At 72.6% G+C, this 57,003-nt stretch carries 51 protein-coding genes (2 of these 51 only partly in view); 34 read left to right on the plus strand and 17 right to left on the minus strand.

Translation table 11 applies throughout. The features are described 5' to 3' along the window. The 7 genes in view from PVK37_RS20450 to PVK37_RS20480 are tightly spaced (at most 22 nt apart) and all read left to right on the plus strand, a layout consistent with a single transcriptional unit that may run on beyond the window. Positions 1-231, plus strand: partial view of an iron-sulfur cluster assembly scaffold protein gene (locus tag PVK37_RS20450; RefSeq protein WP_275029182.1) — the 3' portion only. It extends 171 nt beyond the left edge of the window; only the last 231 of its 402 coding nucleotides appear in the window; its start codon lies off the left edge, out of view; it ends in the stop codon at positions 229-231. After that, entirely contained in the window at positions 203-1,438 is a 1,236-nt protein-coding gene (locus PVK37_RS20455; RefSeq protein WP_275029183.1) for a cysteine desulfurase family protein, read from the plus strand. Before PVK37_RS20450 ends, PVK37_RS20455 begins: the two co-directional genes overlap by 29 nt. Then, on the plus strand, positions 1,428-2,519 hold the full coding sequence (locus PVK37_RS20460) for a U32 family peptidase (RefSeq protein WP_275029184.1): 1,092 nt from the start codon (positions 1,428-1,430) through the stop codon (positions 2,517-2,519). Before PVK37_RS20455 ends, PVK37_RS20460 begins: the two co-directional genes overlap by 11 nt. An 11-nt stretch (positions 2,520-2,530) precedes the next feature. Beyond that, positions 2,531-3,358, plus strand: coding sequence for a hypothetical protein (locus tag PVK37_RS20465; protein WP_275029185.1), 828 nt, complete (start codon positions 2,531-2,533; stop codon positions 3,356-3,358). 9 nt (positions 3,359-3,367) lie between these two features. After that, positions 3,368-4,531, plus strand: a complete 1,164-nt coding sequence (locus PVK37_RS20470; protein ID WP_275029186.1) for an acyl-CoA dehydrogenase family protein — start codon at positions 3,368-3,370, stop codon at positions 4,529-4,531. 22 nt (positions 4,532-4,553) lie between these two features. Then, complete coding sequence (locus PVK37_RS20475; protein ID WP_275029188.1) at positions 4,554-4,919, plus strand: acyl carrier protein; 366 nt, start codon at positions 4,554-4,556, stop codon at positions 4,917-4,919. A 4-nt stretch (positions 4,920-4,923) separates the two neighbouring features. After that, positions 4,924-6,603 (plus strand): AMP-binding protein, encoded by a 1,680-nt coding sequence (locus PVK37_RS20480; RefSeq protein WP_275029190.1) that lies wholly within the window; start codon positions 4,924-4,926, stop codon positions 6,601-6,603. Between the two features lie 56 nt (positions 6,604-6,659). On the opposite strand, the gene PVK37_RS20485 is transcribed toward PVK37_RS20480, so the two are convergent. Further along, on the minus strand, positions 6,660-7,655 hold the full coding sequence (locus PVK37_RS20485) for a zinc-binding alcohol dehydrogenase family protein (protein WP_275029191.1): 996 nt from the start codon (positions 7,653-7,655) through the stop codon (positions 6,660-6,662). A gap of 74 nt (positions 7,656-7,729) precedes the next feature. On the opposite strand from PVK37_RS20485, the gene PVK37_RS20490 reads away from it, so the two are divergent. Beyond that, complete coding sequence (locus PVK37_RS20490) at positions 7,730-8,101, plus strand: winged helix-turn-helix transcriptional regulator (protein ID WP_275029192.1); 372 nt, start codon at positions 7,730-7,732, stop codon at positions 8,099-8,101. 42 nt (positions 8,102-8,143) lie between these two features. Further along, positions 8,144-8,644 (plus strand): hypothetical protein, encoded by a 501-nt coding sequence (locus PVK37_RS20495; RefSeq protein ID WP_275029194.1) that lies wholly within the window; start codon positions 8,144-8,146, stop codon positions 8,642-8,644. Positions 8,645-8,743: 99 nt separating this feature from the next. Here the strand turns inward: PVK37_RS20495 and PVK37_RS20500 are convergent, their stop codons facing one another. Then, positions 8,744-9,976, minus strand: a complete 1,233-nt coding sequence (locus PVK37_RS20500) for a PucR family transcriptional regulator (RefSeq protein WP_275029195.1) — start codon at positions 9,974-9,976, stop codon at positions 8,744-8,746. A gap of 285 nt (positions 9,977-10,261) precedes the next feature. On the opposite strand from PVK37_RS20500, the gene PVK37_RS20505 reads away from it, so the two are divergent. From PVK37_RS20505 to PVK37_RS20520, 4 genes are all read left to right on the plus strand, one after another. Beyond that, a complete protein-coding gene (locus PVK37_RS20505) occupies positions 10,262-12,313 on the plus strand; it encodes a M6 family metalloprotease domain-containing protein (protein ID WP_275029196.1) in 2,052 nt (683 codons plus the stop codon). A gap of 74 nt (positions 12,314-12,387) precedes the next feature. After that, positions 12,388-12,822, plus strand: a complete 435-nt coding sequence (locus PVK37_RS20510) for a hypothetical protein (RefSeq protein ID WP_275029197.1) — start codon at positions 12,388-12,390, stop codon at positions 12,820-12,822. Beyond that, entirely contained in the window at positions 12,819-13,403 is a 585-nt protein-coding gene (locus PVK37_RS20515) for a TlpA family protein disulfide reductase (RefSeq protein WP_275029198.1), read from the plus strand. The genes PVK37_RS20510 and PVK37_RS20515 overlap by 4 nt, the downstream gene beginning before the upstream one ends. Positions 13,404-13,474: 71 nt before the next feature. Beyond that, complete coding sequence (locus PVK37_RS20520; protein WP_275029199.1) at positions 13,475-13,972, plus strand: hypothetical protein; 498 nt, start codon at positions 13,475-13,477, stop codon at positions 13,970-13,972. A 3-nt stretch (positions 13,973-13,975) separates the two neighbouring features. Here the strand turns inward: PVK37_RS20520 and PVK37_RS20525 are convergent, their stop codons facing one another. Continuing rightward, positions 13,976-14,548 (minus strand): NADAR family protein, encoded by a 573-nt coding sequence (locus tag PVK37_RS20525; RefSeq protein ID WP_275029200.1) that lies wholly within the window; start codon positions 14,546-14,548, stop codon positions 13,976-13,978. A gap of 97 nt (positions 14,549-14,645) precedes the next feature. After that, positions 14,646-15,005: an ArsR/SmtB family transcription factor gene (locus PVK37_RS20530; RefSeq protein WP_275029201.1), complete on the minus strand. Its 360-nt coding sequence runs from the start codon at positions 15,003-15,005 to the stop codon at positions 14,646-14,648. Between the two features lie 55 nt (positions 15,006-15,060). On the opposite strand from PVK37_RS20530, the gene PVK37_RS20535 reads away from it, so the two are divergent. Next, positions 15,061-16,200 carry a cation diffusion facilitator family transporter gene (locus PVK37_RS20535; protein ID WP_275029202.1) on the plus strand — a complete coding sequence of 380 codons (1,140 nt, stop codon included), beginning with the start codon at positions 15,061-15,063 and terminating at the stop codon, positions 16,198-16,200. A 310-nt stretch (positions 16,201-16,510) separates the two neighbouring features. Next, entirely contained in the window at positions 16,511-16,960 is a 450-nt protein-coding gene (locus PVK37_RS20540) for a flagellar protein FlhE (RefSeq protein WP_275029203.1), read from the plus strand. A 104-nt stretch (positions 16,961-17,064) separates the two neighbouring features. On the opposite strand, the gene PVK37_RS20545 is transcribed toward PVK37_RS20540, so the two are convergent. Then, positions 17,065-17,301 (minus strand): GntR family transcriptional regulator, encoded by a 237-nt coding sequence (locus PVK37_RS20545; protein ID WP_275029204.1) that lies wholly within the window; start codon positions 17,299-17,301, stop codon positions 17,065-17,067. Positions 17,302-17,334: 33 nt separating this feature from the next. On the opposite strand from PVK37_RS20545, the gene PVK37_RS31720 reads away from it, so the two are divergent. Together PVK37_RS31720 and PVK37_RS31725 are read left to right on the plus strand one after the other, a co-directional pair. Continuing rightward, positions 17,335-17,715: a helix-turn-helix domain-containing protein gene (locus PVK37_RS31720; protein ID WP_341483392.1), complete on the plus strand. Its 381-nt coding sequence runs from the start codon at positions 17,335-17,337 to the stop codon at positions 17,713-17,715. Beyond that, positions 17,712-17,849 carry a Scr1 family TA system antitoxin-like transcriptional regulator gene (locus PVK37_RS31725; RefSeq protein WP_341483454.1) on the plus strand — a complete coding sequence of 46 codons (138 nt, stop codon included), beginning with the start codon at positions 17,712-17,714 and terminating at the stop codon, positions 17,847-17,849. The genes PVK37_RS31720 and PVK37_RS31725 overlap by 4 nt, the downstream gene beginning before the upstream one ends. Before the next feature lie 179 nt (positions 17,850-18,028). Here PVK37_RS31725 and PVK37_RS20555 read toward each other — a convergent pair whose 3' ends face one another. After that, a complete protein-coding gene (locus PVK37_RS20555) occupies positions 18,029-18,361 on the minus strand; it encodes a nuclear transport factor 2 family protein (RefSeq protein WP_275029205.1) in 333 nt (110 codons plus the stop codon). A gap of 67 nt (positions 18,362-18,428) precedes the next feature. On the opposite strand from PVK37_RS20555, the gene PVK37_RS20560 reads away from it, so the two are divergent. The 4 genes from PVK37_RS20560 (at position 18,429) to PVK37_RS20575 (ending at position 22,345) form a co-directional block, all read left to right on the plus strand. Beyond that, positions 18,429-19,136 (plus strand): TetR/AcrR family transcriptional regulator, encoded by a 708-nt coding sequence (locus PVK37_RS20560; protein ID WP_275029206.1) that lies wholly within the window; start codon positions 18,429-18,431, stop codon positions 19,134-19,136. Positions 19,137-19,590: 454 nt separating this feature from the next. After that, a complete protein-coding gene (locus PVK37_RS20565; protein ID WP_275029207.1) occupies positions 19,591-20,124 on the plus strand; it encodes a thioredoxin domain-containing protein in 534 nt (177 codons plus the stop codon). After that, positions 20,121-22,121, plus strand: a complete 2,001-nt coding sequence (locus PVK37_RS20570) for an ABC transporter ATP-binding protein (RefSeq protein WP_275029208.1) — start codon at positions 20,121-20,123, stop codon at positions 22,119-22,121. The genes PVK37_RS20565 and PVK37_RS20570 overlap by 4 nt, the downstream gene beginning before the upstream one ends. Positions 22,122-22,156: 35 nt before the next feature. Next, entirely contained in the window at positions 22,157-22,345 is a 189-nt protein-coding gene (locus tag PVK37_RS20575; protein WP_275029209.1) for a hypothetical protein, read from the plus strand. A 131-nt stretch (positions 22,346-22,476) separates the two neighbouring features. Here the strand turns inward: PVK37_RS20575 and PVK37_RS20580 are convergent, their stop codons facing one another. The 4 genes from PVK37_RS20580 to PVK37_RS20595 form a co-directional block, all read right to left on the minus strand. Further along, positions 22,477-22,974: a S26 family signal peptidase gene (locus tag PVK37_RS20580; RefSeq protein ID WP_275029210.1), complete on the minus strand. Its 498-nt coding sequence runs from the start codon at positions 22,972-22,974 to the stop codon at positions 22,477-22,479. 55 nt (positions 22,975-23,029) lie between these two features. Continuing rightward, entirely contained in the window at positions 23,030-26,062 is a 3,033-nt protein-coding gene (locus tag PVK37_RS20585) for an AfsR/SARP family transcriptional regulator (protein ID WP_275029211.1), read from the minus strand. A 362-nt stretch (positions 26,063-26,424) separates the two neighbouring features. Continuing rightward, on the minus strand, positions 26,425-26,982 hold the full coding sequence (locus tag PVK37_RS20590; RefSeq protein ID WP_275029212.1) for a MauE/DoxX family redox-associated membrane protein: 558 nt from the start codon (positions 26,980-26,982) through the stop codon (positions 26,425-26,427). Positions 26,983-27,120: 138 nt separating this feature from the next. Continuing rightward, positions 27,121-28,656 (minus strand): serine/threonine-protein kinase, encoded by a 1,536-nt coding sequence (locus PVK37_RS20595; RefSeq protein WP_275029213.1) that lies wholly within the window; start codon positions 28,654-28,656, stop codon positions 27,121-27,123. A 275-nt stretch (positions 28,657-28,931) separates the two neighbouring features. Here PVK37_RS20595 and PVK37_RS20600 point away from each other — a divergent pair, with 275 nt between their 5' ends. Continuing rightward, a complete protein-coding gene (locus tag PVK37_RS20600) occupies positions 28,932-30,899 on the plus strand; it encodes a copper resistance CopC family protein (RefSeq protein ID WP_275029214.1) in 1,968 nt (655 codons plus the stop codon). Positions 30,900-30,905: 6 nt separating this feature from the next. Here the strand turns inward: PVK37_RS20600 and PVK37_RS20605 are convergent, their stop codons facing one another. Beyond that, complete coding sequence (locus PVK37_RS20605; RefSeq protein ID WP_275029215.1) at positions 30,906-31,895, minus strand: PaaX family transcriptional regulator; 990 nt, start codon at positions 31,893-31,895, stop codon at positions 30,906-30,908. A 301-nt stretch (positions 31,896-32,196) separates the two neighbouring features. Between PVK37_RS20605 and PVK37_RS20610 the strand changes: the two genes are divergently transcribed. Together PVK37_RS20610 and PVK37_RS20615 are read left to right on the plus strand one after the other, a co-directional pair. Continuing rightward, positions 32,197-33,567: an extracellular catalytic domain type 1 short-chain-length polyhydroxyalkanoate depolymerase gene (locus PVK37_RS20610; protein ID WP_275029216.1), complete on the plus strand. Its 1,371-nt coding sequence runs from the start codon at positions 32,197-32,199 to the stop codon at positions 33,565-33,567. A 583-nt stretch (positions 33,568-34,150) separates the two neighbouring features. After that, positions 34,151-35,554 carry an RICIN domain-containing protein gene (locus PVK37_RS20615; RefSeq protein ID WP_275029217.1) on the plus strand — a complete coding sequence of 468 codons (1,404 nt, stop codon included), beginning with the start codon at positions 34,151-34,153 and terminating at the stop codon, positions 35,552-35,554. Positions 35,555-35,714: 160 nt separating this feature from the next. Here PVK37_RS20615 and PVK37_RS20620 read toward each other — a convergent pair whose 3' ends face one another. Beyond that, positions 35,715-36,485, minus strand: coding sequence for a FadR/GntR family transcriptional regulator (locus tag PVK37_RS20620; protein WP_275029218.1), 771 nt, complete (start codon positions 36,483-36,485; stop codon positions 35,715-35,717). Between the two features lie 153 nt (positions 36,486-36,638). Between PVK37_RS20620 and PVK37_RS20625 the strand changes: the two genes are divergently transcribed. The 4 genes from PVK37_RS20625 to PVK37_RS20640 are packed head-to-tail and all read left to right on the plus strand — an operon-like array spanning position 36,639 to position 40,937. Continuing rightward, the gene (locus tag PVK37_RS20625; RefSeq protein WP_275029219.1) at positions 36,639-37,904 is read left to right on the plus strand and encodes an ABC transporter substrate-binding protein; all 1,266 of its coding nucleotides are present in this window, start codon (positions 36,639-36,641) and stop codon (positions 37,902-37,904) included. 3 nt (positions 37,905-37,907) lie between these two features. Then, positions 37,908-38,882: a carbohydrate ABC transporter permease gene (locus PVK37_RS20630; protein ID WP_275029220.1), complete on the plus strand. Its 975-nt coding sequence runs from the start codon at positions 37,908-37,910 to the stop codon at positions 38,880-38,882. Then, positions 38,882-39,709 carry a carbohydrate ABC transporter permease gene (locus PVK37_RS20635; RefSeq protein WP_275029221.1) on the plus strand — a complete coding sequence of 276 codons (828 nt, stop codon included), beginning with the start codon at positions 38,882-38,884 and terminating at the stop codon, positions 39,707-39,709. Before PVK37_RS20630 ends, PVK37_RS20635 begins: the two co-directional genes overlap by 1 nt. A gap of 1 nt (position 39,710) precedes the next feature. Beyond that, entirely contained in the window at positions 39,711-40,937 is a 1,227-nt protein-coding gene (locus tag PVK37_RS20640) for a mandelate racemase/muconate lactonizing enzyme family protein (protein WP_275029222.1), read from the plus strand. 173 nt (positions 40,938-41,110) lie between these two features. Here the strand turns inward: PVK37_RS20640 and PVK37_RS20645 are convergent, their stop codons facing one another. Together PVK37_RS20645 and PVK37_RS20650 are read right to left on the minus strand one after the other, a co-directional pair. After that, complete coding sequence (locus PVK37_RS20645) at positions 41,111-42,661, minus strand: arabinofuranosidase catalytic domain-containing protein (protein WP_275029223.1); 1,551 nt, start codon at positions 42,659-42,661, stop codon at positions 41,111-41,113. A gap of 147 nt (positions 42,662-42,808) precedes the next feature. Next, positions 42,809-46,366, minus strand: coding sequence for a ThuA domain-containing protein (locus PVK37_RS20650; protein ID WP_275029224.1), 3,558 nt, complete (start codon positions 46,364-46,366; stop codon positions 42,809-42,811). Between the two features lie 472 nt (positions 46,367-46,838). Between PVK37_RS20650 and PVK37_RS20655 the strand changes: the two genes are divergently transcribed. From PVK37_RS20655 to PVK37_RS20680, 6 genes are all read left to right on the plus strand, one after another. Continuing rightward, a complete protein-coding gene (locus PVK37_RS20655; protein WP_275029225.1) occupies positions 46,839-48,350 on the plus strand; it encodes a sugar ABC transporter ATP-binding protein in 1,512 nt (503 codons plus the stop codon). Then, a complete protein-coding gene (locus tag PVK37_RS20660) occupies positions 48,347-49,321 on the plus strand; it encodes an ABC transporter permease (RefSeq protein ID WP_275029226.1) in 975 nt (324 codons plus the stop codon). Before PVK37_RS20655 ends, PVK37_RS20660 begins: the two co-directional genes overlap by 4 nt. Before the next feature lie 2 nt (positions 49,322-49,323). Further along, on the plus strand, positions 49,324-50,313 hold the full coding sequence (locus PVK37_RS20665; protein WP_275029227.1) for an ABC transporter permease: 990 nt from the start codon (positions 49,324-49,326) through the stop codon (positions 50,311-50,313). Positions 50,314-50,327: 14 nt separating this feature from the next. After that, the gene (locus PVK37_RS20670; protein ID WP_275029228.1) at positions 50,328-51,512 is read left to right on the plus strand and encodes a substrate-binding domain-containing protein; all 1,185 of its coding nucleotides are present in this window, start codon (positions 50,328-50,330) and stop codon (positions 51,510-51,512) included. A 6-nt stretch (positions 51,513-51,518) separates the two neighbouring features. After that, positions 51,519-52,370: a sugar phosphate isomerase/epimerase family protein gene (locus tag PVK37_RS20675; protein ID WP_275029229.1), complete on the plus strand. Its 852-nt coding sequence runs from the start codon at positions 51,519-51,521 to the stop codon at positions 52,368-52,370. 399 nt (positions 52,371-52,769) lie between these two features. Further along, entirely contained in the window at positions 52,770-55,172 is a 2,403-nt protein-coding gene (locus PVK37_RS20680) for an RICIN domain-containing protein (RefSeq protein WP_275029230.1), read from the plus strand. Between the two features lie 4 nt (positions 55,173-55,176). Here PVK37_RS20680 and PVK37_RS20685 read toward each other — a convergent pair whose 3' ends face one another. The 3 genes in view from PVK37_RS20685 to PVK37_RS20695 are tightly spaced (at most 13 nt apart) and all read right to left on the minus strand, a layout consistent with a single transcriptional unit that may run on beyond the window. Further along, positions 55,177-55,803, minus strand: a complete 627-nt coding sequence (locus tag PVK37_RS20685) for a response regulator transcription factor (RefSeq protein WP_275029231.1) — start codon at positions 55,801-55,803, stop codon at positions 55,177-55,179. After that, a complete protein-coding gene (locus PVK37_RS20690) occupies positions 55,800-56,963 on the minus strand; it encodes a histidine kinase (protein WP_423791094.1) in 1,164 nt (387 codons plus the stop codon). The genes PVK37_RS20685 and PVK37_RS20690 overlap by 4 nt, the downstream gene beginning before the upstream one ends. 13 nt (positions 56,964-56,976) lie before the next feature. After that, positions 56,977-57,003 carry the final stretch of an ABA4-like family protein gene (locus tag PVK37_RS20695; protein WP_275029233.1) on the minus strand. 429 nt of this gene lie beyond the right edge of the window, so 27 of the gene's 456 nt are visible here — the last part of the coding sequence; its start codon lies beyond the right edge, outside the window — the gene reads right to left on this strand; it ends in the stop codon at positions 56,977-56,979.

Consider the following 57,003-nt stretch of genomic DNA (forward strand, 5'->3'; position numbering starts at 1 on the left):
TTCGGCTGCTCGGCGTCGCTGGCCGTGGCGAGCCTGCTCACCACCGCCATCGCCGGCACGCCGCTGACCGACGTCACCGGCCTCGACGCCACCCGCGTCGAGCAGCTCGCCGGCGGCCTGGCCCCGGACCAGCGGCACGTCGCCGCGCTCGGTGCCGACGTGGCGCGCCGACTGGTGGACAACTTCCGACAGGGGACCAACGATGACGACCCGATCACCTGTGCCGGCTGACCCCCGATGTCCCGCCGACGACCTGTCGGAGTTCGTGTACCTGGACTACGCCGCCACCACCCCGCTGGGCCGGGAGGCGTTCGACGCCATCGGCCGGGGCATGCGGCTGTTCGGTAACCCGTCCAGCCGACACTCGGTCGGGCAGGCCGCCCACGAGGCGCTGGGCACCGCCCGTGCCCAGGTGGCCGCGCTGCTCGGCTGCCCGGCCGGCGAGGTGGTGTTCACCGGCGGCGGCTCCGAGGCGATCAACCTGGCGCTGCGCGGCACCTTCGCGCCCCGGCACTGGCGCGGCCACCTGGTCACCACCGCCATCGAGCACTCCGCGGTGCTGGAGTCCGCCGCGGCGCTGCGCCGCCGGGGCGTCGACGTGACCATCGTGCCCCCGGAGCCGTCCGGGCACGTCGACCCGGACCGGGTCGCCGCCGCGCTGCGACCCGACACGGTGCTGGTGTCGGTGATGCACGCCAACAACGAGACCGGCGCGGTCCAGCCGGTCCGGGAGATCACCGAACGGGCGCACGCGGCCGGCGCGCTGATGCACGTCGACGCCGTGCAGACCGCCGGCAAGCTGCCCATCGACACCCTGGACGCCGACCTGGTCAGCATCTCCGCCCACAAGTTCGGCGGCCCCAAGGGCGTCGGCGCGCTCCGGCTGGCCGCCCACCACACGGTGGAACCACTGGTCTGCGGCGGCGGCCAGGAGGACGGCCGCCGCGCCGGCACCGAGAACCTGCCGGGCGTCCTCGGCATGGCCGCCGCCGCGACCGCCGCCCTGCCCCGGCTGCACGACCGGTCGTACCGGCAGCAGCAGTGGGCGCTGCGGACCCGGCTGCTGCGGCACCTCGGCGCCCTCGACGGCGTACGGGTCAACGCCACCGACCCGGTGATGGCCGAGACGGTCAGCGTCACCTTCGCCGGGGTACGCGGGGACACCGTCGCCGACGTGCTCGACATGCACGGCATCTGCGTCTCCACCGGGTCGGCCTGCCACGCCGGGCAGGACTCCCCGTCGCACGTGCTCACCGCGATGGGCCTCGACGTCGAACAGGCCCGTGCCACCCTGCGGTTCTCCTTCGGGGCGGGCACCACCGGCGCGGACATCGACACGGCTGGCCGGGCCACCGTGGCCGCCGTCGAGCAGGTGCGCCGGGTGTCCGGCCGGTCGGGTACGCCGCTGGCCACCGTGGGGACGGCCGGTGTCCGCTGACCCCCGCGCCGGCCAGCCGTGCGCGCCCCGGACCGACCTGCCCGGCCGGGCCCCCAGCCTGCCCGGCCGGGCTGGGCAGGTCGCCCCGGACCGGGCTGGGCAGGTCGCCCTCAACGCGCCGGTCCGGTCGCTGAAGATGCTGGAACTCCAGATCGCCGCCGGAGCCACCGAGGTGTACCTGGGGCTGCTGCCCCCGGCCGACGTCCCGGTCAGCTTCGACGCGCTGCCGGCCCGCCGGGACGGTGAACCGACCCACGTGTCCAGCCCGGCCCTGCTGGCCGAACTGGTCACGGCGGCGCACACCGCCGGGCTGAGGGTGCACTTCTGCGCCGACGCCCCGGTCGTCGACCCGGCGCACACCACCGCCTGGCTCGGCCATGTCGGGCAGGGCCTGGCCGCCGGGGCGGACACCGTGGTGGTGGGCAACCTGGCCGGCTGCGCCCGGCTCGCCGACCGGGACGACGTCACGCTGGTGGCGGGCAGCCCGATGGGGGTGTCCACGGTGGCGTACGCCGCCCACCTGCGGGACGCGTACCGGGTCCGTCGGGTGGTGCTGCCGCACACCCTCACCCTGGCCGAGGTGGCCGCGTTCTGCGCCCTCGACGATCTCGAGATCGAGACGCCGGTGCAGACCGGGGCCGGCCTGGACTGCACCCGCTGCCGGCTGCCGGACACCCCCGGGATCGGGCTGGGCTGCCGGGCCGGCTGGACCGGCGGCCAGGACGGCGACCCCACCGGTGAATCTGCCGGCGGGCCGGCCGGCGGGACCGCGGTCGACCTGGGCGGTTTCCTCGACGGGGCGTCCGACTGCGCGCTGTGCGACGTGCCCGCCCTGGTCGAGATCGGGGTGCGCGCGTTGCAGATCCCTGGTCGGGAGAGCCCCAACCTGCGGCAGAACGCCAAGATCACCCAGATGTACCGCCGGGCGGTGCGCGGGCACGCCACCGGCACCCCGATGCCCGAGGTCATCGCGGCCATCGACCGCGTCGAACTGATGTGGCAGATGGGCTGGCTGCCCCGCTTCTGCGACCAGCAGCGCTGCCGATTCCGCGACACCCCGCAGCAGCGGGCCTACGTCTGAAGGGGCCGGGGTTGACCACCGTCGAGATCCGCCTGACCACCCCCGCCCGGCTGGCCGAGGCCCTGGCGTCGCCGGTCGACGCCATCGGCCTCGGCCAGGAGGGCTGCCTGACCAAACTGCCCGACACCGACACGCTGCGGGCCGCCGCCGCTCAGATCCGGGCCGCCGGCCGGACCGTGGTGCTCGTCGCCCCGGTCGCCTGGCCGCGTACCGCCGACGAGCTGCTCGCCCGGATCCGCGCGGTGACCGCCGACGGCCCCACCACCGTCGCCGTCAACGACGCCAGCACCGCGCTCGCCCTCGCCGACCGGCCCGCCGACTGCACCCTGGTCGCCGGGCTGGGCCTCACCCGGGCCCGCCCGCACAGCGCCCACCCCGACCGCGCCGGCGCGCCGCCGGCCACCGTGGACACCGCGCTGCTGGCCGTGCTGCGCCCGGCGGCCGTCGAGGTCGACGCCGACACCGACGTCACCGCCGCCGTCGCCGAGGGCTGGCCGGTCCGCCGGTACGTCGACGCGGTGCCGGTCGGCTACGGCCGGTCCTGCCCGACCGCCCGCCGGCACCACAGCGGCCCACCCGACTGCCGGCCGCTGTGCGACACCCCGTACACCATCCGCGCCCACCAGCGGTGGCAGCTCAACCACGGGCACCGGGAACCACTGCCGGCCGGCGTCACCCCGCCCGTGCTCACCGTCTGGGGCAACGCCGTCTACCAGCCGGCCACCGGCCCGACGACCGCCGACTACCACATCATCGACGCCCGCTGGCACACCCCCGAGGCCCTCGCCGCCGCCGTCCGGCGGGCGCGCGACCAGGTGCCCGTACCCACCGGACGCTAGGAGTTCCCGTTGGTCGACTTCACCCTCAGCCCACACCAGCAGGACCTGGTGGACCAGGCCCGCGCCGTCGCCCGGCGCTGCCTGGCCCCCCGGGCCACCGGCTACGACCGCTCCGGCGAGTTCCCCGCCGAGAACTTCGCCGACCTCACCGGCACCGGCCTGCTCGGTCTGCTGATTCCCGCCGAACGGGGGGGCCTCGGCGCGGACCTGGTCACCTACGCCCTCGCCGTGGCCGAACTCGCCGAGGCGTGCGGCTCCACCGCGCTGATCTTCGCGATGCACTGCGGGGCCACCCGACTGCTGTCCGCCAGCCCCGACCCGTACGCGGCGCGGGTGCTGCGCTCGGTCGTCGCCGACGGCCGGCTCGTCGCCTGGGGCTTCTCCGAACCCGGCACCGGCGGCAACGTCCTGGCCCCGCAACTGCGGGCCACCCCGACCGACGACGGCGGCTACACCCTCCAGGGCACCAAGGCGTTCTGCACCGGCGCCGGCCACGTCGACCACTACCTGATCAACACGCACTCGGGGGAGACCGAGTTCCGGCGCGGCCAGTCGATGTTCCTGCTGCCCGCCGACACCCCCGGGTTGACCGTGAAGGAGACCTGGGACGCCCTCGGCATGCGGGCCAACTGCGCCAACACCGTCGTGCTGGACGCCCGGGTACCGGCCGAGGTCTGCGTCGGTGGCCACGGCGGCGGCATGCCGCTGCTCGCCCACGCCCTGCCCGCCCTGATCGTCGGCCTGGCCGCGGCCAGCCTCGGCGTGGCGCGGGCCGCCAACGGCGTCGCCACCGCCCACGTCACCCGGCGGGTGCACGCCAACACCGGGGCCAACCTCGCCGCCTACCAGGGCGTCCGGTTCCAGGTCGCGGAGATGGCCGTCGCCCTGCACACCGCCCAGCTGTCCCTGCTGCACGGGGCCGCCACCGCCGAGGCCGACCCGTTGGAGGCGCTGCCGGCGATGAACATGGCGAAGTACGTCTGCAACACCACCGCGCTGACCGTCGCCGACACCGCCATGCAGGTCACCGGCGGGCACGGCTTCCTGCGCTCCAACCCGCTGGAACGGCACTACCGGGACGCCCGGGCCGGCGCGGTGATGGGCGCCAACCTGGGTGCCCTGCGCGACATGATCGGCAAGGCGGCCCTCGGCCTGGACCCGCGCGACAACTGACCCCGGAAGGAAACCCCTCCCCATGGCCGAGCAGACCATGCCCCCCGCCCCCGCCCCCGCCCCCGCCCCAGCCCCAGCCTCCGCGCCACCGGCCCCCGGGCACGTGCCCGAGGCCGCCGAGGTCCTCACCGGACTCCGGGACGCCCTGGCCACCGTCCTCGACGCCGACGACCTGGCCCGGGTGGACCTCGACGCGGTGGACCTGACCACGCCGCTGCTGAGCCTGCCGGTGGACTCGCTGGCGCTGATGGAGCTGATGACCGCCATCGAGGACCGGTTCCGGGTGTACATCCCCGAGGAGCGCGCCTACGCGTTCACCACCGTCGGCGAGGTCGTCGAGTACGTCCGGACGAAGGCCGCCGCCAAGGCCGCCCGCCGGCGGGGCTGAGCCGATGAGCACCGGCACCCTCCCGGCCGTCCTGGACTACCGGGCGCTGGCCCGGCGGACCGCCCCGGCGGTCGGCTTCTTCGACTCCCGGGCGATGACCGGCGAGCTGACCCGGGCCGCCCTGCTGGACGACGCCCGGGCCGCCGCGGCCGGCCTGGCTCACCACGGCATCGGGTACGGCGACCGGATCGTCCTGGTCGCCCCCACCGGCCCGGACCACCTCGTCGTCCTGCTGGGCTGCCTGCTCGCCGGCATCGCCCCCTGCACCGTGGCGTCCCCACCGAAGCCGGGCGACCCGGCCTCGGCCGGGGTACGGCACCTGCGCGCGGCGCTCACCGCGGTCGCCCCGGCCGCCGTCGTCGTCACCGACCCGGCCGTGGCCGCCGCGGTACCCGCCGGGGTGCCCGCCCTCACCGTGGCCGAGCTGCGCCGGCACGGCGCGGTGCCGCCCACCGCCCTGCCGGAGCCGCACCCGGATCTGATCCACCACATCCAGCTCACCTCCGGGTCCACCTCCGCGCCGAAGGCCGTCCTGCTCACCCACGCCAACGTCGCCGCCAACGTCGCGGTGCTCGCCGCTTCCACCGACATCCGGGCCGGGCGGGACACCATCTTCAGTTGGCTGCCGCTCTACCACGACATGGGCCTGGTGGTGACGCTGCTGGCGCTGCACCACGACGGCGGACTGGACCTGATGCCGCCGGTGGCGTTCGTCCGCGACCCGCTGTCCTGGCTGCGGCACCTGGGTCAGCGGGGCGCCACGCTGACCGCCGCGCCCCCGTTCGCGTACCGGGCGGCAGCCGACCGGCAGGCCAGCCGCCCGGACCCCGGCCTCGACCTGTCCACCCTGCGCCAGGCGTACGTGGGGGCCGAACCGATCCCGGTCGGCGTGCTGCGCGACTTCCAGGACACCTTCGCCGGCCACGGGCTCGGCCCCGACGTGCTGCTGCCCTGCTACGGGATGGCCGAGACGGTGCTGGCCACCACGCTCGCCCTGGACGCCGGCCCGACCACCGACACCTCCTTCGGCCGGGTCCGCTGGCGCAGGTTCGACCGGGAGTCGCTGGACGACAAGCGGATCGCCGCCCCGGCCGTGCCCGGCCGCCCGTCCCGCAGCATCGTCAGCTGCGGCACCACCGTGCCCGGCCTGACGCTGCGGATCGTCGACGACGCCGGTCGGGAGATCCGCGCCGGCCAGGTCGGTGCCATCCAGGTACGCGGCACGTCGGTGATGGCCGGCTACCGTACCCCCGACGGGGTGGACGCCCCGCCCGACGGCTGGCACGACACCGGCGACCTGGGCGTACGCCACGACGGCGAGCTGTACGTGGTGGGCCGCCGCAAGGAGATGCTCATCGTCCGGGGCCGGAACCTGCCCCCGTACGACGTGGAGGCGGTGATCGAGGAACACCCGCAGGTCGGTACCGGGGCCAGCGCGGTCTTCTCCTGCCCCACGGAGGAGCGGGGCACCGAGCCGGTGATCGCGGTGGTGGAGACCCGGGCGGCCACCCCGGACTGGCCGGCGCTGCGGGCGGCGGTGGCCACCTCGGTCCGGCAGGTCTTCGGGCTGTCGCTGGCCGAGGTGGTGGTGGTGCCGCGCGGCGGCATCCCCCGGACCACCAGCGGCAAACGCCAGCGGGCCGCCCTGCGCGCCGCCTACCTGGCCGGTGACCTGCCCTCCTGACCGAGGCCCGGGCCCTGCCGGCCGAGGCCCGGCCCGGGTCGTCGGAGGTCCACGCCCTACCGCCGGGTCAGGACGATCTTGCCGATCGTGCCGCCGGACTCGACCAGGGCGTGGGCCCGGCGCAGGTTGGCCGCGTCGATCCCGTCGATCCGGGTGGTCAGCGTGGTGTGCAGGACCCCCTTGTCGACCAGGTCGGCCACCTGCCGCAGGATCTCGTGCTGGGCCAGGCTGGTCGGGTCGTACAGCGGCCGGGTGAACATCAGCTCCCAGTGCCAGGCGATGCTCTTCGACTTCAACGGCAGCAGGTCCAGGCCAGGTGGCTCGTCGATCGCCACGATCGCGCCGAACGGCCGGACGATCCGGGCGAACGTGTCGACCATGCCGGCGGAGTGCGGGCTGAACACGTAGTCGACGCCGTCCGGCAGCGCGGCCACCAGGTCCGCGTGGTGGTCCACCACCCGGTGCGCGCCCCGGTCGAGCACGTACCGCCGGGACTCCGGCCGCGACGCCGTACCGACGACCTCCAGGCTGGTCAACTGCCGGGCCAGCTGGACGAGGACCGCGCCCACCCCGCCGGCCGCGCCGAGAACGAGCAGGCTGCCCCGGCTGTCGGCGGTCAGCCGGAGCCGATCGAACAGGGCCTCCCAGGCGGTCAGCGCGGTCAACGGCAGGGCCGCCGCCTCGGCGAAGTCCAGGGTGGCCGGTTTCGGCCCGACGATCCGCTCGTCGACCAGGTGCAGCTCGGCGTTGGTGCCGGGGCGGGCGACGGAGCCGGCGTACCAGACCTGGTCACCGGGGCGGAACAGGGTGACCTGGTCGCCGACGCGGTCCACCACCCCGGCCGCGTCGTACCCGAGGACCTTCGGTCCGCCGTCCGGGTCACCGCTGAGGCGGACCTTGGCGTCGGCCGGGTTGACCGAGACCGCCTCGACCCGGACCAGCAGGTCGTGGCCGGTCGGCTCGGGGACGGGCAGGGTCAGGTCGACCAGCGAGGACGGATCGGAGATCGGGAGGCTGCGGTGGTAGCCCACCGCGCGCATCAGTTCAGCCATGCCGCCGACGCTATGCGGACGACCCTAGTTACCGTCAACGGATACTACTTTCCGAAAGGTACTACGATGGTCGGATGATCACCGCTGCCTGCGACCGCGCCCACGACGTGTACGACGCGTCCTGCCCCTGCCGGCACGTGCTGGACCTGCTGGCCAACAAGTGGAGCGCGCTGGCCCTGGGCGCTCTCGAGGACGGGCCCCGCCGCTTCGGCGCGCTGCGTACCCGCCTCGACGGGATCAGCCCGAAGGTGCTCACCGCCACCCTGCGCCGACTGGAGGAGCACGGCCTGATCGACCGCACGGTCTACCCGGCGGTGCCGCTGCACGTCGAGTACTCGCTCACCCCGCTCGGCCGGGACGCCTGCGTACCGTTGGCGCTGCTGCGCCGCTGGGTGGTGCAGAACATCGACCGGTTCCCGCCCGGGACGGCGTCCCCGACCGCCTGACACCCGGCGGGAATGTCGGACCGCCGTGGCAGCATCCCGACCGTGACTGAACAGGTTCCCGCGCCCCTGCCCGACCGGATCGGGCACATCGGCGGTGTCGAGTCGTTGACGCTGGACGGCGTCCGCTACTACTTCGGCTTCGACTTCAGCAGCGACCTGGTCCTCTCCCCGCTGATCGACGACCCGGCGGTGATGGCCGCGTTCGCCAGCCGGCACATGCGGCAGCGGACCGGGACGCACGACGAGGCGTACTGGGCCGACCTGGTGGCCTGGGCCGAGACGGAGTCGAGCCTGGTGCCGACCGAGGAGGACCGCCGGTTCACCACCGAGTCCATCCGCGCGAACCGGCTCACCCCCGGCAACCACCTCCGCTATCTGCTGGCCGCCGCCACGAGCTGGGACGGGTCCCTGACCTCCTCGCCGGAGGCCGGCTCCGCGTACCGGCGGCCGGGGCTCACCGAGGACGAGGCTCACCTGGAGTGCGCGGCGGCTGCGGTGCCGGGCAACTGGAGTCTGCTCTTCGACCCGTTGCGGGCGACCTGACGGCAGGGCACGGCTACCGGCCGTCCGGTCTCCCGCCGGGACCGTGCTGCCCGGTGGGGCCGGTCCGCCGCCGGGACCGTGCTGCCCGGTGCCGGGCGGTCAGCCGCCGGGCCGGTAGTGGCCGGTGAGCCGGCCCAGCTTCAACGCCAGGTGCAGGCAGAGCCGCTCGTTGCCGTCCTTCAGGTCGGTCCCGGCGAGCTGCTCGACCCGTTGCAGCCGGTAGTACAGCGTGGTGCGGTGCAGGCGCAGCCGGTGCGCGGTGGCGTGCGCGTTCCCGGCCAGGTCCAGGTAGGTCTCCAGGGTCTCCAGCAACACCCGACTGGTCTCGTCCCGCATCAGCCGGGCCAGGCCGGGATGCACCCCGGCCACCCCGGGACGCTGGGCGTCCAGCCCGGACAGCACCCGGTAGATGCCCAGGTCGGCCCAGGTGGCCACCGGTCCGAGAGCGGGCAGCCGGACCGCCACCCGGGCGGCGCGCAGCGCCTCCTCGTAGGAGGCCGCCGCGTCGTACAGCCGGGGGTGGGGCGCGCCGACGCCGACCACGGTCCGGGTCACCGACGCCAGGCCCGCACTGGCGGCGCGCAGCGTCTGCCCGAGGTGGCGGGCCACCCCCTCGGCGGAGACCCGGGCGCTGCCGCGTCCGCAGCACAACAGCAGCACGCCGTGGTCGTGGCGCACCAGGTGCAGCGCCTCGCGGGTGCCCACCCAGCGGCGGGTGGCGACCAGGGTGTGCTCCAACGCGATCCGGGCCGGCTCGTCGACCGGCTGCCCGTCGGTGCCGACCTGCTGGGCGACCAGGGCGGTCACCTCGCCGTCACCGGCGACCAGCCCGTCCCCGAGCAGCGACCGGACGGCCGCGCACCGCCCCTCCGGGGCGTCCGCCAGCAGGGTACGGGCCGCTTCCGTCTCCCGCTGCGAGGCCAGCTCGCCGAGCAGGTTCTCCCGGTACAGGGCCAGCGACAGGTCGGGTACCGCCTCGGTGACGGCGGCGATGTCGGCGTCGGTCATCGCCCCGCTCGCGTCGATGAACCAGACGAAGCCGAGCAGCAGGTCCTGGTGCCGGATCGGTACGCAGACCCGGGGGAGCAGGTCGAGTTCGGGACAGGCCGGGGTACGCATCGGCTCCCGGGCGTCCATGATGCCGGCGTCACGGAACCAGGCGACCACCTCCGGCGTGGTGTGCCGGCGCAGGATCGAGGTACGGCGTACGTCGTCGAGGACGCCGCTGTGTTCGCTGTAGACGACCACCCGCTGCCGTCGGTCCTCGATCAGCGCCGGCCGGCCCACCCGGGCCGCCATCGTGTCGACGATGCGCTGTAGATCCGTGTGCACGTGTGTCCCCCGGTGTCCGCGACGCCCCACGACGTCCGCTGGAGATCGGGCCGGCTCGCGGGCAGCTCCGTCGGCATACCTTCCGACGACAGTGGCCGGACGCGCAACCCGCCGCCCGGCTGGACCTGTCCTCCTGCACCTGTCGAAAACCGCTGGTGGACGCCCCGACATCTGCACGGTGACCCGGGTCGGGACCGATCCTAGGGTCGGACCGGGAACCGATCACGCCCAGCCGGCCGCCTGTCGACTGCGCTTCCCACCCCTCCCACCACGAGAGGTGACCCGATGCACCTGCTGCCCACCAGACGTGCGGTACGGACGGTGCTCGGCGCCGCGTTCGCCACCGCACTGATCGCCTCCTCGGCGGTCGGCCCGGCCGTCGCCGCCCCCGGGCCCCCCGGAGCCGGCGTACCGTTCCAGGTGCTCGACCCGCAGCGCTGGCAGAACCCGGACACCATGACCTGGGACGACTACCGTCCCGTGCCGAACCGCGACTGGTCCGACCCGACGGTGCGCGGCTCGGTCCGCAACTTCGACATCGCGCTGGTCACCCTGGACTACCCGGACCAGCCGTTCGAGATCACCAAGCCGGCCGGGTCGTCGGTGTTCGGCAACCCGCAGGCCAACGCGGCCAACATCCCCCGGGAGAACGTCGCCGGGTTCTACACCGACTTCCTCAACAAACCCGGCGACCTCAACCGGGGCCACACCCTGCACGAGTACTGGATGCAGGACTCCAACGGCCGCTACGGCGTCGACCTGACCGGATTCGGGCCGTACCGGATGCCGTCGAAGTCCTACCAGTACGGCATCGACAACAGCTTCAACCCGGGGGCCTGCCCGACCGGGGAGACCTGCGCCCGCAACATCCGCACCGACGGCCTCGGTGCCTGGCGGGCCGCGGTGGGCGACGAGGTGGCCGACTCGTACGAGCTGGTGTTCATCCTCTCCGCCGGCCAGGACGAGTCGTCGACCTGGCAGGAGTTCGGCCAGATGATGTTCCAGACCAAGGAGGACGTGCCGGACGCCTGGGGCCCGCCGGACCCCACCATGCCCAACTACGCCCGCACCCGGTACGTGGAGTGGACCTCGTGGAAGGCCGCCTCGACGATCTGGCCCAACGCCGGTGGCGGTTCCTCCACCCAGGCGGAGAGTTCCGGCATGGGCGTGTACGCCCACGAGCTGAGCCACCTGCTGAGCATCGGCGACAACTACAACAACCCGTACGGGGTGCCGCTGCGTCGCGCGTACACCGGCATCTGGAGCATGATGTCGCGCGGCTCGTTCAACGGGCCGGGCGGGCCGCACACCCGCTGGCAGATCCCCCCGGTCAACGGCGGCTCGATGGGTTCCCTGCACACCGTCCGGGACAAGCTGAAGATCGGCCTGCTCGGCGAGGAGCACGTGCTGCGGCTGAACCGGGACGTGCTGGCCGCCTCGGGCCTGGTGGTCGCCGACGTGACCGCGCGGGCGGTGGACGCCGGCCCCGGCGGTCTGACCGGCATCAACATCGCCATGGGTCAGGATCGCTCCCCGGCGTGCAGCACCACCACCGATCCGCTCTGCGACGGTGGCCGGTTCAACAACTACACCGTCGAGGTGGTGGACCGGATGGGCGCCGACTCGTTCACCCCGGACAGCGGCGTGCTGATCACCAAGACCAAGAACGCCGACAGCGCGCCGTTCCAGTGGGTGATCGACGCCAACCCGCAGGACATCGACATGGTCGACTTCTACCGGCCGGACGGCACCCCGCAGATGATCACCATGGGTGACTACCGGCAGCTCTCCGACGCGCTGTTCCACGCCGGCGCCAACTCCGGCAGCGAGTACGAGTACGTCGACGAGGCCAACCGGCTGCACTTCTACGTGCTGAACCTGCGCCGCGACGGCGACGGCGTGCTGTCGTACACGGTGGCGGTGCGGTCGCTGGACGGGGCCGGCCCCAGCACCCGGGGCGTGGCCCTGTCGAAGGGCTCGCTGGTCACCCGCGGCAAGCCCGGCACCGGCGGCGCGACCTGCACCTTCGACCTGTCCAACACCGGCCGGTACGCCGCCGCCGACCAGCAGCACCCGGAGGACGTCAGCGACCACCTGACCTCCGACGTGTACCGGCTGTCCGCCAGCGTCGGCGGTACCGGTTGGCGGGTGGAACTGCCCAACGAACTGGCCACCGCCCAGTTCGGCACCTCCGTCCCGGTGCACGTGTCGGTGGGGGCCACCGCCGACGCCACCGCGACCACCCTGGTGCAGCTCACCGCCACCTCGGAGAGCGACCCGACCAGGACGGTGACCAGCCAGTGCCGGGTCGAGCGGCCCCGCGCCCAGCTCGGCTGAGTCCGCACACCAGCCGGCCCGGGGCGGTACGACCACGTACCGCCCCGGCACCCGGCCGACCCAGGGGAGGAAGCGTGCGTCGGATCGTGGCGCTGCTGTGCGTACCGGCCCTGCTGACCGGAGCGGCGACAGGCTGCGCCGGTGACCCGGCCGAGGCCCGGTCGGAGCTGACCGTGCGGGTGCTGGTACGCGACATCAACCTCCGGCCGGTCGGCGTCGACTGCGCCGGCACCGGCCCGTACACCCACTTCCACAACCGGGCGCCGTTCCGGCTGCTGGACCCGGACGGCCGTACCCTGACCGAGGGGAAGCTGACCAGCGGCCGGTCGGTGCCGGCGTTCGAGGAGGACCTCGAGGTGTCGAAGGTGCCCACCTACTGCGAGTTCCGCGTCCCGGTCGAGGTGGCCCGGCGGGACGCGTACCGGCTCGTCGTGGACGACCGCCCGCCGATCGCGCTCACCGCCGACACCAGCGAGGGCCCGGCGCTGGTCGCGGTGGTGCCGTCGTGAACCGGGCCCTGCGCCTGGCCGCGCTGGCCCTCTGCGCCGTACTGACCGGGTCCGGCTGCACCGCCGACGCGCAGCCACCGCGCGCCGAGGCGGTCGCCGGTGGAGCCGGCACCCTGCCCGGCCCGGTGCCGGCCGACCTGGCCCTGCGCCCCGCCCCGGCCGGCGCGCCGGCCGCACCCGCCGCCCAGGGCACCCTCACCGACGGCAGCCCGGTCGACCTGGCCACCCTCTGGGCGGACCGGCCGGTGGTGCTGGTCTTCTTCACCTCCTGGTGCACCCTGTGCCAGCAACGGCAGGACGCGTTGAGCCAGCTCGCCCGCGACCACCGGGACCGGGTGGTCTTCGTCGGTGTCGTCGGCGAGGACGAACCCGCCGACGTGCAGCGCTACCTGCGGACGCACCGGGTGGAGCATCCGGTGCTGCGCGACGACGACGGCCGGATCGCCCTGTCGTACGCGGTGCGGGAACCACCGGCGGTGGTGCTGGTCGCCCGGGGCGGCGCGCTGCTGCGCGGCTGGACCGGCGGCATCGACGCGACCGACCTCGACGCCCGGCTCCGGGAGCTGGTCCTGGCCCCGTGACGGGCGGTACCCGGTGGCGGGGCGCGGGCCCATCCGAACCCGGCAGCGCCCCGCGCAGCGATACTGCTCGGATGAACGACGTACCGGTGCACCCGCCGTCCGGACTGTCCAAGGCCACCTGGAACGAGGCGGACCACCCGGTGATGGGCTGGCACGACTGCCGGATCCACGCCGTCAGCGTCGGCGAGTACGACGACGACACCCTGCCGCCGGCCCGGCTGCTGCTGGACCTGGACTACATCGTGCGCTGGGTCGACCCGGTGCGGCCCGCCACGCACTTCACCTTCTGGATCGCGCCGGCCACCCTCGTCTTCGAGCGTGCCTGGCAGATCACCGGCACGATCGGCCCGGCGCACGACCTCCTGGAGATCGCCGACCTGCACCGCCTCGACCCACCCGACGACCATCCGGAACCGTTGTGGCACATCGAGGGCCAGAACTTCGACCTTCGGCTACGCGCCTCCGGGTACCGGCAACACCTGCGCCGGCCGCCGCGGCACGTACCCCGCCAGTTGCTCACCATGGCCGAGCGGGGCGGCCTCAGCTTCGCCGAAGAGTCGTTCGGCTGAGAGTCACCCGGCGGGTTCCAACGCGGCCCGGACGTCCATCAGGGCGAAGCCGAGCAGGTTCAGCCCTCGCCACTGCGCCGGCCGGTGCGCGCGCTCGTCGTCGGCGGCCAGGCCGATGCCCCAGACCCGGTCGAGCGGGCTGGCCTCCACCAGCACCCGGCCCCGGGTGCCCAGCAGGTAGTCACGCAGCTCGGGATGCTGGCCGAACTTGGCAATGTTCCCGGCGACCACGATGTCGTACCGGTGCGCGGTCCAGACCGCCTCGTCGAACCCGCGTACCTGCCGGCCGAGCGCCTTGGCGCGCGGCGCGTCCGGTACGGCGGTGATCCGGGCGGCGGTCTCGTCGTCGCCGAAGAGGGTCGCCTTGCGGTGCATCATGAAGTGCTCGGCGGTCGGGAAGCTCAGCCCGTCGACCGTGAAGGTTGCCGGCCACCACTGACTCAGGCAGCCCGCGCCGATGCTGCCGTCCCGGCCGGGTCGGTGACCCCAGAAGAACAGGAACTTGCACCCGACGCCCTGCCGTTCGAGCCGGCGGGCATCCTCCAGGGTGGACGGTAGCGGACGGGTCTGACGCATACCGGGGACCCTGTCACACCCTCACCCCGACCGGCCATTGCGTTTCCCGTCCGGGGCCGTCCCCGTCCGGTCGTGCTCCGTCCGATGGCGTGTCCGCTCAGTCGTGCTCGGGACGGCCGGTGACCCGGTGCGACGCGGCGTTCAGCACCTCGGTCACCAGTCGGCGTACGTGCCCACCCCGGGCCCGGTAGACCGCCCGGCGGCCCTCCCGCCGCACGCTCACCAGCCCGGCCAGTCGCAGTTTGGCCAGGTGCTGCGACACCGCCGGACGGGCCGTGCCCACCGCCGCCACCAGCGCGGTCACGTCGTGTTCGCCGGCACCCAGCAGCGTCATCAGTCGCAGCCGGGTGGGGTCGGCCAGCATCCGCAGCATCTCCGTGGCCGCTTCGATCTCCGGCTCGCCAGGGATGCGTTGTTGCCGCTCACCGGCACCTGCAACGTTGTCGCGTGCGTACATGAGCACATATTATCTCCGTCGACACCGAAACGGCTCGGCGGACCCTGGGGGAACGGTGAACGACCACCCGCACGACCACCCGCACGCAGCAGGCCGCGCCCACGTCCACTCCCACCCGCACGACGCCGGCCACGGCCACGGCCATGGCCACCGTCATGGTCATGGTCGTTCCGTCGGGCACCAGCAGCATGGCGGGCGACCCGCCGGACGGTGGCACCGGCTGACCCACGCCGTCGTCCCGCACTCGCACGACAGCCGGGCCAAACTCGACCCGGCCCTGGAGTCCTCCCGCGACGGACTGCGCGCCCTGTGGATCTCCGTGGTCGGCCTCGGGATCACCGCGCTCGCCCAGGCGGTCATCGTGCTGCTCTCCGGCTCGGTGGCCCTGCTCGGCGACACCCTGCACAACGTCGCCGACGCCCTCACCGCCGTACCCCTCGCCATCGCCTTCCTGCTCGGCCGGCGCGCCGCCACCCGCGCCTACACCTACGGCTACGGACGCGCCGAAGACCTCGCCGGCATCGTCATCGTCCTGGTCATCGCCGGCTCCGCCGTCGCCGCCGCCTGGACCGCCGTCGACCGGCTCCTGCACCCGGCCGAGGTGACCCATCTACCGTGGGTCGCCGCCGCCGGGTTCGTCGGCTTCGTCGGCAACGAAGTGGTCGCCCGCTACCGCATCCGGGTGGGCCGCCGCATCGGTTCCGCCGCCCTGGTCGCCGACGGCCTGCACGCCCGCACGGACGGCTACACCTCGCTCGCCGTCCTCGCCGCAGCCGGGGGTGCCGCCCTCGGCTGGCGCTGGGCCGACCCGGCCGTCGGCCTGGCCATCGCCGTCGCCATCACCTTCGTGCTCAAGGACGCCGCCCGCGAGGTCTACCGCCGGCTGATGGACGCCGTCGACCCCGAGCTGGTCGACCGGGCCGAGACCACCCTGCGCGCTGTCGACGGCGTCCGGGACGTCACCGCCGTACGGCTGCGCTGGATCGGCCACCGCCTGCACGCCGAAGCCGACCTCGTGGTCGACGCCGGCCTCAGCCTGGTCGCCGCCCACCAGATCGCCGCTGACGCCGAACACCAGCTCACCCACGCCGTACCCCGGTTGACCACCGCCACCGTGCACACCGATCCGGACAGTCACCCGGGCGGACACCACCACCCCGCCCTGTCCCACCAACGCCGGCAGCTCGCCCACTGACCACCCCGCCCCGTCCGCCGATCCGTTGCTGACAGCTCAGCTACCCGACACGCCGAGCCGATCCCACCGCAACTGTCCGGAACGCGAGCTGCCATCCTCGGGGCACATCCGCCCATCGTGCTTCCCGGCTCCGCCAATCTCCGGCTTCGGGCCATGAATCCGGAGATGAGCGACGTATCGCGGCTGCCCTGGGGTTAGCGGGAAGTGCCACTTGTTGCGTCAGGGACCGGACGACGACGGCTCTGACGGTGAGGGCCGGGGGAGGGGAAATACTCGGGACACCTGCTTCTCCCACCCACGAGGAGGCGCGATGTCCCCCTGGCGTAAGGCCCTGCTCAGTCTCGCCGCCGTCCTGACTCTGGTGCTCGTCGCACCAGCCACCCCGGCGGTGGCCGCCGTCGGGTCGTACGGGGTCTCACCGAGCGGTGGCACCGTCTACCGCACCAACACCGTCTATTCCAGTTCGTTCGCCAACAGCCCGATCGCCGTACCCGCCGGGTCCACGATCACCGGCGTCAGCTGGCAGTTCAATCTGTCGAGCTATCCGTCCAACCTGACCCGGCAGCTCTGCAACCTCCAGCGCTGCGAGACCCTGTGGACGTTCGGTGGGAACTCCGGAACCTCCACCTACTTCAACGGGGATCCGGCCAGCAACAGTTGGTACTTCCGGTTCACCCTGGTCTTCGGCTCCGGATCCAGTGTGATCAACCCACCGGTGTACGCCTACACCCACAACGTGGCCGTCACCTACCAGTACTGACCGGGCGCCATCCTCCAGCTCACCCGTCGACGGGGGGACATCTACCCGGCGCACTCTCCTCTGCGACCCGCCCCGGGATCAACCTCTCTGCGGGCGGGTCGTGCCTAGGAGTTCTGCTCCGACGTGTCGGCTACGAAGACGCCGATGCCCATGCGGCCGACAAGTTCGCCAAGCTCGATCATGGAATCCAGTGCCCGCCGTACGGTGACATGGCTGGTGTCGTACTCTTCGGCCAGCAAGCGTGTGGAGGGAAGCTTGCTTCCCGGCGGGTAGATGCCTGCCCGGATCTTTGCGCGTAGGTCATCTCTGATCTGTCGCCAGAGCGGCTGGGCGTACGGCACGCGGTCAGCAAAGCAGTCTCGGGCAAGTCGAGCGTGCCGCGTCGACAGCTCGGGCGGATGCTGCGGGAGCGGCGGTTCGCCGCCGGGATCACGCTGGACGCGGCGGCGGTGGCGTTGCAGTGCAGCCGGCAGAGGGTGTGGCGGATCGAGACCGGCGGCGGCACCGTGCGCGGCGTCGACGTGCGGGCCATGTGCGAGCTGTACGGCGTGGCCGCCGACCTGGCCGCCGCGCTGATCTCCCTGGCTGGCGAAACGCGCCCCAGCGGCTGGTGGCACGCGTACGGTGCGGTGCCGGCCTGGCTGGGCCTCTACCCGGGGCCGGCGGCTGCGCGAGTACGCCGACGCGCTGGTGCCGGCGCTGCTGCAGACCCCCCGGGTACGCGCGGACGCTGCACGACGTCGACCCGGAGCTGACCGACGACGGCCGGGAGCGGCTGGTGGCGGTCCGGCTCGACCGCCAACGCCTGTTGCGGCGACGGTTGCCGCCACCGCCCCGGCTGGACGTGGTGCTCGCCGAGGCGGCGCTGCTGCGGGTGGCCGGCGGCTGACCGGGGCGCTCTACCTGGACCGGCCGGCGGAGCTGGAGGCGTTCGAGCGGGCCTGGGCGAGTCTCGACGCGTTGGCGCTGGACCGGGAACAGTCCCGGCGGGCCATCGGCAAGATCGCCGAGGAGGTGCACCGTGCTTGACCGGGTCCACCGCAGCGCCAACGGGAGTTAGGGCGGGCGTCAGGTTGTGATCTCCAGATGACGGATCCTGTCGCCGGCAAGCGTGAACCGCCAGGTCAGGTCGGCCGTACCGCCCGGGAAGTTTCCCTCGATGCGGCCGCTGACCAGGAAGGCGTCCGCCCCGGCCGGCTCCACCCGGCGCAACTCGGTCGTGTACTCGTACCGCGACGCCGGCCCCTCCTGCCAGGCCCGGATCTCCGACCGGCCGCGCCGGGTCTCGCTCTCGTCGACGACCACCGCGTCCTCGCTGAACAGGCCGATGACGCTCTCGACGTCGCGACGCGCACTTGCGTCGAAGTACTCACGTACGACCTTGGGAACTGCCGTGTCCATGTCGCTCCCTCCGCTGCCAGCTGCGCTATACCGATCTCTGTAGCGCTACATGGAGTACTATAGCGCTATGCCTCGTCGTGCGGTGAGCGGTAATGCCCGAGACCGTCTTCTCCTAGCCGCTGCCGAGCTGATGGACAGCTCCGGGGGCCGTGACCTGTCGACCCGGGCGGTCTGCGAGCGCGCCGGGGTGCAGGCGCCGACGTTGTACCACCACTTCGGCAGCAAGCAGGGCCTGATCGACGCGGTGATCAACCACGGCTTCAGCCAGTACGTCCATTCCCCACGGCCCTCCGGTGGCAGCCGGGACGCGCTGGACGACATCCGTCATGGCTGGGACGAGCATGTCCGGTTCGGCCTGGAACATCCGACCTTCTACGCCCTGCTCTACGGACGGGTCGAGCCCGGCCGGCCGTGCGCCATCACCGCGCCCGCCCACGCCATGCTGCGGGATCTGCTGAACGCTGCTGCGCGCCAAGGGCTGCTGCGGGTGCCGATCGACGACGCGGCCGAGCAGCTCCTCGCCGCCAACGTCGGCGTCACCCTCAGCCTGATCACGCAACCCGAGGAGGCGCGCGACCCGGGCCTCTCGGACCGGGTACGTGAGGCCGCGCTCGCCGGTGTCCTCGACACCACCGCACGCGGCGAGTCCCCGGCGGCGACCCGGGCCAGCACTGCGCTGGCGCTGCGGACGATGCTGGAGCAGGATCCGACCGGGCTCACCGCCGGGGAGCACGCACTCCTCGGCGAGCTGCTGGACCGCCTCGGGCGCTCCTGAACCGTGCCGGATCCGTTCGCCTGGTCGTAGGTTGCTGCGTCCGTAACGAAGCCGGTCCCCACCCAGGCCGACCGGGACGCGTACGTGGCCTGCGTGAAGGCGACCCCGCAGGCCGGTGGGGACAATCCGGTGGCCGTGGTGGGGGTGACCGCGACTGCGGTGCCGTTCACCAAGGAGGTCACCCCGGCCGAGCGGACCAGGCACAGCACGACAACGACCTGTCGCGCGAGCGGTGCCTGATCTTCGTGGCCGGTACCCGGGCCCGAGAGGCCCTGTACGTGTCGTGGTCCGGGCAGCCCAGCCCGTTCCTGGCCGTGGTCGCCTGATTCCCCGGTCGGCACCCCGTTCAGGGCAGGGGACGCCGGTCACCCGCTCATGTATCGGGTCTGTATGGCCGACTCGTACGGTCGCCGCGTGTCCCACAGGGGCCGGTCGATCTATCGAGGAGTTCCACATGTATCTCGCTGTCGCCGTTGTCGTGGGGGTCGTCGCCCTGCTCAATCTGGTCCTGACCTTCGGGGTGATCCGACGCCTGCGTGAACACACCGACCAGCTCTCGCGGGTCGCCCGCCCGGCGGAGGACGCGATCCTGCCGGCCGGTACCACGATCGGGGACTTCACCGTCACCACCGTCGACGGGGAGGTGATCTCCTCGGACCGGCTGGGGAGCCGTACCCTGGTCGGTTTCTTCAGCCCCGGCTGCCCGGCGTGCGAGACCCTGCTGCCGACCTTCGTCGAGTACGCGGCGACCGTGCCCGGGGGCCGGCAGCGGGTCCTGGCGGTGGTGGCGGGGGAGAGTGACGGCGCGTCGGAGCACGTCGAGAAGCTGCGTGGGTCCGCGCGGGTGGTCCGGGCCGGCTACGAGGACGCCGTGATGACGGCCTTCGGGGTCAAGGCGTTTCCAGGGGTGTGCATGATCGAGGCGGACGGGACCATCGAGGTCGCGGGCGGGAACCTTGCCGGTTTCCCCGCCCCTGCGGCGGTATGAGCGGCGACCCGGGAGCGACCGGCTCCTCGGCGGCGGCTGCCGATCCGGGAGCGACCGGCTCCCCGGCGGCGGGTGCCGATCCGGGAGCGACCGGCTCCTCGGCGGCGGGTGTCGATCCGGCCGGTGGCTTGCGCCGGGCGGCGGTGGTGGCGGGGCGGCTCACCTGGCGGGCCGCCCCGCTGGCTGTGTCCGTCCAGGTCGTCTGCATGCTCGCCGTCGCGGCGGTGCCGGTCGCGGTCGCGTGGTTGACCAAGCTGGTGGTGGACGGCCTGGCCGACGGTGAGCCGCTGTCGGCCCTGACGGCGTTGGCCGCCGCCCTGGCTGGTGCCGGGGTGGCGGCGGCGGTGTTCCCGCACGCCGGACAGTACCTTCGGGCCGAGATCGACCGGCGGGTCGCGCTGAGCGCCGAGGACGGCCTGTACCGGGCGGTCGAGCGGTTCACCGGGCTGGCCAGGTTCGACAGTCCCGAGTTCCTGGACCGGCTGCGGATGGCCATGCAGGCGGCCAGTACCCCGGGGGCCGCCGTCGCCGGCGGCTTCGGCCTGCTGCGCGGTGCGGTGACGGCGGTCGGCCTGGTCGGTTCGTTGGCCGTGATCAGCCCGGTGATGACCGGCGTGCTGGTCCTGACCGGGATACCGATGCTGCTGATGGAGTTGTACCTGTCGCGGCGACGGGCCGCGATGATGTGGCTGATCAGCCCCACCGAGCGGCGTCGGGTCTTCTACCAGGGCCTGCAGGAGAACCCGCAGGCGGTGAAGGAGATCCGGCTGTTCGGGACCGGTGGCTTCCTGCGCGGGCGGATGCTGACCGAGCGGCGGACGGCGGACGCCGCCAAGCGCCGGGAGGACCGTCGTGAGCTGGCGGTACAGGGCGGACTCGCGCTGCTCGGCGCGGTCGTCGCCGGGGCCGGCCTGCTGTGGGCGGTCGCTGCGGCCCGGCGTGACGCCCTCTCCATCGGCGACGTGTCGATGTTCGTGGCCGCGGTGGCCGGTGTGCAGGGCGCGCTCGCCACGCTGGTGCAGTCCGCCGCCCAGACCCATCAGCATCTGACGATGTTCGTCCACTACGTGACGGTGCTGCGCACCGGGTCGGACCTGCCGGCGAGTCCGGCTCCGACGCCGGTGCCGCGGCTGCGCCGGGGCATCGAGCTGCGCGACGTGTGGTTCCGGTACGACGACGGGCATCCGTGGGTGCTGCGCGGGGTGAACCTGTTCCTTCCGGAGGGGCTCGCGGTGGCCCTGGTCGGCCTGAACGGGGCCGGCAAGAGCACGTTGATCAAGCTGCTGTGCCGGTTCTACGACCCGACCCGTGGGGCGATCCTCTGGGACGGGGTGGACCTGCGCGACGTCGACCTGGCCGAGCTGCGTACCCGCATCGGTGCGGTCTTTCAGGACTACATGACGTACGACCTGAGCGCCACCGAGAACGTCGCGCTGGGCGACCTGTCGGCCCTGGACGACCCGGACCGGGTGCGGGCGGCGGCCCGCCGCGCGGGTGTCCACGAGGTGCTCGACGGGCTGCCCCGGGGCTACGACACGCAGCTGACCCGGTCATTCTTCGGCGGGTCGGAGGAAGAGGAGGCACAGGCCGGGGTCCGGCTCTCCGGGGGGCAGTGGCAGCGGGTGGCGCTGGCCCGGGCCTTCCTGCGTGACCAGCGGGACCTGATGATCCTCGACGAGCCGAGCGCCGGGCTGGACGCCGAGGCGGAGCACGAGGTCCACAGCCGGCTCCGGGAGCACCGGGCCGGGCGCACCAGCCTGCTCATCTCGCACCGGCTGGGGGCGATCCGGGACGCCGACCGGATCGTCGTGCTCGCCGACGGCGTCGTCGCCGAGCAGGGCACCCATGCGGAGCTGGTCGCCAAGCCGGGCACGTACGCCCGGCTCTTCGCTCTCCAGGCCGCCGGGTATCGCGACGACGCCGAGGTCAACGGGCGCAATGCAAAGTCGTCCGTCGATGTATCGGCGTTGGCCCGCGACTGTATCGACGCTTCCTAGAGTCGATTCCAGAACATCGAGAGGGGGTGATTCATATGAGGATGATCAACAAGTTCGCCGACCGGATGCTGACCGCCTTCGTGCCGAAGGCGGCGGCCGGTGCCTGCTGCGTCGAGCAGGGATCGTGCTACTTCTCCAGCACCGGCTGCCCGACGGGCCGACTCAAGCGCTGTTGCTTCGACTGCAACTGCCGGGCGGTCTGTGGGGCCTGCGAATGGGCCTGACGCTGACGCACGGTGTGCGCCGGACGGTCGACCGTCCGGCGCACACCTGTCGGTACGCCACGAGGACCGGCGGTGACCCGGCCGACTCGTCGATCGGCCGGCCGGGCCGGTACGCGCCGCCGCCGGGCGGGTCACCCGTGCTGCGGGCCAGCCGGCGACCCGGCCCGGGGCAGCCGGGCGACCACCACCCCGAGCAGCCGTTCCGCCGGGAAGAATCCCCACCGCCGCGAGTCGCTGCTGCTCACCCCGTCACCGATCACCACCAGCGCGGCACGGGGGACGACCGAGCCCTCGCCGGCCCCCACGACCGGTGCGACGGACGGGGGGACCGGATCACCCGGTAGCGCCACGGCCCGCTTGACGTACCACGTCCGCCCGTCGAGCCGCCACCGCGGCGGCCGGAGGTGACTCCAGCCGACCCCGGGTTCCGGACGCTCGACCACCACCACGGAACCACGGCGTACCCGGCCTAGTGTCCGCCGCAGCACCAGGACCCGGTCCCCGTCCCGCAGGGTCGGCTCCATGCTGCGGCCCTCCACCGTGACCGCGACCAGCCGCCGCCGCAGCACGACCGCCGCACCCAGGACCGCCAGACCGCTCGCGGCGACCACGACATCGATTCGACTCACTCCTGCTCCTCCCGTCGGCGGCGAACGTACCGGCCTGCGGTACACCCGGAATACATCACCGCCAGAGGTCCAGCGGGACCTGGTCGCCGACCGCCCGTGGACACTCGTCCCCGAGCAGTTCCACCGCCCGGGACTCGTACTCCGCGGCTGTCGCCGCCCGCCCGCGACGGCACCAGACGACGCCGAGCAGGCGGGCGGTCAACCCCTCCTCGCGGGGGTTGCCGCGCGCCCTGCTCATGGCCAGTGCCTGGGCGAGATCGGTGACCGCCAGGTCGAGCCGGTCGAGCCGGGTCCACGCGTACGCCCGCCAGACCAGTGCCTGCCACTCGTAGTGCCGCGCGCCGAACTCCACGCAGCGCGGCAGCGCGTCGGAGAGCATGGTGACCGCGTCGTCGTACGCTCCACGCCGGCACGCCAGCTTGCCGAGGCCGGTCATCGTGATCGCCTCACCGAGCCGGTCACCCACCGCGCGGCGGATCTCCAGCGCCTCGGCGAACATCCCGCCCGCCTCGGCGTGCCGGCCGAGCAGGCACAGCACCTCGGCGGCCTCGTGCCGGGCGATCCCCTCCCCGGTGCGTGTCCCGTGCGTCTGATGAAGCTGGATGCTGTGCCGCAGGTTCTCCAGCGCCGCCGTCCGGTCACCGGCCTGCGCGCAGGTCATCCCGAGATGCGACAGCAGGGCGGCCAGCGCCCGCCGGTCGCCCAGCGCGCAGCGGATGGTGATGGCCCGGTCGAGGTGCGTCCTCGCCTCGGCGAGTCGACCACGGTGCCGGGCGACCCCGGCGAGACAGGTCAGCGCGGTCGCCTCGGCGCGCCGGTCGTCGAGGCGTACCGCGACGGTTCTGGCCAGCCCGGCCAACTCGTCGAGTTCGTCCCAGTAGTCGTGGGTGGCGAGGTACTGGTACAGCGCGGCGGTGAGCAGCGGTACCGACCGGGCCAGCTCCGGCTCCGCGTCGTACACCTGCCGGGCCACCTCGATCATGCCGGCGCGTTCCGCCTCCAGCCAGGCCAGCGCCTCCGCCGGCCCGGCCAGGCGGACACGGTCGTCGGCCTCGACGAACTGATCCGTGCCGTGCCGGTGCAGACCGGGACGGAGCATGGCCACCGCCCGGCGAGCGGTGCTCAGATAGCAGCACAGCACCCGGTGCAGGGCGCACCCGCTGTCGCGGTCGTCCGCGCCCAGCTCGCCCGCGTACAGCCGGACCAGGTCGTGCATCCGGTAGCGGCCGGGCCGGGTCTGCTCCAGCAGCCGCGCGTCGACGAGTTCGTCCAGGGCCCGCTCGGTGGCGGCCGTCGAACCGTCCAGCACCGCCGAGGCGACGGCCGTGCCGAAGTCCGGCAGCCGGACCCCGCCGAGCAGCCGGAACAGCTTCGCGCCGGTGGTCAACCGCAGGAAGCCGACCGCCAGCGACGAACGGACCGCCAGGTCGCCGTAGCACAACGCGTCGAGCCGGCCGCGCTGGTGGGACAGCTGCGCGGAGAGCGCCGACAGGGGGCGGTCGGGTTGGGACGCCAGCCGTGCGCCGACCACCCGGAGCGCCAGGGGGAGATGGTCGCAGAGCGCGGCGATGCGGCCGAGTTCCTCGGGTTCGGCCCGGACCCGCTCGCTGCCGGCCAACTGTCCGAGCAGCGCGCAGGCCGCGTCCGGGCTGATCGGACGCAGCTCCAGGTGCACCGGCCCGTCCAGGGCCGCCAGCATGCGCCGGCTGGTGACCAGTACGAGGGTCTCCGCCGAAGCGGGCAGCAGCGGCCGTACCTGGGCCTCGTCGACGGCGTTGTCCAGTACGATGATCATCTTTCGGTCGGCGGTCAGGGACCGGAAGTGCGCCGCCGCCTCGTCGTCGCCGACCGGTTGCTCGGACTCCGCGCCCAGCGTGCGCAGGAACCGGCGCAGCACCTCCGACGGATCCTCGGCGGTCAACCCCACGGTGGAGCCGTGCAGGTCGACGTAGATCTGCCCGTCGGGGTAGTACTGGCGGAGTTCGTGCGCCACGTGCACGGCGAGCGCGGACTTGCCGATGCCGCCCGGCCCGTGCACGGCCACGATCACCGGCCTGGTGCCGCCCGCCGTACCGGCGTGTCCCGCCGGGGTGTGCGCCGCTGCCGTCCGGCCCGGTCCGTCGACTCCGGACGGGCCGGCGCCCGCCGCGGTCGCGGCGGCCCGGATCGTGGCCAGCTCCTGTTCCCGCCCCACCAACGTCGAGACGCTCAGCGGCAGCTCGCACGGCACCGGGCGGGGCCGGCGCGGGACGTGGGTCAGGTCGACCGGTGGCGCGTCCACCGTCAGCAGCGCCGGGTCGTGCCGCAGGATCGCCGTGTGCAGCTTGGCCAGCTCCGGGCCCGGCTCGGCACCGAGCTGGTCCGCCAGGAGCTGCCGGGCCTCCTCGAAGACCTGCAGGGCCGGGCCGGTGCTGCCCACCCGGTACGACGCCAGCATGAGCTGACACCACAGTCGCTCGCGCAGCGGATGGGCACCGGTCAGGCGGCGTAGCTCCGCCAGCGCCTCCCGGTGGTCGCCGAGGCGGAGCCGGGCGTCCATCCACTCCTCGATCAGGTTCACCCGGTGCTCGTCCAGTCCGGACAGTCGGGCGCCGAGCCGGTCCGTCCGGCTCACGTCCTCGGCGGCCGCACCGCGCCACAGGCCCAGGGCCGCGGTGAGCCGGTTCAACGCCGTCGGCAGGTCGCCGTCCGCCTGCGCCCTGCGCGCCTGCTCGCCCAGCCGCTTGTAGGTGAGCAGGTCCACCTCCTCGTCGGCGGCGGTGAACAGGTACCCCGGTGGCCGCCACACCACCCGCTGGACGTCCCGATCGGCGACCGTCACCCGGAGCTGTGAGGCGTACGTGCGGATGTTCGCCACCGCCGAACGAGGCGGTTCGCCCTCCCACAGCAGCTCCACCAGTCGGTCCAACGGCACCAGATGGTTGGCGTCCAGCAGCAGGCTGACCAGGAGGGCGCGTTGCTTTCCCGGTCCGACGGGCAACTCCACACCGTCCCGTTCGACGGCCAGCGGGCCGAGCACCCGGAACGTCCAGGCGGCGGGTTCCGCTCGGTCGCGAGGGCAGGGCGGGAGTTGCGAGGGGCCTGACATGGGCGTGACTTTCCCTGGGTATCGGGATAATCCGGACGGCATGGGGTTGCACCTCCACGGTGAGGGGCAGCGGCGCGGGAACGGTGGATCGGGGCGTACGCGTCGCGCGGCACAGCGCGCCGCCCGGCTCAGGCCCGGTCGCGCGACGTCCGACTCAGCTCCGGTCGCGCGACGTGCGGCTCAGCCCGGTCGGCGTGGCCCGGGGGGCATTCCTGGTCGCGCGGCAGGTGGCACGTGACCCGGTCCCGGTCGCGCGGCGTGGGGCCGGCGGTAGCCGTACCGGACCCGTCGGCCCGGCGGCGCGGGTACGGTGCCGGTGTCCCGGGCGGTGCACCCGGTGCCGTCCGGGCCGGGCGGTGGACTCAGGACGAGGCCGACGAGGTCGGCTTCCACAGATCGGCGATCTCCGCGAGGTTGACGACCAGCAGCGCCAGGACGCCACCGGCCACGGCGCAGAGCGCGACAGCGGCGAGCGGCAGACCCGTGGGGCCGGGCGACGCCACCGACCCGACCAGCCCGAGGACGGCGAGGCCGAACAGGGCGAGATTCCGCACCACGTCGATCCGGGTCGGTGGCCGCGAGGACACCCCGAAGCAGTGGCACGGCTCGACCGAGCCACGACGGATCATGGTGACGATCGCGCCCGTGAAGACCGCCATCATCAGGGCGGCCAGCAGGAACGCGGCGACCATCAGTACGGGCACCACGACCGCCACCGCGATCGTGACCTCGGCCAGCACCACCGCCGACGCCACGGCCGGCACCCATCGGCGGGGCACGGGAAGCATCCGGGGCAGGGAGTCCCGGAAGTCGGCGAACGCGCCGACCTTCGCGGTCTTGCTCCCGGCGGCCATGGCGAACGTCACGCACAACGCTCCCTGGCTGGCGACGGTCAACCAGGTCAACCAGTTCGTATTCATTCTGACGCGAACCCCCGTTCAGCGCGTTCAGCTCCACTCTGCACGGTGAGCAGGACGCGAGCCGGACCAAAGATACATGAGGATCACTTTGTTTGCAGCCGGCGGCGACGCCCGGACCAGGTCCGGGCACGGGGGCGGTCAGGCCGGTCGGAACGCGGCCCCGGTCGACTGGCCGGTCTCCGGGCGGGCCAGGCAGTGCACCAGCCAACCCCCGTCGGCGGGGAGTTCCACCGGCCAGGCGTCCCGTACCCAACCGCGGGTGTCGCCCGGCTCGGCACGGCGCGCCGCCAGATTCGACGTCGAGCAGGCCACCTTGATCACGTCGTGGGTGAGCAGTTCGTCCTGCGGCAGGTCGGTCGCGTCGTCGGGCAGCCGGACCGCGGCGAACGTCTCCCAGGAGTGCTCACCGGCGCAGTCCGCCTTCCGGGGCGGCATGGCGGTCCCGCTGATGCTGACCAGTCCACCCCAGCACAACGGTGTGGTCGGGCACAGTTCCGCCCCGCAGGCGGCGAACCCGGCCGGCACCGCCGGTCCGGCCGACGGCGTGCCGCCCGGCCCACCTGGGCCGTCGTCGGCCGGTGATCCGGTGCCGTCGCCGCCGAACGCCTGCCAGGCCGCGAGCCCGCCGGCCAGGACCAGGGCGACCGTACCGGCCAGCACCGCCCACCGCCGCCGCGTCGACCGTCCCCGGGCGGAGACCGCCGGACCGGGTGGCGGAGTGGAGACCGACGGACCCGGAGCCGGCGACACCGGTGGGGCCGGCGCCACGACCGGGGGTACCGGCGGCATTGGCGCGGCCGGGACGGGCGGGGCCGGGACCGGCGGGGCGGCGATCGGTGGGACCGCCGGCGGGTGGGCGACCGCACCGGACGACCAGCGGGCGGCGTGGGCCAGCGCGGCGGCGGACGGCCAGCGGTCGGCCGGCTCGGTGGCCAGGGCCCGCTCGACGACCGTGCGTACCGGTTGGGGTACGTCGGCACCGAGGGCCCGGGGGACCGCCTGCACCCGTTGCAGCGCGACCGCGTACGGGTTGTCCCCGGTGAACGGGCGCTGCCCGGCCAGACACTCGTACGCGGCGAGACCGAGCGAGTAGACGTCGCTGAGCGCGGTGGCCGGCCGGCCGAGCACCTGCTCCGGTGAGAGGTAGGTGGGCGTGCCGAGGACCGCCCCGGACGCGGTGAGCAGGGAGGCGTCCTGCCGGCGGGAGATGCCGAAGTCGGTGATCAGCAGCGACCCGTTGGGCCGGACCAGCAGGTTGGCCGGTTTGATGTCGCGGTGCACGATGCCGCACTCGTGGACCGCCTGGAGCCCGTCCGCCGCCTGCGCCACCAGGTGCATGGTGTCGGCGGGGGAGAGCCGGCCGTGCCGGGCCAGGAGCTGGGACAGCGACTGCCCGTCGACGAACTCCATCACCAGGAAGGTCAGCCCGTCGCTGTGCCCGTAGTCGTGGATCGAGGCCACGGCGGGATGGTTCACGCTGGCCATGGCCTTCGCCTCGACCAGGAACCGGCGGGCGAAGTCCGGGTCGTCCGCCACGTCGGGCAGCATGGCCTTCACCGCGACCGTCCGGCCGAGCACCACGTCGACCGCCCGCCACACCTCGCCCATGCCACCGGCGCCGATCCGGGCGTCGAGCCGGTACCGGTCACCGAGTCGCAGGCCAGGGAGCAGCATGACCTTCCACCGTCCGTACGTCGCATCGTGCTGACGGCGGGCCGACCGTCGCGACATCATGCCACAACGGATCGCGGCGACCACCGGCCCTGCCACGGGCGGGCAGCGCGCTGTCCCGCGCCGGGCGAACAGCGTCGGACGTATCGGTCGGACCGGGTCGGATCGCCCGTCCGTGACGCCGGACGGGCTTGCGTTCGAACGAGTAGAACTTTTGTCATGGGTGTAAAAAGCTCGCGAACTCTTGACTGAAGCTGTGATCGCATGAGGATGTCCTGATGCGTCGTCACTTCCCGGCCCTGGTGCGTCTGACCTCGGCGGTGTTCGCGTTCGTCCTCGCCTCGGCGGTCGCTGTGCTGGCGTTGCCCGGCCCGGCGACCGCCCACGGCACCCTGGCCATGTCCACGCCCGCGTCGGGTGCCGCCGTGAGCGAGCCGTTGACGACGGTGCAGCTCTACTTCACCGAGCGGGTCGCCGCCAACGCGTACTTCGCCGTCACCGCACCCGGCGGGGGACGGGTCGACGACGGCTGGACGTACGGGTCGCCCAAGGCGCTGGACCGGCCGGTGCGGGAGTACCTGCTGGTCGACGGGAAGTTCGAGCCCCGCGAGTACACCACGGGCTTCCCGGCGGTGGTGACGCTCGCGCACCTGCCGGCGGTGGGTCAGTACTCGGTGAGCTACCTCTCGGTCGCCTCGGACGGCGAGCCGGTGCGCGGCACCATGAGCTTCCGCTACACCGGTCGGGTCACGGCGGCGCCGGCGGGCTGGCGTCCGCCGACCAACCAGCCGGACCCGTCCCTGGTGGCCGCCGCCGAGCAGCACGGCCACGGCGGCGACACCTCGGGTACGCCGGCCGCCTCACCGGTGGCGTCGTCGCCCCCGGCGGCGGCACCGCCGGCAGCGACCGACGACGGTGGCGTCCCCGGCGCGTACTGGGCCGGCGGGATCGTCGTGGTGGCCCTGGCGGTGGTCGGTTTCCTGGCGTGGCGTCGTCGCCGGCCGGCCCCGGTCGGCCGGGGCCCGGGCCGGGCGCGCGGTGCGGTCCGGGCCGGCCGTGGCGCGGGTAGGGGTGTCCGTGCCACCGGCGGCGGAGCCGCTCGCGGACCAGGCGGGGGCCGTGGGCCGGGTGGGCGCGCTCGCGGGACGGAGAAGGCCACCGGTACCCGGAGCACCGACCCGAAGCCGGCGGCCGGCTCGACATCAGCGGTCGAAGCGAAGCCGGCGGCCGGCTCGAAGGCGGCGGTCGACCTGAAGCCGGCGGTCGGCTCGGAGGTGGCGGTCGGCTCGGAGGCGGCGGCACCGGTCCCCGGTCGGGTCAGCGACACCCGGCTGGCGTTGCTGGTCGGGGCGGTGGTGGTGGCCCTGCTGGCCGGGTTCGGCATCGGCCGGATCGGCGGCGGCGACGAGCGGACCGTGGCCGCCGCCCGGACCGCCGCCGGCACCGGTTCTCCCGGTACCGGTCAGGGGATGTCGGCGGCGGACGGGCACCAGCACCCGGCCGGCGCCGGGGCACACACCCACCCTGGCGACAGCGCCGGCCAGAACCTGGTCACGGGGACGACGGTCAGCGCCGGTGGGTACACCCTGCAACCCGTCCAGCGCACCCAGCCGGCTGGCGGGACGGCGGACTACCGGTTCCGGATCGTGGGCACCGACGGCCGGGCCGCGACCCGCTTCGCGGTCGTGCACGACCGGCCGCTGCACATGATCGTGGTGGGTCGTGATCTCGGCGGCTACCAGCATCTGCACCCGACGATGGCGGCCGACGGCACCTGGCAGGTCCCGTTGCGGCTGCCCCGGCCCGGCGGCTACCGCGTCTACGCCGACTTCTCGGTGACCACGGCCGACGGCAGCCAACTGCCGCTCGTGCTGGGCGTGGACCACCACGTGCCGGGCGCGAGCAGCGCGGCTCCGCTGCCGCCGGCCCAGCCGCAGGCCACCGCCGGCCCGTTCACGGTGTCGTTCGAGGGTGCGCCCGTGGTGGGGGTGTCCACCCCGATGGTGTTCCGGGTGGGCGGCCCGGGCGCGGTGCGGTTGGAACGCTACCTGGGCGCGTACGGGCATCTGGTGGTGGTGCGTGAGGGCGACCTGGGCTACGTGCACGTGCACCCGGAGCCGGAACTGGTCGACGGGGCGGTCAAGTTCTGGCTGACCGCGCCGAGCGCCGGCCGGTACCGGGCGTTCTTCGACTTCCAGGTGGACGGGAAGGTGCACACCGCCGAGTACACCCTCGAGCTGACCTGACGGGTGTCAGGGCGGGCACGATCCCGTCTCCGTGGCGTCCGCTTCGCCGATCCCGGCGAGCAGCTCGGCGGTGGTGTGCGCCCTGACGTCGTCCGGGACGCCGTCGGCGAAGCGGCGGACGACGGCCCGGACGTGCTGCTCGGCGGGCCGGGCGAGGCCGTCGTAGACGGCGGCGAACACCTCCCGGGCCGGCTGACGGAGCCAGCCGGCGGGCAGGATCTCGGCCGGCAGCCGGGGGTCGAGGACGGGGAAGCGCCGGAAGGTGTCCATCACCTCGGTCCGTGTCCGCACCGCTTCCGCCCCGGTGACCTGCCCGGACGCCACCCGTGGCAGGAGCGGACGCCACCGGTCGAGGAAGGACCCGTAGTGCCGGCCGATCGCGGCGACGTCCCAGGCGTCGAGCGGGTCCCGCCCGGCGACGGTGTCGAGGTCGGCCTGGTGGGCCCGGAACACGGTGACGGCGCCGGGGGTGATCCGGGTCAGTAGCGCGTGGACCGGCGGGGTCAGGTCGTGCGGCGAGATCCACAACCCGTCGTACAGCGGCGCGTACCCCAGCCACCGCAGCTGCCCACGTAGGCTGCGGCGCTGCGTGCCGCGATCCTGCGGCAGCGAGAAGGCGACCAGGGTCCAGTACCCGTCCCACGGCTGCGTGGTGGCGGTGGCGGTGAGGATCCACCGGCCGCCGGCGGACAGGTTGGCGGCGGCCTCCCGGCTCAGCCGGTGGAAGCTGCGCCGACCTTCGCGGCTGCCGTCGAGGACGCCCCGGCGTACCAGTCGGCTGATCGCGGTGCGGGCGCCGGTGGGGCTGGCCCCGGACTCGGTGAGCAGCGCGACGAGCGCCGCGGAGGGAAGCCGGGCCCGGGTCCGCACGGTGTAGTCGGCGAGCAGCGTCACCGCGAGCCCCTGCGGGGAGTTCCCGGCCTGTCTGCGGGGCAGCCGAACCGCCTGGTCCGTGTCGTCCGGGAAGATCTCCTCGATGGCGAAAGGGCTGGTCACGGTGCGCTCCGGGCGGCTCGGTTCGATGCGGTTCGGCGGGACTCGACGGTGGACGGGCCGGCCGGGTCGGGGCGCGCCGCGACCAGCAGGCGGCACCCAGACTATCGAGTCAGCTCGATTGACACTTCTCGGGCCGGGAGGGAAACTATCTGTCACACGATGCGGAGCGGGCCGGGCAGGGCACCTCGGATGTCGTAGGCCAGGGGGACCGGCGCGGGAATCCGGGCGTACCCGCGCCGGGCCGCATGGCCGATCTCAACCTGCGGGGACGACGTCACCCGCGGAGATTGGCGAAGGAATCGTGCGTACCAGAATCAGACGGAAACTGCTGCTCGCCCTGGCCGCGTCGCTCGCGGCGGTCGGCCTGCTGGCCCCCTCGCTCCAACCGGCGTACGCGGCGTCGCTGGTCGAGGTGACCAGCTTCGGCGACAACCCGGGCGGGATGCGGATGCACCTCTACGTGCCGGACGCCCGCCCGGCCAACCCGGCGATCGTGGTGGCCATGCACGGCTGCGGCGGATCCGGGCCCGGCTTCTACTCCGGCAGCGAGTTCGCCTCGCTGGCCGACCGGTACGGCTTCATCGTCATCTACCCGACCGCCACCCAGCAGGCCGGGTTCGGCAACTGCTTCGACACCTGGTCGGACGCGGCCAAACGGCGTGGTGGCGGCAGTGACCCGGTGTCGCTGATCTCGATGATCACCTACGTGCAGCGGCAGTACGGCGGGGACGCCAACCGGGTCTACGCCACCGGCAGCTCGTCGGGCGGCATGATGACCAACCACATGCTGGCCGTCTACCCCGACGTGTTCAAGGCCGGGGCCGCGTTCATGGGCGTCCCGTTCAACTGTTTCGCCGGTGCGGCCGACTACCCGCCGGGGCGCAGCCAGTGCACCGGCGGCAGCATGAACCGCACCCCGCAGCAGTGGGGTGACGCCGTCCGGCAGGCGTACCCCGGCTACACCGGGCCGCGGCCCCGCGTGCAGCTCTGGCACGGCACCAACGACACGCTGGTGCCGTACTCGTTGCTGCAGGAGACGATCGAGCAGTGGACCAACGTGTTCGGGCTCAGCCAGACCCCCACCTTCACCGACACGCCGCAGACCAACTGGAACCGCCGCCGGTACGCCGACAGCGCCGGGACCGTCCTGCTGGAGGCGTACGCCATCCAGGGTGCCGGACACAGCCTGCCCGCCGGGGGGATGGCCGCCGCCGCCATCGCGTTCTTCGGGCTGTCCAACCCGACCACGCCCACTCCGACCACCCCCGCCCCGACGACGCCGGCGCCGACCACTCCGGCCCCGACGACTCCGGCACCGACCACCCCGCCGCCGACGACTCCGCCGCCGGGGGCCGGCGCCTGCCGGGTGGCGGTCACCGTCAACGCCTGGAACAACGGGCTGACCGCCGACATCACCATCACCAACACCGGGGCCAGCGCCGTCAACGGCTGGTCCCTGGCGTTCACCCTGCCCGGCGGGCAGACCATCACCTCGGGGTGGAACGCCTCCTTCACCCCCACCTCGGGGCAGGTGACGGCACGCAACGTCGCCTACAACGCCGCCATCCCCGCCAACGGCTCGGTCAGCGTCGGCTTCCAGGCCACGCACACCGGTAACTCCGCCAAGCCGGGCGCGTTCACCCTCAACGGTTCGCCCTGCACGGTCGTCTGACCAGCGTGCTCCGGGGACGTCCGGTGACGTCCCCGGAGCCGCCGGCCGGGCCTTCCCGGCCCCGCCAGGTGGGTCGGCGAGGGCCGCCTGCCCCGTCGGCGGGCGCATCCCCGGCGCGGGCGGGGGACGTCTCGAGGCGGCGGGTCGTCCGGTCGGCTGTGAGCGACAACTGGCGGGCGTCTCGAAGCCGGGGGATCGCCGGGGCGGCTGTGAGCGATAACAGGTAGGCGTCCGGCCTGGCCGGCGAGGTCGGGTCGACCTGTCGGGGGCCGGGTTTCCGTAGCACGTCAGGGTCCGCCGCCAGGAAATCGATCAATCGACATCATTTGACGTATGACGTGTTGAGCGTTAACTTTCTCTCGCGGTGCACGTGGCTGCCGGGAGCCCCGCGACGCACCCCCGCAGCGTGTGCCGGCCGGTCTCCGCCAGACCCATTGGTGGCCGCACGAGCCGGTGGCCGTCCGGGTGTCCGCGACCCCTGTCCCCGTACCACCACCGACCCCACCACCACCGACGCCGGCGCGCGCCCGGCCGCGCGCCCGTCTCCACCCCCCGGGCGACGCCCAGAACGAAGGAGCAGACCATGAGAACCATGGACGAGGCCCGTCCCGCCTCTCCACCGGGACGTCGCTGGCGGGCCGGACTGGCCGCCGCCGCGGCGGCCGTCGTCACCGCCGGCACGCTGGTCGCGATCAACGCGGCACCCGCCGCGGCCGCCACGGTCGACACCAACGCGTGGTACGTGCTGGTGAACCGCAACAGTGGCAAGGCCCTGGACGTGTACAACCTGTCCACGGCCGACGGTGGCCGGATCACGCAGTGGACCCGGAACAACGGTAACCAGCAGCAGTGGCAGTTCGTCGACTCCGGCGGCGGCTACTACCGGGTCAAGTCCCGGCACTCCGGCAAGGTCCTCGACGTGGCGAACGTGTCCACGGCCAACGGGGCCACCGTGCACCAGTGGACCGACCACAACGGCACCAACCAGCAGTGGCGGTTGGCCGATTCCGACGGCGGGCACGTCCGCCTGATCAACCGCAACAGCAACAAGGCCCTCGAAGTGCAGGGCGCGTCCACCGCCGACGGCGCCAACATCGTCCAGTACGACGACTGGGGCGGCACCAACCAGCAGTGGCAGTTCGTCCGGGTCGACGGCGGCACCACGCCGCCCACCACCCCGCCGCCGGGTGACGGCACCAGCGGCTGCGGCAAGGCCCCGACGCTGCGCAACGGCACCCACACCATCACCAGCAACGGCAAGAGCCGCTCGTTCATCCTGCGGATGCCGAACAACTACAACAACGCCAACCGGTACCGGTTGATCTTCGCGCTGCACTGGCGCGGCGGCACCGCCAACGAGATCGACTCCGGGGGCACCAGCGGGCAGGCCTGGTCCTACTACGGTCAGTGGGAGCAGTCGAACAACACCGCGATCCTGGTCGCGCCGCAGGGCCTCAACGGCGGTTGGGGGAACCCCGGCGGCGAGGACGTCACCCTGATGGACGACATCATCCGCCGGATCGAGAGTGACCTCTGCGTCAACCCGGCCCAGCGCTTCGCCACCGGCTTCAGCTGGGGCGGCGGCATGAGCTACGCGCTGGCCTGTGCCCGGCCGACCGTCTTCCGGGCCGTCGCGGTCATCTCCGGTGGCCTGATCAGCGGATGCAGCGGCGGCACCCAGCCGGTGGCGTACTTCGGGCTGCACGGCATCAGCGACAACGTGCTGTCCATCTCCGGTGGACGCAGCCTGCGGGACACCTTCGTCCGGAACAACGGCTGCACCCCGCAGAATCCGCCGGAGCCGGCCGCCGGCAGCCGGACCCACATCACCACCACCTACTCGGGCTGCCGGGCGGGGTACCCGGTGCAGTGGGCCGCGTTCGACAACGGTCACATGCCGGGGCCGGTCGACGGCACGTACGCCGAGAGCGGCGTGACGACCTGGACCAAGGGGGAGATCTGGCGGTTCTTCGCGCAGTTCTCCTGACCTCGGCACCGACGTCGATCAGGTACGTGGCGTGACGTCGCCGGTCGAACGGGTGGGCTCCTGGTGGGCGGGGTGCACGAACCCCCGCCGCCGGGGGCCCGCCCCGTCCGCGTGTCCGGACCGGGGCGGCAGGTCCGCGGTTCGGGAGGCGGGCGGCCGGTCAGCGCTGCAGGCGGGTGGGGGTGTCCGTTCCGCTGCGGCGGACCAGCCAGGCCTCGGTGATGTGGGTGAACATCGCCTCGGCGGCACCGTCCGGATCGTGGGCGGCGATCCGCTCGTAGATGCGCCGGTGTCCACGGTTGGAGGCCACGCACAGGGCGCGTTCCGTCCGGCCCATGTACCGGGCGGTGTTCACGACCTGGCTCTCCAGCGACCGGACCACGCCACGGGCGATCCGGTTACCGGACGCCTGCATGACCGTGTCGTGGAAGGCGCGGTCGTGCTCGTGGTAGCTGACCTGGTCGTCGACCAGCTCGTCCATCCGGTCCACCAGGGCCCGGAGCCGGTCGAGGGTCTCCTGGTCGGCGACCCGGGCGGCGACGTTGGCCATGTCGGACTCCAGCACCCGCCGGGTGACGACGAGGTCGTCGAGGATCGCCAGGCTGTCGTCCTCGGCGATGGTCGCGCCGAGGACGAGTTCGTCGAGCATGTCCCACATGGCGGGCGGGGTCACCATGGTGCCGGCGCCCTGTCGGACCTGGACCAGCCCCTTCTCCTGGAGGATCTTCACCGCTTCCCGGACGACCGTCCGGCTCACCGAGAAGGTCTCGCAGAGGATCGGTTCCGGAGGCAGCGGCGACCCCGGGGGGTGCGCCCCCCGGACGATGCGCTCCACCAGTTCGGCGGTGACCGCGCGGGCGAGGTTGGCGGGTCGGCGGGCCCAGGTCGGAGGCAGCGAGCCGTGGTGGGGCGTCTCCTGCGATGTTGTCATGTCCCCCTCCGAACGGCCCGGCCGCGTAGAGCGACTGGAACTTCCCACCGAGTGTACGGCCACCTATTGACGTAACACGTCATACGAGTTACGTTCCGGTCTAGTTTCGGGTGGACGGCCAGCCGCCGGCCACTCCGCAGAAGGTGAGCATCGATGAAGCGACGAGTAGTGTGGTCCGCCGTCCTCGTTGCGGGACTGGCCCTGACCGGCTGTGGCAGCGCCAGCGACCCGGGCCCCTCGTCCGGCGGCTCGTCCGGCAAGCTGGTGGTCTGGGACTGGAAGTCCGGTGAGGCGACCGCCGCGCGCTACCTCGAGAAGGCGAAAGCCGACTTCGCCAGGGAACACCCCGACGTGACGGTCGAGTTCGTGGCGCAACCGTACGACCAGTACTACACCCTGCTCGGTACGGCCATCCAGTCCGGCAGCGGTCCCGACGTCATCCTCTTCAACGGTGGCGGCCAGATCCGCGACCGGACCGACGCGCTCCTGCCGCTGGACGAGTACGTCGCGCAGGACAAGCAGCGGCTGGCCGGCTGGGACGCGTTCCGCAAGGACGGCAGGACCTACGCCGGCCCGGTGACCCTCCAGGGTCATCCCATCTACTACAACAAGGCGCTCTACGAGAAGGCCGGCCTCGACCCGGCCAGCCCGGCCACGACCTGGCCCGAGTTCGTCCAGGACTGCGCCGCCATCGCCAAGGTCAAGGCCAAGTGCTTCGCCCTCGGCAACAAGGAGGGCTTCGGTATCCAGTTCTGGCTGTCCGCCCTGGGCTCGGGCACCCTCACCGCCGAGGAGTACGACAACTGGATCGCCGGGAAACGGGACTGGAACTCGCCCGACGTCAAGCGGATCTTCCAGCTGTGGAAGGAGGCCGGTGACACCGGCCTGAACAACGACGGAGCCAACTCGACGGCGATGTTCAACGACTCCTTCGCGCTCTTCCAGTCCGGCAAGGCCGCCCACGTCATCGGGCTGATGTCGGACATCGGGCACTGGAAGGACTTCAACGAGTTCCTCACCCCCGGGAAGCTCGGCGTGATGGACGCCCCGGTCGTCACCCCCGGGACCACCCCCACCCTGGCGTACGACGGCGGGATCGGATACGCGGTCGCCAAGTGGACGAAGGACCCGAAGGTGGCCGCCGACCTGGTGCGCTCCCTGACCTCGGCCGTAGCCCTGGAAGCCTTCCACGCCGACGCCGGGGCGATCGCCGCCGACACCACCATCGACGTCTCGGCGGGCGGCCCGGCCGTCACCACGATCGTCTCCGGACTCAAGACCGGCCGGCCCGCGCTGCACGTCGCGTTGTCCTCGAAGACCCTGGACCTGATGGGACGGCTCTCCCAGCAGCTGCTGAGCGGTTCGGTCACCGTCGACGAGGCGGTGAAGCAGCTGGCCGCTTCCGACCAGGCGGGTTGATCCGTGCCGCTCGGACAGTCGTCGGTCCGTCCGGTCCCGACCGGACGGACCGACCGGGCGCGGCCCGGAGCGCCCGCCCGCCGGGGCGACACCCGTCGCCGGCCGGCCAGCGGTGGGGTCCGGGCCGAGCGCCTCGCCCCCTACGTCCTGGTCGGACCGGCGGTCGCGGTCGTCGTGCTGCTCCGGCTGTACCCGCTCGTGCTCGGGGTCAACTTCTCCTTCACCGGTGACGGCGAGCGCAACGGCACGACCGTCGGCCTCGACAACTACCTGGAGCTGTTCCGGGACCCGCTGTTCCGGACCGCCCTGGGCAACGTCGGACTGCTGGTGCTGCTGCTGCCGGTGGCGGTGGCGATCCCGGGCCTGCTCGCCACCTTCATCCACCTGCGTACCCCCGGCCACCGGTTCTACCGCAGCGTCTACTTCTTCCCGGCGGTGCTCTCCCCGGTGATCGTCGGCGCGATCTTCAATCTGCTGCTCGCCTATGACGGCCCGCTCAACGCCGTCCTCGGGGGAGTGGGCCTCAGCCCGGTGGACTGGCTCGGTGATCCGGACGTCGCGATGGTCACGGTGGTCGGCGTGCACGTCTGGGCGACCTTCGGCATGGGTCTGGTGGTGTTCCTCGCCGGCTTCGCCACCCTGGACTCCGCGTTGCTGGATGCCGCCCGGGTGGACGGCGCGTCGCTGACCCAGACGATCCGGCACGTGATCGTCCCCGGCCTCTCCCGGACCATCCAGTTCGTCACCGTGACCACGATGATCGGGATGCTGACGTCCATGTTCGGCCTGCTCTACGTCATGACGGCCGGTGGACCGGAGGGGTCGACGTACCTGCCCGAGTACTACATCTGGATCCAGCAGGGGCAGCTGAACCGCCCGGCGCTGGCATCGGCGGCATCGACGGTTCTCTTCCTGATCATGCTGGTGGTGGGGCTGGCGCAGATCAGTCTGCTCCGGCGGGCGGGGAAGGAGACCTGATGTCCCGGACCGGGTGGGCCCGGTGGCTGGTCGTCGTCCCGATGACGCTGCTCGCCCTGGCGACGATCTATCCACTGATCTTCACCGCCAACGTCGCCATGAAGACCCGGCGGGAGTACATCCTCGACCGGTTCTCCCCGGCGGGCGTCCTGCACTGGGAGAACCTCGCCACGGCGTGGAACAGCGTCGGCATGGCCCGGTACGTCGCCAACTCGCTGGTCGTGGTGACGTCCTCGGTGGTCCTGCTGCTGCTGATCGGGTCGATGGCGGGCTTCGCGCTGAGCCGGCTGCGGTTCCGTGGCTCCGGGGTGATCTACCTGGGTTGTCTCGCGGCGCTCTTCGTCCCGTTCCAGGTGATCATGGTGCCGCTGGCCCGGATCATGGGGGACGCCGGGCTCGTCGACACGTACCCGGGCCTCGTCCTGGTCTACGTCGCGCAGTTCCTGCCCTTCACCGTGTTCCTGATGACCAGCTACTACCGGACCATCCCGCCGGAGATCGTCGATGCGGCCCGGATCGACGGGAACAGCGTCTACGGCGTCTACCGGCGGATCATGCTGCCCCTGGGCCGGCCCGCCCTGCTGTCGGTGGGCATCCTCGACGCCCTGTTCTGCTGGAACGACGTGATCATCTCGTTGCTGATGATGCCCTCGGCCGACCACCGCACCCTCATGGTCGGGGTGACCGCACTGCGCGGGCAGTACTCCGACGACATCCCCACCTTCGCCTCCGGGGTCCTGATCGCCGCCGTACCCGTCCTGGCGGTCTACCTCTTCCTCCAGCGCCAGATCGCCGACGGGGTCGCCGCCGGCTCCACGAAGGGCTGACATGCGGATCACCGGGTACCGGACCCTCACCACCGTCCAGGAATGGGGACGGCCCGTCGGAGACGCCAACGGCGTCCTCGCCGACGGTGTCGTTCCGGTGGGGATCGTGCTCGTCGACACCGACGAGGGGATCACCGGCGTCGGTCTGGGACCGCACGTGGAGATCGACAGGATCTTCCCGGCCCTCGACGGTGCCGACCCCCGCGCCGTGACCACCCTGTACGACCGGATGCTGCGGCACACCTTCAAGGCGGGCCACGCCGGCCCGGTCTTCGGGACCATCGGCGCGCTCGACACCGCCCTGTGGGACATCAAGGCCCAACTGGCCGGTGAGCCGCTCTGGCGGCTGCTGGGCGGACACGACCGGCGGGTCCCCGCGTACGCGTCCGGACTGGACATCGGGCTGACCGACGACGAACTCGTCGCCACCTACCAGACCTACGCCCGGCACGGCCTGCGGGCCGCCAAACTCAAGGGCGGCCTCGACATCGACCGGGACCGGGACCGGCTCTGCCTGGTCCGGGACGTGCTGGCCGGAACCGGGCGCGGCCCGCGGCCCGGACTGATGCTCGACGTCAACGAGTCCTGGACCCGCAAACAGGCGGTCCGGTACGTCGGCGAACTCGAACGCACCCTGGACCTCATCTGGATCGAGGAGCCCGTCCGGCGGTGGGACGCCGAAGGGCTGGCCGTCGTGGGCCGGGGTGTCCGCGCGTCCGTCGCCACCGGGGAGAACCTCACCGGGCTGGAACAGTACCGTCCGCTGCTCGCCGCCGGAGCGGTCGACGTCGTCCAGTCGTCCGCCGTCTGGGGCGTCACCCACTTCCTGCGGGTGTCCGCCCTGGCACACGCCCACGACCTGCCGGTCAGCCCGATCGGCAACAGCCCGGTCGGGCTGCTGCACGCCGCCACCTCGGTGCCGAACCACCTGACCAGCGAGTTGCAGGACCTGCACCCCCCGGTGGGCGTCACCGTCGACCTGCACGTCGAGGAGGGCGCGTTCGTCCTCGGCGACTCGCCGGGCCTCGGCGTCCGGGTGGACGAGGAGGCCGTCCGTGCCTCCGCCCGCCGGCCGGGCCCGCAGACCGCCGACGGCCCGAACGTCCGCCCGGAACGGGCCGGGCACCGGCTGCTGGCGACGCGCGACGGCATGGCCGCCCCCCGGCTCCCGCACCACCGGGCCCCGGCGGCCTCCCGTAACGAGGTCTCGCCCACCGCCTGCCGCTGACCCCTCCGCCATCGCGGCGGTGCGCTGGAACCACCCCTGCGCCGGGCCGCGGCCGACAGCCCGGCGGAACTCTGGTCGGCGCTGCGGACCGTCGGGCTGCTCGACCCGCCCCCGGCCCGGCTCCGGCCCGGCCCCGCTCCGCGCGGCGGCCGGGCCGGGGCCGGTGACCGGCCTCAGCGGTAGCCGGCGGCCACGATGTTGGCCTGCACCGCGTTCTCGGTGGCGTCGGAGGGATAGCCGGCGACCATGGCGCCCTCGTAGAAGGTGCCCGCGCTGAGGTTCGCGCCGCCGTCGGGCTTGCAGCAGTCCCCGCCACTGCCCAGGATGATGGCGCCCTGCTTCTTCATCGGGCTGTAGCCCGGCGGCAGCGCACCGTCCCAGAGGGTGTAGAGGTTGCCGGCCTGCGCGTCACTACCCTTGATCGCGAAGCGTGTCGTGCCGTTGTTCTTCAGGGTCGCGGTGACGAACTTGCTGGTGAAGGAGCGCTGGTTGGGGTTCCAGCTCTGGCTGCCACCGGGAAAGAGGCCCCATTCGAGGTCCGCCTGGACCCACGGGCCCGTCCCCTGGCAGCCGCCGAACCAGCACTGCCTGCTGAAGTTGATGGCGTCCATCGCGCCCGCGGCGTCGGCCTTGCGGGTGGTCTCGCTGTTGCCGTAGTCGAAGCAGCAGCCGTTGTTGACGTGCGTGCCGCTGGTCACCATGTACATGCCCTCGGGGGCGGCCCCGGTCGGCACGCCGGTCAGGTGACCGTCCCGCCAGTAGCTGTTGCCGGGGTTGATGTAGAGCGAGTACGCCTTGCGGCCCCCGACGCTCAGGGACTCCGAGGTGGCGATCGCCGGCTTGCTCTGCGGTGAGCCCGGCACCACGCTCGACCCCTGGTACCAGAGGTCGTTGCCCCGCCCGGACTGGTCGTAGACCACCGTGACGACACAGCTCGTGCCGGTGCAGAACGAGTCCTGGGCCGCCGCGTCGGCGGTGCCGCCCGCGCTCAGCACGGCGATGTTCCGGGTCGTGCTGTCCGAGGAACGCCGCACCTGGTAGAGGTTGCCGGCGTAGCTGCCGAAGAGCGCCCGGGTGGTGCTGTGCGCGGCCACGCAGGGCGTGCCGCCCGAGGCGTAGATGTCGCACGGACGGTCGCCGGTCTGCGGTGGGGGCGGTGAGGACGGCGGGGCCGCCGGCGAGGTCCACTGCTGGTTGGTGCCGCCGTGGCAGGCCCAGAGGTGCACCTTGGTGCCGTTGGCGGTGCCGTTGCCGCTGGCGTCGAGACAGAGTCCGGACTGGACGCCGGTGATGGTGCCGTTGCTGTTGACGTTCCACTGCTGGTTGGGTTGGCCGTTGCAGTCCCAGATGATGGCCTGGGTGCCGTTGGTGGTGCCCTGTCCGGAGGCGTCCAGGCACTTGGTGCCGTACACCGTGAGTTGTTTGCCGGCGGTGTAGGTCCAGGTCTGGTTGGTGCCGCCGGTGCAGTCCCAGAGCTGCGTCTGGGTGCCGTTGGTGGTGCTGGAGTTCGGTACCTCGAGGCAGCGGCCGGACTGGGTGCCCACGATCCGGGTGCTCTGCCCCGGTTCGATGGCCGCCGTCACCGGCCGGGCGACCGGGGCCGACCCGGCGGTCGCCCCGGCGGAGAGCGGGGAGTAGGAGGCGGCGCCGCCGACGACCAGGGCGATGATCGACGCGCCGACCAGGAGGGACGTCCGGCGGTGGTGGCGGTTCGAAACGACCATGACGGGTTCCTCACAGGGGGGTGGTGGTGGGGTCGAGGTGGGTGGGTTCGGCGCGGGGCAGGGCGGGTCGGGACCGGCCCCGTGCGGAGCCGGTCCCGACCTGGCGTGCCACTGCGGTCACCGGGCGTCCTTCGGACGCCGGTCACCTCAGGCCGCGGTGAACCGCCACTGCTGGTTGGTGCCGCTGTGGCAGGTCCACTGCACCAGCCGCGCGCCGTCGCTGGTGGCGGCGCTGTTGACGTCCAGGCAGAGCCCGCTCTGGACGTTCTTCACCGTGTACACGCCGGTGGTGCCGGTCGCGGTGACGGTGAACTTCTGCTGGTTGCCGCTGGCGCAGGTGGCCTGCTGCAGGAAGGCGCCCGCGGCGGTGGAGCCGCCGGTCACCTCGGCGCACTTGCCGCTGTGCACCGCCTTCAGCTGGACCGCGCCGTTGCCGGCGTCGACCGCCTGCCACTTCTGGTTGTTGCCGCCGGTGGCCGCCCACTGGTGGATCTGGGCGCCGTCGGCGGTGGAGTTGCCACTGACGTCCATCAGCTTGCTGCTGTGCTGCGCGGTGAGCGTCCAGGTCTTACCGGCGATCCCGCCCGGGTTGCCGGGATTGCCGGGGGTGCCGACCCCGGCCCCGCCGAAGGTGTGCGAGTCGAGGTCGAACCAGTTGTTCGAACTGCCCTTGAACACCAGGTAGAGCGTGTGCGACCCGGCCAGCGGCGTGACGTTGACCGGTGGCGTGGACTGGTAGTTGTCCCAGCCGCCGGTGCTGGGCACCGGCGTGGTGGCCAGCACCGTGCCGGTGGGGGAACCGGCCCGCAGCTCGATGGAGCCGCCACCGCTCGGCGAGGACAGCCGGTAGCTGACCGTGCTGATGCCGGACAGGCTCATCGGGTTGAACGCGATCCAGTCGTTGTTGGAGATGTCGCCGACGCGCTTGGTGCTCTCCGCGCCGGCCTGGTCGACGACCCGGATGCCGGACTGGCTGGAGAAGTACTCGGCCTGCTTGTGCTTCGGCTGGAGGATCACCGACGCGTAGCCGGTCAGTGGCGGCGCGCCGCCACTGCCGCCGTTGTCGGTGTAGCGGGCGTTGAGCACGTAGTACAGGTTCGCGCCGTCGGGGTGCCCACCGAGCAGGTCGGTGGGGATGGTGCCCGAACAGCCCGGGTACTCCGCGGTCTCGTGCTGGTGGTCGTCGTGCCCGAGAGCGGGGTTGACGAACACCTTGGTGCAGTCGATCGCCGCGCCACCCGGGTCGGAGACGGTGACCGTGTACGACACCTGGTCACCGAAGGTGAGCATGCCGCCGTTGGCCGGGGTGGTGATGGTGACCACCGGCGCGGTGTTGCCGACGGTGATCTGCACGTTGGCGAAGCCGGACTTGCCGGTGTTGTCGGTGACCTTGAGCTGCGCGGTGTAGCTGCCGTTGGCGGTGTAGGTGTGCGACGGGTTGGCCGCCGTGGAGGTGCCGCCGTCACCGAAGGTCCACTGGTAGCTGAGCGTGTTGCCCGGGTCCGGGTCGGTCGTGCCGGCGCTGCTGAACTGGACGGTCAGCGGCGCGTTGCCGCTGGTGGGCGTCCCGACGGCCTTGGCGATCGGGGACCGGCCGCCCTGGATGTAGTCGATCCGGTAGAGGCCGGAGTCGTTGTTGCCGCCGCCGAAGTTGCTGCCCCACTCGAGCAGGTACAGCGAGCCGTCCGGCCCGAACTCCATGTCCATCGGCTTGTTGAAATTGCCGGCGGGCAGGAACGCGTTGGTGCGGGTCACCGCCGTGGCGGAGTCGAAGTGCACCTCCTTGACGTAGTTGCGGGCCCACTCGTAGAAGAAGTGCACCCCGTCGTAGTACGGCGGGAACTTGGTCGCCGACGGGTTGTTCGCGTCGTACCGGTAGACCGGTCCGCCCATCGGGGCCGAGCCGCCGGAGCCCAGCTCCGGGAAGGTCGGCGAGGCGCCGTAGCCGTACCAGACGTTCGGCGCGACGATCGGCTTGAGGCTGGTCAGGCCGGTGTTGTTGGGCGAGTTGTTGACCGGCGCGGCGCAGTTGAACTTCGCCCCGACCACCCCGGTGTCCGGGTTGTACGGCGCGTACGGCTGGTTGTCGCCGTGGCAGAACGGCCAGCCGTAGTTGCCGGGGGTCTTGATGACGTTCAGCTCGACGAGCCCTTCCGGGCCACGGTTGGTGGTCGGCGGGTTCCGGTCCGGGCCGTAGTCGGCCAGGTACACCCAGCCGGTGGCCGGGTCGATCGAGAAGCGGAACGGGTTACGGAAACCCATCGCGTAGACCTCCGGCCGGGTCTGCGCGGTGCCCTGCGGGTACAGGTTGCCGGTCGGGATGGTGTAGCCGCCGCCCGCCGAGGGACGGATGCGCAGCAGTTTGCCGCGCAGGTCGTTGGTGTTGCCGGCGGTGCGGGCCGCGTCCAGGTACGACTTGCCGGACCGCCAGTCCAGCGGGGCGTAGCCCTGCCAGGCGGGGTCGAGGTTCGGCGGGGTGTCGTCCCCGGTGCCGATGTAGAGGTTGCCGTCCGGGCCGAACTCGATGTACCCGCCGGTGTGGCCGGGCTCGGGGTACGTCCGGCTGCGGTACGCCGGGATGTCGATGATGGTGACCCCGCTGGACGTGTTCAGGGTGTCACCGGTGAGCGTGTAGCGGGAGACCCGGTTGATGTCGGTCGTGCTGCTGGCCGGTGAGTGGTACAGGTACACGTAGCCGTTGCTGGCGAAGTTCGGGTCCAGGGCCAGCCCGGTGAGGCCGTCCTCGCCGCCGGTGTAGACGCTCAGCGTGCCGGCGGTGACGGTGGTGTTGGTGGCCGGCTTGAAGATCTTCACCTGGCCGGCCCGCTGGACGTAGATCACCCGTCCGTCGGGGGCGACGGCCAACGCCATCGGGTCGGCGGTGTTGTCGTCCAGGGTGCGCTTCTCGAAGTTGCCCCAGACGGTGCCGCCGCAGTCACCGGGGGCGTTGCCGGCGGCCCACCGGACCCCACCGAGGACGTGGTTGCGGAAGTGGGTCTCGCTGTAGGACGCCGCCGCGTGGCCCATCGCGGTGGTCCAGACCCGGCCGCCGCTGACCGCGCGGCACCAGGAGATCGGGTGGTCCGGCCCCATCGCCCGGGAGCCCGGGTTGTAGGTGCGTTCGTCGGCGGTGACCAGGACGTGCACGTCACCGCGCGGGTTCTTGTCGAAGTTGTACCACTCCTCGCTGCGGTTCCAGCGGTCCGGCAGGCTGGCCGTCGACGGGTGCTTCTTGTCGGCGACGATGGCGGTGCCCGGCAGTACGCCGGGGGAGTGTTCCGGCATGTGCGCGCCGGCGTTGACGGTCTGGTCCCACCACGGGTACTCGGCTTCGATGCCCATGTCGGTGGCGTTGTGGATGGCGACGATGCCCTTGCCGCTGGCGAGGAAGCCCTCCACCGCCTGGCGTTGGGCCGTCGAGGTCCAGACCATTCCGGAGGTCTGGAACATGATGAGCACGTCGAAGGTGGCGAGGTTGGCCGGGGTGAAGACAGCCGAGTCCTCGCTGTGTACGACCTCGAAGTTGTTCTCCGCCGCCTGCTGCTGGAACATGGTGACCCCGGCCGGGATCGAGTCGTGCCGGTAGCCGGTGGTCTTGGTGAACAGCAACGCGCGGAAGGCCGGGGCGGCCGAGGCCGGGGGCACGAGCGCGAGCGAGAGTAACAGGCCCACGATCGTACCGATGATCAGTGTGCTGCGACGCATGCCGTCTCCTCTGTCGGCGGGGGTGGGGGTAGCGGCCACTGGACGTGGAGCAGCCGCACCGCACCGGTGCCGGCGGGCCCGGTCCGCCGTGGGTGCTGGTGTCGTGCTCGTCGAGCCCCCTGCCGTCCGCCGCGACGGCAGTCAGTTGCGAAGGTCGTGACACAGCGTTCGTGGCTGCGTCCCGTCCCGGTGGTCTGCGCGGCCAGCATGCGCTATATAGTGATAGCTGTCAATGTATGCTGTTGGTGCCGTTTGTCGGTCCGGGTCGGAGGTTCCCGGGCAGGCGCTGATCACGGGATTGCGAGCACCCATCCAAACATCTATCTTCATACGTGTTATGTCTCCCGGGAGCAACCGGAAGTTCGGGTGGTCGGGGAAGAAAGTTTGCGGCTATCCGCCAAGTGACGCTTTCTTCGCCGACCCGGCCGGCTCGGCACCCCGGTCCACCACCCGTCGCCGTAGGGATCCCGCCATGTCCTCCGACCCGCCGTCCGCGCTGCTCACCCTCCGGGGGATCGGCAAGTCCTTTCTCGGGGTACGGGTCCTCGACGGTGTCGACCTCGACGTCGCCCCCGGCGAGGTGCACGCCGTGGTGGGCGAGAACGGCGCCGGCAAGTCCACCCTCATGAAGATCGTGTCCGGCGGGTACGCGCCCGACGCGGGCAGCCTCACCTTCGCCGGCACCCCACGCACGTTCCGCGGCCCCCGGGACGCCCAGCAGGCCGGGATCGGCATCATCCACCAGGAGTTCAACCTCCTCCCGGAACGCACCGTCGCGGAGAACGTCCACCTGGGACACGAACCCGTGCGCCGGGGCCTCGTCGACCGCCGGGCGATGCGCGGGCGGACCGCGGACCTGCTCGCCTCGATCGGGGAGAGCACGCTGCCGCCCGACGCCCGGGTGGGCCGACTCGGCGTCGCCCAGCAGCAGGTGGTCGAGATCGCCAAGGCGCTGGCCCTGGACGCCCGACTGCTCATCATGGACGAACCCACCGCCTCGCTCGCCGACCACGAGGTCGAGCTGCTCTACCGGCTCGTCCGGCGACTCCAGGAGCGCGGCATCGGCCTGCTCTACGTCTCGCACCGGCTGACCGAGGTCTTCGACCTCGCCGACCGGATCACCGTGCTCAAGGACGGCCGCCGGGTGACCACCGCACGCGCCGCCGACACCGGCGTCGACGAGGTGGTCCGGCACATGGTCGGCCGGGAGCTGACCCACTACTACCCGGACCGGGCCGCACCCGGCGACCGGGGGCCGGTCCGGCTGACCGTCCGCGCCGGGGGCAACCGCCGGCTGCGCGGCGTCGACCTGGAGTTGCGTGCCGGCGAGGTGCTCGGTGTCGGCGGGCTCCAGGGCTCCGGTCGGTCGGCGCTGGCCCGCGCCCTCTTCGGCGCGTCGCCGTTCACCACCGGCCAGGTCACCGTCGACGGCGCGCCGGTGCGGCTGCGCTCGCCCCGCGCCGCCATGCGCGCGGGCATCGCCTACGTCACCGAGGACCGCAAGGGGGAGGGCATCCTCGGCCGCCAGTCGGTGCTCGACAACGGGCTGCTCGCCAGCCGGGCCCTCCGGCCGACCTGGACCGGCCGCGCCGCCCGGACCGTACGGCTGCGCGAACTGCTCGCCGCGGTCGAGGTCCGCGCCGCCGGGGACGACCAGGAGATCCGGTTCCTGTCCGGCGGCAACCAGCAGAAGGTCGTGCTGGCCCGGTGGCTCGCGCTCGCACCGCGGATCCTGCTCTTCGACGAGCCGACCCGCGGCATCGACGTGGGGGCCAAGTCGGCGATCCACGACCTCGTCCGCCGGCTCGCCTCGGACGGCGCGGCGGTGCTGATGATCTCCTCGGAGCTGCCGGAACTGCTCGGCATGAGTGACCGGATCGTCGTCATGCGCGACGGACGGGTGGCCGGCGAACTGCCCGCCGGCGCGTCCGAGGAGGAGGTCCTCGGCCTCGCGGTCGGGACCGTCCGGGAGGCCGCCGCGTGAACACCACGCTGACCCTGCCGACCCGGCGGCCCGTACCGGGCGTCTTCGTCGCCCTGGCCCTCACCCTGGCGATCGGCTGGCTGGTCGTCGCGCTCGACGGCGGCCACCTGTTCAACCAGTCGACGACGGTGAGCCTGCTGCACGTCGCCGCCGGCCTCGGTCTCGTCGCCGTCGGCCAGACCCTGGTCGTTCTCGGCGGCTCGCTCGACCTGTCGGTGGCGTACGTGGTCAGCCTCAGCACCCTGGTGGCCGCCGAGACGATGGCCGGCAGTAACGGCCGGCTGCTGCCGGCCGTCGGCCTGGTGCTCGCGGTCAGCGCCGGGATCGGGCTGCTCAACGGGGTGCTCGTCACCAAGCTGAAGGTCAACGCCTTCATCGCGACCCTCGGCGTCGGGCTGCTGCTCAAGGGCTACCTCGACAACGGCTACGACGGACCGGCCGGCGAGACCGCCCCCGCCCTGGTACGCGGCCTCGGGTACCAGCGCATCGGGCCGGTGCCGGTCTCCTTCCTGCTGCTGCTCGCGGTCGCCGGGGCGGTCTGGTTCGCGCTGGCCCGGACCCGCTTCGGCCACCACCTGATCGCCGTCGGCGGGGATCCGGAGGTCGCCCGCCTCTCCGGGGTCCGTACCGACCGGGTCCTGGTGACCGCCCACGTGCTCTGCTCGCTCTGCGCCGGCCTGGCCGGGATCTACCTGGCCAGCCGGCTCGCCTCCGGCGCGCCCCGGGTCGGCACCGAGGGACTGTACGACCTGGAGTCGATCGCCGCGGTGGTCCTCGGCGGCACCGCCCTCGCCGGTGGACGCGGCGGGGTCGTCGGCACCGTCGGCGGGGTGCTCCTGCTCGCCAGCATCGACGCCATCTTCAACCAACTGGAGGTGGACGCCTTCGCCAAGCAGGTGGTCCGCGGCGTGATCATCATCGCGGCGGTGGCCGTCCACGCCCGGCGGACCCTGCGCAGGGAGGCGTCCTGACCATGCAGCTCACCGAAGACCGCCACCGCCCCCTGCGGCCGGCCCGGTGGCGTCCCCGCCCGGGTGGCGTCGCGCCCATCGTCGGGCTCCTCGTACTGCTGCTGGTGCTCGTCGCGATCCGGCAACCCGACTTCCTCGCGCCGCCGTCGCTGATGTCCTTCCTCGGCCGCTCGGCACCGCTCGTGCTGCTCGCCGCCGGCCAGTACTTCGTCATCGTGTCCGGTGAGTTCGACCTCTCCGTCGGGTCGCTGGTCACCGCGCAGGTCGTCGTCGCGGCCCGGCTGATCGACAGCGATCCGTCCCGCACCTGGCCGGTGGTGGCGCTGCTGCTCGCCGGCGGCATGCTCGTCGGGCTGGTCAACGGACTGGTCACCACCCGGCTGCGGGTGCCGTCGTTCATCACCACGCTGGGCATGTTCCTGATCCTGGTCGGCGCGGTCTACCTGTGGTCCGACGGGGCCCCGAAGGGCGGGCTGTCCGAGGAGTTCCGTCGGTTCGGCCGGCGGGCCTTCGAGGACGTGCCGGGCCTCGGGCGGGTGCCGTACGCGCTGCTGGTCCTGCTGGTCGCGGCGACCCTCGCCGTGCTGCTGATGCGCTCCGACTTCGGGCGGACCCTGGTCGCCGTCGGCGACAACCCGCGCACCGCCGAGCTGAGCGGGGTACGGGTGTGGCGGACCCGGACCGTCGCGTTCGTCCTCAGTGGTCTCGCGGCGGCGCTCGCGGCGATCCTGCTCGGCGGGTACAGCGGCGTGTCCTTCCAGGCGGGCGCCGGTCTGGAGTTCGGCGCGATCACCGCCGTCGTGCTCGGCGGGGTGGCGCTGGGCGGCGGTCGCGGCTCGGTGGTCGGCGCGATGCTGGGCGCGTTGACCCTGGAGACGCTCTTCGTGCTGATGAACTTCTACGGCGTCTCCGGCGCCCTCAGATCGACCGTCCAGGGCGCGATCATCCTGGCCGCCGTGGCGGTCTCGGGCCTGCGCTCCTCGTCCAGGTAAAGGGGAATCACCGTATGAGACGTTCCATCACCGCGCTGGCCGCCGCCACCCTGCTGGTGCTCGCCGGCTGTGCCACCGACGAGCCGGGCGCGTCCCCGTCCGGCGGCGCCTCCGAATCCGCCGGACCGGGCACCGGCCAGCAGTCGAAGTTCTTCGTGCAGGCCGACTACGACAACGAGCTGGCGCTGCTCGACGCCACCCCGACCGGGCCGGCGGACAAGCCGTGGGAGCAGGCGCTGAACCCGACGATGGCGCAGACCACGAAGTTCAAGAAGGCCGGACCGCACAAGATCTGCTTCTCCAACGCGGCGCTGAACAACCCCTGGCGGCAGGTCGGGTTCAAGACCATGCAGGCCGAGGTCGAGGCGCAGCGGAGCCGGATCGCCGAGTTCGTCCACGTCGACGCCGAGGGCAAGGACCAGAAGCAGATCGCCGACATCAACGACCTGCTCGGCAAGGACTGCGACGCGCTCATCGTCTCGCCGAACACCACCGCCACCCTCACCCCGGCCGTGGAGGCGGCCTGCCAGCAGGGGCTGCCGGTGGTGGTCTTCGACCGGGGCGTCGACACCACCTGCCCGGTGACCTTCATCAACCCCATCGGCGGGTACGGCTTCGGCCACGTCGGGGCCGAGTTCGTCAGCCAGCGGATGAAGCCCGGCGGCAAGCTGCTGGCCCTGCGCATCCTGCCCGGCGTCGACGTCCTGGAGACCCGCTGGTCGGCCGCGAAGCTCGTCTTCGACAAGGCGAAGGTGGACGTCGTCGGGGTCGAGTTCACCGACGGCGACCCGGCCAAGACCAAGAAGATCGTCGACGACTACCTCCAGCGGTACGGCACCATCGACGGTGTCTGGATGGACGCCGGAGCGGTGGCCGTGGCGGCGGTCGAGGCGTTCCAGGACGCCGGCAAGCCGGTGCCGCCGATCAACGGGGAGGACCAGCTCGACTTCCTGAAGCTGTGGAAGGACAAGGGACTCACCGCCGTCGCCCCGACCTACCCGACGTACCAGTGGCGTACCCCGATCATCGCGGCGCTGCGGGTCCTCGACGGCGAACCCGTGGCCAACCCCTGGAAGCTGCCCCAGCCGACCATCACCCAGGAGAACCTGGACCGGTACGTCGACCCGGGGATGCCGCCGCTGCACTACGCCATGTGCGGCTGTACCGACCTGCCCGGCTACCCGCAACGCTGGAAGTAGCCGTCGGTGTACGACATCGGCGTCAACCCGTGGGTGTGGGCCTCGCCGGTCGACGACCGGGCGCTCGCCGAGCTGGTTCCCCGGATCGCCGCGTTCGGATTCGACGCGGTGGAGCTGCCGATCGAGCGAACCGGTGACTGGGATCCGGTCCGGACCCGTGACCTGCTCGCCGCGCACGGCCTGACGGCGGCCGCCGTCTGCGCGGTCACCCCGCCCGGTCGGGACCTGGTGGTCACCACCCCGGACGTGGTGGACGCGACCGTGGCGTACCTCAAGGGCTGTGTGGACGCGGCGGCGGCGGTCGGCGCCGGCTGCGTCGGCGGTCCCGTCTACGCGGCGGTGGGGCGGACCTGGCGGATGTCGCCGGCCGAGCGGGCGGCCTGCTACGCGCAGTTCCGCCGGTCGCTCGCGCCGGTCGCCGAACACGCCGGGGAGCGGGGGGTGAGCATCGGTGTGGAGGCGCTCAACCGCTACGAGACCAGCGTGGTCAACACGATGGAACAGACCGTCGAGCTGATCGACGGCCTGCCGTCGAGCGTCGGGATCATGATCGACACGTATCACATGAACATCGAGGAGACCGACCCGTACCTGGCTCTCGCCCTGGCCGGCCGGCGCATCAAGCACGTCCAGGTCAGCGGCACGAACCGGGGCGCGCCCGGGTCGGACCACTTCGACTGGTCGCGCTTCTTCGCCATGCTCGGCACGACCGGTTACCGGGGCGCGGTCTGCATCGAGTCGTTCACCGGCGAGAACGAGACCATCGCGACCGCCGCGTCGATCTGGCGTCCCCTCGCCCTGTCGCAGGACCACCTCGCCATGGACGGCCTCAGCTACCTGCGGCAGGTCCTGCGCTGACGGGCCGCCGGACTCTCCCTGGGGGAGGGTCCGGCGGTCGGTCCCATCCTTGCCAAGACATCATTCGTATGATGAAATTCGTGGCAGTCGGGTCACTTGTTCACCGTGGCGGGCAAGCCGCGGTTCGACTCCCTCCGGGTCGTCGTACGACCGGGTCCCGCCCCGGCGGAACGGTCGGCTGGGCGACCGAGGCCGGCAGCGTTCCGCGTCCCACCCGACGGCATCGACCAACCCCCGTCGGACATCCCATCGACCGGTCGCCCTCCGGGCCCGGGGAAACCGCCCCGCCGCAGGCGGCCCCCGAGCCCGACCGGCGCGCGTCCCGTCGCCGGATGCCCGTGGCTGCGGCCACCACCGCCCGACCCCACCCACCACCACACCCGAGTTAGGAGTACCTCCGTGTCCGTACCCTCCCATCCCACCGCGCCCCGGCGCGTGTGGTCCGCCGTGGCCGCGGCGGCGTTGACCGCCGCGGCCACCGTGACCGGAGTGGTCACCGCGGCCGGTCCCGCCTCCGCCGCCACCACGACGCTGTACGCCGCACCCACCGGCAGCGGCACCACCTGCTCCGCCGCCCAGCCCTGCTCGCTGACCGGCGCGCAGACCGCCGTCCGTTCCCGGATCGCCGGAATGACCGGCGACATCGTGGTCGAACTGGCCGACGGGGTGTACCGGCTCACCGCCCCGCTGCGGTTCACCGCCGCCGACTCCGGCGCCAACGGGTACCGGGTGGTGTGGCAGGCCGCCACGTCGGCCCGCCCGGTGATCAGCGGTGCCCGGCCGGTCACCGGATGGTCGCTCGTGGACTCCGCGAAGAACATCTGGCGGGCCAACGTCGGCGCCGGGACCGACACCCGGCAGCTCTACGTCGACGGTGCCATCGCCACCCGGGCCCGTACCCAGGTGAACCGGGCCGACTTCACCCCCAGCAGCACCGGGATGCGATTCAGCAGCAGCGCGCTGAACTACCTGAACAACCTGGCCAACCAGAACCGCGTCCAGATGGAGAGCGTCGGCTCGTTCACCGACCGGTACGTGTCGGTGCAGAGCATCAGCGGCGGCATGATCACCATGCAGCAGCCCGGCTGGAGCAACAACAACTTCGGGTACGACACCTTCACCAGCCCGCACCGGGCCGGCCCGCTCTACCTGACCAACGCCTACGAGTTCCTCGACGCGCCGGGGGAGTGGCACCTCGACCCGGGCACCGGCGCGCTGTCCTACATCCCCCTGGCCGGGCAGAACATGACCAGCGTCAGCGTGGAACTGCCGACGCTGCAGTCCCTGGTGAGCGTCGGGGGCAGCTACGACGCGCCCGCGCACCACCTGACGTTCAGCGGGATCACCTTCACCGGCACGAGCTGGCTGGCGCCCAGCGGCAACCAGGGCTACGTGGACCAGCAGACCGGCGCGTACATCGTCGGCAACTGGAGCTGGCCGAGCTTCACCTCCTGCCACAACGGCTGCCCGCAGTTCGAGGCCACCCGGCCGAACTGGGCCCAGTCGCCGGCCGCCGTGCAGGTCTCCGCGGCCAACAACGTCACCTTCACCGACTCCCGGTTCCTCAACCTCGGCCAGACGGCCATCGGCATCGGCAACGACGCCAACGCCCACACCAGCGGGGTCGGGCTGGGGGCCAGCAACATCACCGTCACCCGGTCCGAGATCGCCCGCAGCTCCGCCGGCGGCATCGTCGTCGGTGGGGTACGGGCCGACGCCCACCACCCCAGCGACCAGCGCATGGTCAACCGGGACATCACCATCAGCAACAACCGCATCCACGATCTCGGGGTGGAGCACCGGGGCATCGTCTCGGTGCTGACCACCTACGTCACCAACGCCACCATCTCGTACAACGAGGTCTACAACATGCCGTACACCGGCATGTCGATGGGGTACGGCTGGGGCGCCAACGACGCCGGCGGCAGCAACCACTACGCCGACCGTGGGCTCTACAACTACCAGCCGCGCTACTCCACGCCCACCACCGCGGCCAACAACCGGATGATCGGCAACTACGTGCACGACGTGATGCAGCAGATGAACGACGGCGGCTGCATCTACACCCTGTCGGCGAACCAGGGCGGCCTGATCAGCGACAACTACTGCCTCCGGACCAACGGCTACTTCGGGGTCTACTTCGACGAGGGCTCCCGGTACTGGACCGCCCGCACCAACGTCTTCTCCGCCACCGGCACCTGGGCGACGGCCAACTACTGGTTCGCCGAGAACATGGGCAACTTCACCGTCACCAACAACTGGTCCACCAACGGCAGCACCAACGTCACCAACGGCGACCGGGGCAACGTCGTCAACGGCAACGTCACCGTCACCAACGGCCAGTGGCCGTCGGGGGCCCAGGCCGTGATGGCCGCCGCCGGGCCGCAGGGCGGCACCACACCTCCGCCCGCGCAGAGCACCCGGATCGTCGGCGGCCAGTCCGGCCGCTGCCTGGAGATCGGCGGGTCCAGCACCACCAACGGCACCCAGACGCAGCTCTGGGACTGCACCGGCGGCACCAACCAGACCTGGACCTACACCGCCGGCAAGCAGCTGACGGTGTACGGCACCAAGTGCCTGGACGCCTCCGGACAGGGCACCACCAACGGCACCCAGGCCATCATCTGGGACTGCAACGGCCAACCCAACCAGCAGTGGAACGTCAACAGCAACGGCACCATCACCGGCGTCCAGTCCGGACTCTGCCTCGACGCCAGCGGCAACAGCACCGCCAACGGCACCAAGGTGCACCTCTGGGCCTGCCACGGCGGCACCAACCAGCAGTGGAGCCTGCGCAACTGACCCGTCAGCCGGTGCGGGCGCACAGGGCCAGGCGTACCCGGTTGGGGCTGCCGGTCTTGGCCATCAGGCTGGTGATGTGGGTTTTGACCGTGGTGACGCCGATGTGCAGCCGTTCGGCGATCTCCGTGTTGGACAGCCCCTCGGCGACCAGGTCCAGCACGTCTCGTTCGCGGGCGGTCAGCCCCGTCACCGGCCGGGCCGCCCCGGCCTGCGCCCGCACCGCCCGCTGCACCAGCCGCCGGAGCACCTCCGGGCTGAACGGGCTGTCCCCGGCGGCGGCCCGCCGGACCCCGTCCAGCAGCTCGGCCGGCGGCGCGTCCTTGAGCAGGAAACCGCAGGCCCCGGCGGTCAACGCCGGATAGAGGTGGTCGTCGTCGCCGAAGGTGGTCAGCACCAGCACCCGGACGGTGGGCCGGTCGGCGAGGATCCGGCTGGTCGCGGTGATCCCGTCCACCCCCGGCATGCGCAGGTCCATCACCACCACGTCGGGGACCAACCGGGCGGCCAGGGAGACCGCCTCGCGGCCGTTGCCGGCCTCGCCGACCACCTCCATGTCCGGCTGGGCGTCACACAGCATCCGCAGGCCCGCCCGGATGAGCTGCTGGTCGTCCACCAGCAGGACGCGGATCACGCCGGCCCCGCAGCGGCCGGGAGGACGGTACCCACCCGCCAACCCTCCTTCGTCGGGCCGGCCTCCAGCCGGCCGCCGAGCACCTCGACCCGCTCCCGCATGCCGGTGATGCCGTGGCCGCCGCCGGACGGCAGCACCGTCGACGTCGACCCGCCGCCGTCGTCCGACACCTCCCAGTGCACGTCCCCGTCCACCACGGCCACGGTGAGCCGGGCCAGCGCGGCCGAACCGGCGTGCTTCGCCACGTTGGTCAACGCCTCCTGGGTCAGCCGCAGCACCGCCAGCCCACGCACCGCGTCGAGCGTCCCGATCGCCGGATCGAGGTCGGCCTCCACGGTGACGCCGGCCTGGCGGGCCCGGTCCACCGTCGCGTCCAACGCCGCCGGCAGCGCCGTCGGCTCGATCGCGGTCAGGGCCGCGTCCCCCCGTACCCCGTCGGGGTCGCGCAGCACCGCGACCAGCCGGCGCAGGTCGGCCAGGGCCGCCGTCCCGGTGCCGTGCACGTCGTCGAACACCTCGCCCACCCGGGGATCCAGGTCGGTCAGCACATGCCGGGCCACCCCCACCCGCAGCACCATCGACGCCACATGGTGCGCCACCACGTCGTGCAGTTCGCGGGCGATGGCACTGCGCTCGTCGGCGCGGGCGGCCCGGCTCTCCGACTCCCGGCGGCGCTGCTCCTCGGCCGCCCGCTGCTGCGCCTGCCGGGTCACCTCCCCGGTGGTCCGGATGACCAGGCCCAGCAGCAGCGGCACCCCGACCTCCACCAGCAGCCCGGCCACCCCGGACAGGAACTGGCGGACCGGGACACCGAGGGAGTCGGTCAGGTCGACCACCGCCAGCAGCCCGGCGGACAGCCAGATCGTCCGGGGCCGGGCGGCCCGTACGGTCAGTTCGAGCAGCGCCCAACTGGCCCCCACCTGGTTGATCGTGATGTCGTCGACCAGCGCGATGGTGACCGCCAGCAGCGCGGTCTGCAGCAGCAGGTTGACCAGCACCCGGCGGTGGAACGACAGCCCGACGGCGAACGCGCCCACCGCCAGGACCCACTGGGCCGGCGTGCCGTCGCCCGGCATACCGAAGACCAGGTAGCCGACGCCGCTGAGGATGACCAGCACCATCCGGACCAGCGAGTCCCGCGCGTCGAACAGCCGTCCCACCCAGTCCACCGGATCAGCCTAGGTGCTGCGGTGCGCCGTC

The sequence above is a fragment of the Micromonospora cathayae genome (assembly GCF_028993575.1).
In the GTDB taxonomy this organism is placed as follows: Bacteria; Actinomycetota; Actinomycetes; order Mycobacteriales; family Micromonosporaceae; genus Micromonospora; species Micromonospora cathayae.

What these genes read in the sequence shown, in the direction of transcription:
- PVK37_RS20650 (WP_275029224.1), bottom strand. Translation starts at nt 46,366, where the DNA reads ATGCGTCGCAGCACACTGATCATCGGTACGATCGTGGGCCTGTTACTC.
- PVK37_RS20570 (WP_275029208.1), top strand. Translation starts at nt 20,121, where the DNA reads ATGAGCGGCGACCCGGGAGCGACCGGCTCCTCGGCGGCGGCTGCCGAT.
- PVK37_RS20525 (WP_275029200.1), bottom strand. Translation starts at nt 14,548, where the DNA reads ATGCGTCAGACCCGTCCGCTACCGTCCACCCTGGAGGATGCCCGCCGG.
- PVK37_RS20595 (WP_275029213.1), bottom strand. Translation starts at nt 28,656, where the DNA reads ATGCTGCTCCCTGGCCTGCGACTCGGTGACCGGTACCGGCTCGACGCC.
- PVK37_RS20575 (WP_275029209.1), top strand. Translation starts at nt 22,157, where the DNA reads ATGAGGATGATCAACAAGTTCGCCGACCGGATGCTGACCGCCTTCGTG.
- PVK37_RS20480 (WP_275029190.1), top strand. Translation starts at nt 4,924, where the DNA reads ATGAGCACCGGCACCCTCCCGGCCGTCCTGGACTACCGGGCGCTGGCC.
- PVK37_RS20530 (WP_275029201.1), bottom strand. Translation starts at nt 15,005, where the DNA reads ATGTACGCACGCGACAACGTTGCAGGTGCCGGTGAGCGGCAACAACGC.
- PVK37_RS20655 (WP_275029225.1), top strand. Translation starts at nt 46,839, where the DNA reads ATGTCCTCCGACCCGCCGTCCGCGCTGCTCACCCTCCGGGGGATCGGC.
- PVK37_RS20560 (WP_275029206.1), top strand. Translation starts at nt 18,429, where the DNA reads ATGCCTCGTCGTGCGGTGAGCGGTAATGCCCGAGACCGTCTTCTCCTA.
- PVK37_RS20645 (WP_275029223.1), bottom strand. Translation starts at nt 42,661, where the DNA reads ATGGTCGTTTCGAACCGCCACCACCGCCGGACGTCCCTCCTGGTCGGC.
- PVK37_RS20475 (WP_275029188.1), top strand. Translation starts at nt 4,554, where the DNA reads ATGGCCGAGCAGACCATGCCCCCCGCCCCCGCCCCCGCCCCCGCCCCA.
- PVK37_RS20505 (WP_275029196.1), top strand. Translation starts at nt 10,262, where the DNA reads ATGCACCTGCTGCCCACCAGACGTGCGGTACGGACGGTGCTCGGCGCC.
- PVK37_RS20665 (WP_275029227.1), top strand. Translation starts at nt 49,324, where the DNA reads ATGCAGCTCACCGAAGACCGCCACCGCCCCCTGCGGCCGGCCCGGTGG.
- PVK37_RS20625 (WP_275029219.1), top strand. Translation starts at nt 36,639, where the DNA reads ATGAAGCGACGAGTAGTGTGGTCCGCCGTCCTCGTTGCGGGACTGGCC.
- PVK37_RS20615 (WP_275029217.1), top strand. Translation starts at nt 34,151, where the DNA reads ATGAGAACCATGGACGAGGCCCGTCCCGCCTCTCCACCGGGACGTCGC.
- PVK37_RS20600 (WP_275029214.1), top strand. Translation starts at nt 28,932, where the DNA reads ATGCGTCGTCACTTCCCGGCCCTGGTGCGTCTGACCTCGGCGGTGTTC.
- PVK37_RS20520 (WP_275029199.1), top strand. Translation starts at nt 13,475, where the DNA reads ATGAACGACGTACCGGTGCACCCGCCGTCCGGACTGTCCAAGGCCACC.
- PVK37_RS20490 (WP_275029192.1), top strand. Translation starts at nt 7,730, where the DNA reads ATGATCACCGCTGCCTGCGACCGCGCCCACGACGTGTACGACGCGTCC.
- PVK37_RS20640 (WP_275029222.1), top strand. Translation starts at nt 39,711, where the DNA reads ATGCGGATCACCGGGTACCGGACCCTCACCACCGTCCAGGAATGGGGA.
- PVK37_RS20620 (WP_275029218.1), bottom strand. Translation starts at nt 36,485, where the DNA reads ATGACAACATCGCAGGAGACGCCCCACCACGGCTCGCTGCCTCCGACC.
- PVK37_RS20485 (WP_275029191.1), bottom strand. Translation starts at nt 7,655, where the DNA reads ATGGCTGAACTGATGCGCGCGGTGGGCTACCACCGCAGCCTCCCGATC.
- PVK37_RS20555 (WP_275029205.1), bottom strand. Translation starts at nt 18,361, where the DNA reads ATGGACACGGCAGTTCCCAAGGTCGTACGTGAGTACTTCGACGCAAGT.
- PVK37_RS20585 (WP_275029211.1), bottom strand. Translation starts at nt 26,062, where the DNA reads ATGTCAGGCCCCTCGCAACTCCCGCCCTGCCCTCGCGACCGAGCGGAA.
- PVK37_RS20565 (WP_275029207.1), top strand. Translation starts at nt 19,591, where the DNA reads ATGTATCTCGCTGTCGCCGTTGTCGTGGGGGTCGTCGCCCTGCTCAAT.
- PVK37_RS20540 (WP_275029203.1), top strand. Translation starts at nt 16,511, where the DNA reads ATGTCCCCCTGGCGTAAGGCCCTGCTCAGTCTCGCCGCCGTCCTGACT.
- PVK37_RS20455 (WP_275029183.1), top strand. Translation starts at nt 203, where the DNA reads ATGACGACCCGATCACCTGTGCCGGCTGACCCCCGATGTCCCGCCGAC.
- PVK37_RS20670 (WP_275029228.1), top strand. Translation starts at nt 50,328, where the DNA reads ATGAGACGTTCCATCACCGCGCTGGCCGCCGCCACCCTGCTGGTGCTC.
- PVK37_RS20635 (WP_275029221.1), top strand. Translation starts at nt 38,882, where the DNA reads ATGTCCCGGACCGGGTGGGCCCGGTGGCTGGTCGTCGTCCCGATGACG.
- PVK37_RS20590 (WP_275029212.1), bottom strand. Translation starts at nt 26,982, where the DNA reads ATGAATACGAACTGGTTGACCTGGTTGACCGTCGCCAGCCAGGGAGCG.